Source organism: Streptomyces sp. NPDC091280 (assembly GCF_044768565.1).
In the GTDB taxonomy this organism is placed as follows: Bacteria; Actinomycetota; Actinomycetes; order Streptomycetales; family Streptomycetaceae; genus Streptomyces.
The window spans coordinates 399,923-457,457 of the sequence record NZ_JBIVUZ010000002.1; the positions used below are offsets into that span (position 1 = coordinate 399,923).

Genomic DNA, 57,535 nt, shown 5'->3' on the forward strand with positions numbered 1-57,535 from the left:
CTGCTCGACCCGGACCTGGCCGGGACGGTCGACGACGTGATCACCGAGCACACGGACGTCTACCAGGACAACGACCTGGACGACTTCGTCAACCGCATGTGCCTGACCGACGCCCGCATGTTCCTGCCGGGCCTGAACCTCGCCTACACGGACCGCTCCAGCATGGCCGCGTCCACCGAGGTCCGGGTGCCGTACGTCGACATCGAGGTGGTCAGGGCGGCGTTCGCCGTGCCCGGCAGCCGCAAGATCGTCGGACGCCAGGGCAAGGCCGTCCTCAAGGAGGCGGCCACCTCGATCCTGCCCCGGGAGATCGTGTACCGGCCCAAGGGCCTGTTCAGCGCCCCGCTGCGGGCCTGGATGAGCCGGGACCTGGCACCGCTGGTGCGCGAGGTGGTCAACGACGGCGAGCTGGTCCGCTCCGGGCTGCTGCGCCGGGACGCGCTGGCCCGGATGGTCGCCGAGGACGCCGCCGGACAGGCGGACTACTCCAAGCACCTGTGGCACGTACTGACCCTTGAGTACTGGTATCGCGACGCGACCTCTGGCTCCGCCCAGAGCGCTCGGACGACGGCTTAGAAAACAGGAGTTCTGGTGAAGCAGGTTGTACAGAACTACAAGAGCGGCGAGCTGGCGGTGCTCGACGTTCCGGTACCGGGGTGCAAGCCGGGCGGGGTGCTGGTGCGCAGCGCCTACTCGCTGATATCCACCGGCACCGAGCTGATGAAGGTGTCCGAGGCCGGCATGTCGATGCTGGGCAAGGCCCGCTCCCGCCCGGACCAGGTGGCCAAGGTCATGCAGAGCGTGGCCACCAACGGGCTGCCCGCCACCTACCGCAAGGTGATGGGCAAGCTGGACTCCTACACCCCGCTGGGCTATTCGCTGTGCGGGGTGGTCGAACAGGTCGGCGCCGGGATCGACGACGTGAAGGTCGGCGATCTGGTGGCCTGCGCGGGCAACGAACACGCCCTGCACGCCGAGCTGAACTGGGTCCCGAAGAACCTCTACGCCCCCGTCCCCGACGGGCTCGCGCCGCAGCACGCGGCCTTCGGCACGGTCGGTTCGATCGCCATGCAGGGCGTCCGCCAGGGCGAGCCCCAGCTCGGCGAGGTCGCCCTCGTCATCGGCCTCGGCCTGATCGGCCAGCTGGTCGTGCAGCTCCTCACCGCCGCCGGGGTCCGCGTGGTCGGCGCCGACCCGGACCCGGCGCGCTGCGAACTCGCCGAGCGGCTGGGCGCCGCGGCCTGCGGCGACCCCGCCTCGGCCGCCGTGGAGTCGGCCGTCGCCGAACTCACCGACGGCCACGGCGTGGACCAGGTCTTCCTGGCCGCCGGCGGCGGCAGCAACCAGCCCGTCGAGCTGGCCGCCCGGCTCGCCCGGGACCGCGGCCGGGTCGTCGACATCGGCAAGTGCCGCCTGGACCTGCCGTGGAACGCGTACTACGAGAAGGAACTCGACGTCCGCTTCTCGCGCTCCTACGGCCCCGGCCGCTACGACCCGTCCTACGAGCTGGAGGGCCGCGACTACCCGATCGGCTACGTCCGCTGGACCGAGCGCCGCAACCTGGCCTGCTTCCTCGACCTGGTCGCCCGGGGCCGCGTCGACGTGGACCCGCTGGTCTCCCACATCGCCGACTTCGACGACGCCGTGGAGACGTACCGGCGTCTGAAGGACGGCGAACTCAAGGCCGTGGCCGTGCTGTTCCGCTACCCCGGGCAGGCGGAAGAGGCGGCGGAGGAGACGCCGGCCCCGACGGTGGCCGTGCCCGCGGTCCGCCGCGCCGAGAGGACGGCCACCCCGGCCCGGTCCGCGAAGACTCCGGTGCGTCTGGCGTTCGTCGGCGCGGGCAACTACGCGACGTCGATGCTGCTGCCGCACCTGACCCGGCGCGAGGGCGTCGAACTGTCGACGGTCGTCACCACGACCGCGCTCTCCGGGGCCAACGCGCAGCGCAAGTTCGGCTTCGCGCAGGCGACCACCGACCTCGACGCCGTCCTCGGCGACAAGTCGATCGACGCGGTGTTCGTCGTCACCCGGCACAGCTCGCACGCCGAACTCACCCGCCAGGCACTGCTGGCCGGCAAGACCGTGTTCGTGGAGAAGCCCCTCGCGCTCACCGAGGACGAACTCGCCGGCGTGCTCGCGGCGGTGGAGGAGTCCGGCAACGACCGCCTCCAGGTCGGCTTCAACCGCCGCTTCGCCCCCCTGCTCCAGGAGGCCAAGGAGCGGTTCGGCGCCCGCACCGGCCCGGCGAACCTGCGCTACCTCGTCAACGCGGGCAAGCTCCAGCACGGCAGCTGGTACCTCCAGCAGGACGCCGAGGGCTCGCGGTTCGCCGGTGAGGGCGGCCACTTCATCGACACGGCGAGCTGGCTCCTGGACGCCGACCCGGTCTCCGTGTACGCGAGCGCCGCGCCCGGCAACGAGGACCTCCAGGTCGTCCTGCGCTACCCGGACGGCTCCACCGCCACCATCGCCTACGTCACCACCGGCGCCCCCGGCTTCCCCAAGGAGACCCTCGACCTGGTCGCCGACGGCAAGGTGCTGCGGCTCGACGACTTCGTCCGCGCCAGTGTGTACGGCCGTAAGAAGTGGGTCAGTTCACGGCTGCCCAAGGCCCGGGACAAGGGGCAGAACGCCGAACTCGCCGCGTTCATCAAGGCCGTTCGGACCGGCGGGCCGATGCCGGTGCCGCTGGAGTCGCTGGTCGCCACCACGGCCGCCACCCTCGCCGTGCACACCGGACTGGCCGGCGGCGCGCCGGTGACGCTGGCGAGGACACCATGACCATGAGCGCGGGCTGGTACCTGCGCCGCCTCTCCCGGATGGGCCCGCGCGAGATCGCGGGCCGGGCCGCCGACACCCTGCGCCGACGGCGCTGGCGGGCAGCGCCGCCCGACGGCCCGAGCGTGACCGGCGCCCGCTTCACCGCCGTCCTGCCCGCGGGCACGGTCGCCGAGGTGGCGCCGGACGCCGTGAAACGGCTCGTCGCCGAGGCGGACCGGCTCATGGCCGGGCACGCCGAGTTCTTCGGCGTGGACCGCGACGACATGACCGACCCGGACTGGTCCTACGACCCGAAGACCGGGCGCCGGGCCCCCTCCGGCCACGCCTTCGACGTGCCGTACCGCGACGAGGACGTGGCCGGGGACATCAAGCAGATCTGGGAGCCGTCCCGGCACCAGTACCTCACCGTGCTCGCCGCCGCCTACGCGGTCACCGGGGACGAGCGGTACGCCGAGCGCGTCGCCGCGCACCTGCGGTCCTGGTGGGCGGCGAACCCGCCGCTGCGCGGGGTGCACTGGATCAGCGGCATCGAGCTGGGCATCCGGCTGCTGTCCTGGGTGTGGATCCGCCGGCTGCTCGACGGCTGGCCGGGCGCGGCCGAGCTGTTCGAGGACAACCCGGTCGCCCTGAACCAGATCTGGCACCACCAGCGCTGGCTCGCCGCCTTCCCCAGCCGCGGTTCCTCCGCGAACAACCACGTCATCGCCGAGACCGCCGGGCAGTTCGCCGCGGCCTGCGCGTTCGACTGGTTCCCCGCGTCGGCGCGCTGGCGCTCCGACGCGCTGCGCTCGCTGGAGCGGCAGCTGCGCGCCAACACCTTCGGCTCCGGCCTCAACCGCGAGCTGGCCACCGAGTACCACGGACTCGTGCTGGAACTCGGCCTGGCCGCGCTGGCCGAGGCCGACGCCTCCGGCGTTTCGGTCCCCGCCGCGCTGCGGCTGGTGCTGCTGCGGATGACCGACGCGCTGGCCGCCGTCGTGGACGACCGGCTGCGACCGCCCCGCCAGGGGGACGCGGACGACGGGTTCGGTCTGATCGTGGACGGCGCGGGCACCGACCGCTGGGCCTCGCTGCTGGCCACCGGCGAAGCGGTGTTCGGCCGGCTCGACTGGTGGCCGCAGGTGCGGGCCACCGATGTGCGCACCCCGCTGCTGGCCGCGCTCATCAGGCCGTACCCGAAGGACGCGACCGCCCGCCCGGCGAGCAGGCCGGACCGCTTCGCCGACGCGGGACTCACCCTGCTGCGCGGTCCGGGCGGGATCTGGTGCCGCTGCGACGGAGGCCCGCACGGCTTCCTGTCCATCGCCGCGCACGCCCACGCCGACGCGCTGTCCGTGGAGGTCCGGCACGACGGCGTCGACGTGCTCGCGGACCCGGGGACGTACTGCTACCACGGGCAGCCCGAGTGGCGGCGGTACTTCCGCTCGACCCTCGGCCACAACACCCTTCAGCTGGACGGCGCCGACCAGTCGGTCTCCGGCGGCCCGTTCCTGTGGACCCGGCACGCCCGCACCCGCGTCCTGGACGTGGCCGACTCCGGTGCCGGGGTGGCCCGTTGGGCCGCCGAGCACGACGGCTACCAGGGCTCCGTGCACCGCCGCAGGGTGGAACTGACCTCGGAGAGCCAGGAGTTGAGGATCGTCGACGAGGTGCGCGGCGGCCCGCGCCGGGACGTACGGCTGGCGTTCCATCTCGGTCCCGAGATCGCCGCCGACCTGGTGGGACACCGCGCGGTGCTCACCTGGATCCGGGACGGCGAGGGGCGGTCCGCGGTGCTCGACCTGCCCGAGGAGCTGTCCTGGCGGGCGCACCGCGGCGAGAGCGAACCGCCGCTGGGCTGGTACTCCGCCGGATTCGGGCGCAAGGAACCCACCACCACGCTGATCGGCACCGGATCCGCCGACGGCACGGGCGGCTTCACCACCGTGCTCGGGTTCCGCGGCCAGGGGGACGCGTGCGGCACATGAGACACCATTGGGCGCGGGCGGTGGCACCGCTGGCACTGATCCTGCTGACGGCGACCGGCTGCGACAGCGCGTCGAGCGCCCCGGCCTCGACGAAGCCCTCCGCCGCGCCGTCCACGGCCACGTCCGCCGCCCGGACGGTGGCCCGGGTGTGCGCCAAGCCCGCCGCCGGACCGGCCAAGGCACCGGCGGGCGCGGTCACCGTCGACCCCTCGGTGGTCGGCGATCTGGCCGCGAAGACCAAGAACAGCCCCCCGAACACCACGTTCTGGCTCAAGCCGGGCACCCACCGGCTGGAGCGGGACCGCTACGCCCAGGTCATCCCGAAGAAGGGGGACCGCTACCTCGGCGCGCCCGGCGCGGTGCTCGACGGCCGGAAGGTCAACCAGTACGCCTTCACCGGCAGCGCCCCCGACGTCACCATCCGCTATCTGACCGTGCAGGGGTTCGTCGCACCGCAGGACGAGGGCGTCGTCAACCACGACTCGGCCGACGGATGGATCGTCGAACACTCCACGATCCAGAACAACACGGGCGCCGGACTGATGGCCGGTGCCCGCCAGCAGGTCCGCGCCGACTGCCTGCGCGACAACGGCCAGTACGGCATGAACGCCTACAAGGGCAACGGCCGGATCACCGGCCTGGTGGTCCAGGGCAACGAGATCGTCGGCAACAACACCGGCGACTGGGAGCGGAAGCAGAAGGGCTGCGGCTGCACCGGCGGCATCAAGTTCTGGGAGGTCGACGGCGCCGACATCAGCGGGAACTGGGTGCACGACAACCGGGGCACCGGGCTGTGGGCGGACACCAACGACAACGACTTCCGCATCGAGAACAACGTGATCGAGGCCAACGACGGCGCCGCGCTGATCTACGAGACCAGCTACAACGCGGTCATCCGGGACAACACGATCCGGCGCAACAACTGGGTCGAGGGCCGCAAGGCGGCCGACAGCGGCGACACCTTCCCGTACGCGACGATCTACGTGTCCGAGTCGGGCGGCGAACCCCGGGTCCCGGCCCGCACCCACAAGATCGACATCTACGGCAACGTGCTGGAGGACAACTGGTCCGGGATCACCCTGTGGGAGAACGCCGACCGGTTCTGCAACAGCCCCGCCAACACCTCCTCCGGCGACTGCACCCTGCTGGTGAAGAAGACGAGCAGCTGTGTGCGGCCGGGGATCACCAAGGCGCCGCTCTTCTCCGACTGCCGGTGGAAGACCCAGTGGGTCGACATCCACGACAACCGCTTCGTGCTCGACGAGTCCGTCGTCAAGTGCACGCAGATGTGCGACCGCATGGCGGTGCTGTCCAACTACGGCACCTACCCGGACTGGTCGCCGTACCACGGCGAAGGGGTGGCCGACGCCATCACCGAGAAGCAGCACAACAGCTGGCACGACAACGTCTACGTCGGGCCGTGGAAGTTCGTCGCCGAGGACCAGAGCCGGGTGCTCGACTTCGGGCAGTGGCAGACGGCGCCGTACCAGCAGGACAAGGGCAGCACCCTCGACCTCCGGGCCGGTGGCTGAGATGAGCGAGAACACGACGCGCGGACCGGACCCGGCACAGCCGCGTCCGGCCGGCCCGCCGAAGACCGTCGGCATCGTGTGGGGGCTGCTGGTCCTCAACACGCTCGGCTCCGCCGGGGCGAAGACCATCGTCCCGCTGCCCCGCTCCCTCATCCAGATGGTCACCATGGGCTCGCTGGTCGCCGCGTTCGGGCTGGCGCTCCTGGTCAACCAGCGGGTCCGGGTCCGCTCCAGCGCCTATGTGCTGCTGCTCAGCCTGCTGCTGGTGTCGAGCGTGATCTCCAGCGCGAGCCTGGAGTCCGGGATGGGCGCGCTGTTCCGCTGCTTCCGGCTGACGCTCTTCGTCGGCACCCTGTGGCTGCTCAGCCGCTGGTGGGACGGCACGCTGACGTTCGTCCGCTACCACATCCGGGCGTACTTCGCGGTCCTCGGCTCGGTGACGCTCGGCCTGCTCATCTCCCCGGGCGCGGCCCTGCCCGACCTCTACGGCGGCCGGCTGGTCGGCGCGCTGTGGCCGCTGACCCCGCCGCAGATCGGGCAGTACGCGGCCGTGATCATCGGGCTCACCGCGCTGCTGGTCATCGGCGGACGCACCGACCGCACCAGCGCCGTACTGGTCATCGTGCCGTCACTGGTGCTGCTCGCGCTCACCCACACCCGCACGGCCACGCTCGGGCTGCTGCTCGGACTGGTGCTGGCGATCGGCTCGCTCATCCTGACCAGCGCCGCGGCCCGCCGCTTCTTCACCTGGGCCGTGCTGACCTCCGTGGTGGCCGCCGTCGGCTTCGCCTCCGCTCTGCAGACCTGGTTCCTGCGCGGCCAGAGCCAGGAGAACTTCTCCAGCCTCACCGGCCGCGCCAAGGTCTGGAACGCCCTACTGGCCGAGCCCCGGTCGACCGCCCAGAAGCTGTTCGGCGTGGGCCTGGGCGACAAGTCGTTCGGCGGGCTGCCGATCGACAACAGCTGGCTGGCCGTCTACAACGAGCAGGGCCTGATCGGTGTCGCCCTCGTCGCGGTGATCATCGTGGTGCTGGGCGGTGTCGCGCTGCTGCGCCCGCCGTCCCTCCAGCGGGCCTGCGCGATCTTCCTCATCAGCTACTGCGCCATCGCCTCGTACACCGAGGCGGGGCTCGGCGACGCCTCGCCCTATCTGCTCCATCTGGCCCTGGCCGCCTCGCTGTTGGCGGCACCGGCCAGAACCGCTGGGCTCCCGGCGGAGCTCGGCGGGCCGCCGGCGAGGCCGCTCGCGAAACCCGTCCCGAAGCCCGCCGCCGCGCGACGGCACGTCCCGCGCTGGGCCCGTGGGCCGGAGGTGAACTAGCCATGCACGTTCTCGTGGTGCACAACCGCTACAACTCGGCGCAGCCGAGCGGGGAGAACAACGTCGTCGACCAGGAGGTGGAGCTGCTGCGCGCGGCCGGCCACCGGGTCGAGCTGTTCGAGCGGCGCAGCGACGACATCGCCGCCCGCTCCCTCCTCGGCAAGGCCGCGCTGCCGTTCCTGGTGCCGTGGAACCCGGGGGTCCGCTCGGAACTCGCCGCCAGGCTGCGCGCCGAGCGGCCGGACGTGGTGCACGTCCACAACGTGTTCCCGCTGCTGTCGCCCGCCGTCCTGGCCGCCTGCGCCGACGCGGACGTGCCCGCCGTCGCCACGCTGCACAACTACACCCAAGTCTGCCCGCCCGGCACCCTCCAGCGGGACGGCCGGCCGTGCACCGAGTGCGTCGGCTCGACCCCGCTGCCCGCCGTCCGGCACGGCTGCTACCGCGGCTCCAGCCTCGCGACGGTGCCGCTCGCGCTCAGCCTCTCGGTCAACCGGCGGCGCTGGTGGACCGGCGTGGAGCGCTTCCTGTGCATCTCCGCCGCGCAGCGCGACGTCCTGGTGGACTCCGGCATGCCGCCCGAACGCCTCGCGGTGAAGCACAACTTCGTCCCCGAACCCGACGTCCGCCGGGAGGGCGCGGGAGAGCAGCTGCTCTATCTCGGCCGCCTCGCCGAGGCCAAGGGCGTACGGCTGCTGATGGCCGCGTGGGACGAGATCGCGGCGGGCGGGGGAGTCGGCGTCCCGCTCGCGATCGCGGGGACCGGGCCGCTGGAGCAGGAGGTCACCGCCTGGGCGGCCGGCCGGGACGACGTGCGCTACGTCGGCCTGTTGGACCCGGCGGAGTGCCGCAAGGCCATCGCGCGGTCCGTCGCCGTGATCGCGCCCTCGACCTGGCTGGAGGCGTTCGGCCTGGTGGTCGTGGAGGCGATGGCGGCCGGCGTGCCGACCGTGGCCGCCGGTCACGGCGCCTTCGTCGAACTGGTCGAGGACGGCGTCACGGGGCTGCTGCACCGACCGGGCGACACCGGCTCGCTCGCGGCCGGCATCCGCCGGATCGCGGCCGACCCGGCCCGCAACCGGGAGCTGGGACAGGCGGCCCGGCGCCGCTACGAGCAGGGATTCAGCCCGGCCGTCGGCCTGGAGCGCCTGCTGGAGGAGTACCGCACCGCGATCGCGGGGCGGTCGGCACTGGCTCGCGGCGGGGACACCCGCGCGGGCAGGGGGGATGGGGACAGCACATGACACGATGCCGACTCTGCGGCTCGGAGGCGACGGCGAGCGTCGTCGACCTCGGGGCGACACCGCCGTGCGAGAGCTTTCTCGCTGCGGATCAACTCGACCTGCCGGAACCGGCGTACCCGCTGCATCTGCGGGTCTGCACCGACTGCTGGCTGGCGCAGATACCGCCGCTGATCACGCCGGAGGAGACGTTCAAGGAGTACGCGTACTTCTCCTCGTTCTCGACCTCCTGGGTGGAGCACGCGCGCACCTTCGTCGACGGCGCGGTGGACCGCCTGGGCCTCGGCCCCGACTCCTTCGTGGTCGAGGTCGCCAGCAACGACGGCTACCTGCTGCGGCACGTGGTGGACCGGGGCATCCGCTGCCTGGGCATCGAGCCCTCGGTCAACGTCGGTGCCGCCGCCCGGGATGCGGGCGTGCCCACGTTCACGGACTTCCTGAGCCCCGACACCGGCTCCGCGGTCCGCGCCGAGCACGGCCCGGCCGACCTGGTCGTCGCCAACAACGTGTACGCGCACATCCCCGACGTGGTCGGCTTCACCCAGGGCCTGCGCGCCCTGGTCGCCGACGACGGCTGGGTCTCCATCGAGGTGCAGCACCTGCTGACCCTGATCGAGGACAACCAGTACGACACGATCTACCACGAGCACTTCCAGTACTACACGGTCGCCTCCGCGATCCGCGCCCTCGCCAGCGGCGGACTCGCCCTCGTGGACGTCGAGTTGCTGCCCACGCACGGCGGCTCCATCCGGCTGTGGGCCCGTCCGGCCGAGGCCGCGGGGGAGCCCTCGCAGCGGGTGGCCGACGTGCTGGCGCGCGAAAAGGCCGCCGGGCTCCAGGAGTTGGCGGGCTACACCGAGTTCTCCGCCCGGGTGGCCAAGGTGCGCCGGGACCTGCTCCGGTTCCTCATCGACGCGGCCGACCGCGGCGAGACCGTCGTCGGCTACGGCGCCCCCGGCAAGGGCAACACCCTGCTCAACCACTGCGGCATCCGCCCCGACCTGCTCGCCTACACGGTCGACCGCAACCCGTACAAGCACGGCCGGTTCACCCCCGGCACCCGCATCCCGATCCTGCCGCCCGAGCAGATCGCCGCGGACAAGCCGGACTACGTCCTCGTCCTCCCCTGGAACCTGCGGGCCGAACTGGTCGAGCAGCTGTCCTACGTCCACGAATGGGGCGGCCGGCTGGTCTTCCCGATACCCGAACTGAGCATCGTCGAGGCCGCACAGCCGAAAGAGGTCACAGCATGAAGGTCGTCCTGTTCTGCGGCGGTTACGGGATGCGCATGCGCAACGGAACCTCCGACGACGTCCCCAAGCCCATGGCGATGGTCGGTCCCAGACCCCTGATCTGGCACGTCATGCGCTACTACGCGCACTTCGGGCACAAGGAGTTCATCCTGTGCCTGGGCTACGGCGCCCACCACATCAAGGACTTCTTCCTCAACTACGAGGAGACGGTGTCCAACGACTTCGTGCTGCGCGGCGGGCACACCGAACTGCTCTCCACCGACATCGCCGACTGGACGATCACCTTCGCCCAGACCGGCATCGAGTCGCCCATCGGTGAGCGGCTGCGCCGGGTGCGCCACCACCTCGACGGCGACGAGATGTTCCTCGCCAACTACGCCGACGTGCTGACCGACGCCCCGCTGCCCGAGATGATCGACCGCTTCGCCCAGCGCGACGCGGGCGCCTCGATGATGGTCGTACCGCCCCAATCCTCCTTCCACTGCGTGGAGTTGGGCGAGGACGGTCTGGTGGGCGGCATCACCGCGGTCAGCGACATGCCGCTGTGGGAGAACGGCGGCTACTTCGTGCTCCGCCAGGAGGTCTTCGACCACATACCGGAGAACGGCGACCTGGTCGCCGACGGCTGCTCCCAACTCGCCAAGCAGGGACGCCTGGTGGCCCACCAGCACCGCGGCTTCTGGAAGCCCACCGACACCGTCAAGGAGCGGGCCGCGCTCGACGAGGCCTACGCCAAGGGCGACCGCCCGTGGGCCGTGTGGGAGCACGAGGGCGCGGGGGTGCGTACGTGATCAGGCTCGGAGCCGGTCCGCTCGACCGGATCGTCGTCGTCGGCGCCCACTGCGACGACATCGCCATCGGCGCCGGCGGCACCCTGCTCACCCTGTGCCGGGCCCGGCCCGGCATCCGCGTCGACGCGCTGGTGCTCTCCGGCGGCGGCAGCGAGCGGGAGCAGGAGGAACAGGCCGCGCTGACCGCCTTCTGTCCGGGCGCCGACCTGCGGCTGACCGTGCACAAACTCCCGGACGGCCGCTTCCCGGCCCACTGGGAGGAGGCCAAGGCCGCCGTCGAGGAACTCCGCTCGCAGACCGAACCGCAGCTGGTCCTCGCGCCGCGCACCGACGACGCCCACCAGGACCACCGCGGCCTGGCGCAACTGATGACCACGGCGTTCCGTGACCACCTCGTGCTCGGCTACGAGATCGTCAAGTGGGACGGCGACCTCGGCCGCCCGGCTGCCTACCAGCCGCTGGAGACCGAGACCGCCGAATCGAAGGTACGGCTGCTGCAAGAGCACTATCCCTCGCAGCGGCACCGCCCGTGGTACGACCGGGAGGCCTTCCTCGGCCTCGCCCGGATCCGCGGAATCGAATGCCACGCGCGCTACGCCGAGGCCTTCGCCGTCACCAAACTCACGCTCAACCTGGGGGGTTGAACCACCTTGCGCGTACTACTGACCGGACACCAGGGATATCTGGGCACCGTGATGGCACCCGTCCTCACCGCCGCGGGACACGAGGTCGTCGGCCTCGACTCCGGCCTCTTCGCCGACTCCGTCCTCGGCCCGACGCCCGCCGACCCGCCGGGCGTGCGGGTGGACCTGCGCGACCTCACCGCCGAGCACGTGGCCGGGTTCGACGCGGTCATCCACCTGGCCGCCCTCTCCAACGACCCGCTCGGCTCGCTGGCCCCGGAACTCACCTACGACATCAACCACCACGCGTCCGTACGGCTGGCGAAGCTGGCCCGCGACGCGGGGGTCGGACGCTTCCTCTACGCGTCGACCTGCTCCGTCTACGGCGCCTCGGGCGGCGACGACCTGGTGACCGAGGACGCCCCGCTGCGTCCCGTGACGCCGTACGCGGAGTCGAAGGTGCGGGTCGAGGACGACGTGCACGCGCTGGCCGACGACGACTTCACCCCGGTGTTCATGCGCAACGCCACCGCCTTCGGGTTCTCGCCCCGGCTGCGTGCCGACATCGTGCTGAACAACCTGGTGGGCCACGCGCTGCTCTCCGGCGAGGTGCTGGTCCTCTCCGACGGCACCCCCTGGCGTCCGCTCGTCCACGCGGCCGACATCGCGCGCGCCTTCACCGCCGCGCTGACCGCGCCGCGCGAGGCGGTCCACGACCGGGCGTTCAACATCGGCAGCGAGATCAACAACGTCACCGTCGCCGAGATCGCCGAGCAGGTCGCCGAGGCGGTGTCCGGCGCGAAGGTCGTGATCACCGGCGAGAACGGCGCCGACCCGCGCTCCTACCGGGTGGACTTCTCCCGCTTCCGTACCGCGATCCCCGACTTCGACTGCGAGTGGACCGTCAAGCAGGGCGCGCTCGAACTCGCCGACGCCTACCGGAAGTTCGACCTGACCCGGGAGGACTTCGAGCAGCGCTTCACCCGCCTCGCGGTGCTCCGGGCGGCCTCCGAGGCCGGCACCGTCGACGACACCCTGCGGTGGCGCCGATGACCGGAGTCGGCGAGGAGATGCACGCCCTGGTGGAGCGGCTGTACCCGCTCTGCCGGAGCATCACCGGCGACGGCGTGCGGGCCACCCTGGACATCGTCGGCGAGTACCTCCCGCTGACCGTGCACGAGGTGCCGACCGGGACTCAGGTGCTCGACTGGACGGTTCCGCAGGAGTGGAACATCCGGGACGCCTATATCGCCGACGGCACGGGCCGGCGGGTCGTCGACTTCGCCGCGTCCAGCCTGCACGTCCTCGGCTACAGCGTCCCGGTGTCGCGGACCATGCCGCTCACCGAGCTGCGCGCACACCTGCACACGCTGCCCGAGCACCCGAACTGGGTGCCGTACCGCACGAGTTACTACAAACCGGAGTGGGGGTTCTGCCTGGCCCAGGAGACCTTGGACGCGCTGCCGGACGGCGACTACGAGGTGCGGATCGACTCGACCCTCGCGGACGGCCACCTCACCTACGCCGAGCACGTGGTCCCCGGACAGGTGGCCGACGAGGTCATCGTCTCCTGCCACACCTGCCATCCGTCGCTGGCCAACGACAACCTGGCGGGCATCGCGGTCGCGACCTTCCTGGCCCGCGCGCTGGCGGAGCGGACGCCGTACTACACCTACCGGTTCATCTACGCCCCCGGCACCATCGGGGCGATCACCTGGCTGGCCCGCAACGCGGAGCGCATCGAGCGGGTCAAGCACGGGCTCGTGCTGGCCTGCGCCGGGGACCCGGGACAGCTGACGTACAAGCGGAGCAGACGCGGCGACGCGGAGATCGACCGCGTGCTGCGGCACGTGCTCGCCGTGTCCGAACGCCCGCACCGCATCGACGAGTTCACGCCGTACGGCTACGACGAGCGGCAGTACTGCTCACCCGGGTTCAACCTCGGCGTGGGCTCGCTCAGCCGGACCCCGTACGCCGGGTACCCCGAGTACCACACCTCGGCGGACGACCCGGACTTCGTCTCCCCGGAGGCGATGGCCGACACCCTCGCCGTCTGCCGCGAGGCGTTCGCCGTTCTCGACCGCAACCGCCGGTATCTCAACCTCAGCCCGTACGGCGAACCGCAGTTGGGCCGCCGCGGGCTGTACGACGCGCTCGGCGGGCGCAGCGACACCAAGCAGGCCCAGATGGCCATGCTCTGGGTGCTCAACCTCTCCGACGGCGAGCACAGTCTGCTGGACGTCGCCGAACGCTCCGGGCTGCCGTTCGACAGCGTCGCCGGCGCGGCCGACGCCCTGCACGAGGCCGGGCTGATCAAAACATGACATCGACGACCACCGACGGGGAGCAGGCCACCAGACCCGCCCGGTCCGCCAGACGGGCCCTCGTCGGCCGGCTCTCCTGGGGGCTGGCCGACCAGGCGGCCTCCAGCATCAGCAACTTCGCGGTGGGCCTCTACGTGGCCCGCTCCCTCGGAGTGACCGCGTTCGGCGTGTTCAGCCTCGCCTGGGTGACCTACGGCGTGGTGCTCAACGTCTCCCGGGGCCTGGCCACCGACCCGCTCGTGGTGCGCTTCAGCGGGGTGCCGGAGCAGTCCTGGCGCGGGGCCGTGGCCCGCTCGACGGGTACCGCCCTCTGCGTCGGTTCGGCCCTCGGCGTGCTGTGCCTGGCGGCCGGGCTCGGCCTCGGCGGCCGGGTCGGGCCCGCGTTCGCCGCCCTCGGCCTGATGATGCCGGGGCTGCTGCTCCAGGACGCCTGGCGGTTCTCCTTCTTCGCCGCGGGCGACGGCCGCAAGGCCTTCGTCAACGACATCGTGTGGGGCGTCGCGCTGATCCCCGCCATGGTGGTGGCGGCCCACGTCGACACCGTGGCCGCCTTCGTCCTGGCCTGGGGCGCGTCCGCCACGGTCGCGGCGGCCTACGGCTGGGTCCAGTCCGGCATCCGGCCCCGCCCGGCCCGGGCCCGCGGCTGGCTGCGCGAACAGCGCGACCTCGGCTACCGGTACCTGGTCGAGAACGTCAGCCTCAGCGGCGCCAGCCAGCTGCGCGCCTACGGCCTCGGCGCGATCGTCGGAGTGAGCGCGGTGGGCGCGGTGCGCGGCGCCGAACTCCTGATGGGCCCCTTCCTCGCCGTACTCATGGGGCTCTCGCTGGTCACCGTCCCCGAAGCGGCACGCGTGCTGCGCCGGGCCCCGCACCAACTGGGCAGGTTCTGCCTCTTCCTGGGCGGCGGACAGGCCACCGGGGCGCTGCTGTGGGGCGCGGCGCTGCTGCTGATGCCGGGCCGGCTCGGCGAGTTGGCGCTCGGCGACGTCTGGCGCTCCTCCTCGCACCTCCTGGTGCAGATCACCCTCAGCGTCGCCGGAGCGGGCCTCGGCACCGGCGCCGCGGCCGGACTGCGCGCGCTCGGCGCCGCCCGGCGCAGCCTGCGCTGCCAGCTGTTCGCCTCCGCCTGCTACGTCGGCGGCGGCCTCGGCGGCGCGGCCCTCGCCGGCACGACGGGCTCGGCCTGGGGCGTCGCCGCCGCGACCGTCAGCGGCTCGGCCGTGTGGTGGCTGCAACTGCGCTCCGCGCTGCGCGAGCACCACCGCGAACCCATCCCCGAAGTGAGGACCTCATGACCGACCGACCGAGGCTGAGCATCGGCCTGCCCGTGTACAACGGCGAGGAGTATCTGGCCGAGTCGTTCGACGCGCTGCTCGGCCAGACCTACGAAGACTTCGAACTGGTCGTCTCCGACAACGCCTCGACCGACGGGACCGAGACGCTCTGCCGCAAGTACGCGGCGCAGGACTCCCGCATCCGCTACCTCCGGCTGCCCCGCAACATCGGCGCCACCCCGAACCACAACCACGTCTTCGCCGAGTCCCGCGGCGAGTTGTTCAAGTGGGCCTCGCACGACGACCTCTACGGCCGCGACCTGCTGACGCGCTGCGTCGAGGCACTGGACGAGCGGCCGGACGTCATCCTCGCCCACACCGACCAGGCGGTCATCGACGGCGACGGGCAGGTGACGGTGCCCTACGAGTACACGCTCGCCACCGGCTCCCCGCACGCGCCGGAACGCTTCCGCAGCCTGCTGTTCGAGCCGGGCGGCGACGACTTCTACGGCGTGATCCGCGCCGACGTGCTGCGCCGGGTGAAGCCGATGGACAGCTACCACCACGCGGACCGCACCTTCGTCGCCGAGATCACCCTGCACGGACGCTTCCACCAGGTCCCGGAACTGCTGTACTTCCGCCGCGACCACCCCACCCGCGCCGAACGCGCCAACCCCTCCAAGCGCGCCCGCTGCGTCAACCTGGACCCGCGCCGCGCGGGCCTCCTGCACCCGACACCCCGCCTGCTCGCCGAGTACGTGTGGGGCTTCGCGTCCGCGATCCGGCGCGCGCCCCTGTCCCCGGCCGACCGGCGCGCCTGCTACCGCCACCTCGCCTCCTGGATGACCAGCCGGGCCCGGCCGGGCGCCGGCGAACGCGTCGAGGACCGTGCCCCCGTCGACCCGGCCCAGCTCACCGTCTCCGTGGACGCCCTGGTCGCCGGCCGCGAGGGGAGGCACAAATGACGTCGGCCCGCCGACGGCCGGTACGCGTCGGGGTGTTCGGCCTGCTCGGCTCCGGCAACCTCGGCAACGACGGCTCGCTGGAAGCCGTCCTCGCCTTCCTGCGCGCCGACCACCCGGACGCGGTCGTGGACGCGCTGTGCGGCGGGCCCGAGGCCGTGACGGCCCGGTTCGGGATCCCCGCCACCCGGATGCACTGGAACCGCGCCGAGTACCGCACCGCGTCCCGCCTCGGCTCGATCGCGGCCAAGGGACTCGGCAAGTTCGTCGACATCTTCCGCACCGCCGCCTGGGTGCGCCGCCACGACGTGGTGATCGTGCCGGGCATGGGCGTCCTCGAAGCCACCCTGCCGCTGCGGCCCTGGGGCTTCCCGTACTCCCTGTTCCTGCTCTGCGCCGCCGGCCGGCTGAGCCGCGCCCGGGTCGCGCTGGTCTGCGTCGGCGCCGCCGAGATCCGTGACCGGCCCACCCGTGCCCTGGTCCGCTGGTCGGGCCGGCTGGCCGCCTACCGCTCCTACCGGGACGCCCAGTCCCGGGACGCGATGCGCGCGATGGGCGTGGACACGGCACGCGACGAGGTCTACCCGGACCTCGCGTTCTCCCTGCCGGCACCGCCCGCGAGCGCGTCCTCGCACGCGCCGGGCACGGTCTGCGTCGGCGTCATGGACTTCCACGGCGGCAACGACGACCGCGCCCGCGCCGACGAGATCCACGCGCGCTATCTCGACGGGACGATCCGGTTCGTGCGCACCCTGGTCGAGGAGGGCAGGCCGATCCGGCTGCTCACCGGCGACCGGTGCGATGTCACGGTGGTCGACGCGATCCTCGAAGCGGTGGACTCCCCGCTGGTCACCGCGGCCGAACCGGCCTCCCTGGACGACCTGATGAGGGAGATGACGGCCGCCGACACCGTGGTGGCGGTCCGCTACCACAACCTGATCTGCGCGCTGAAGACCGGCACCCCGGTGCTCGCGCTCAGCTACGCGGCGAAGAGCGACGCGCTCATGGAGCGGATGGGCCTGGGCGCGTACTGCCACCCGGCGCGCGAGGTCGACGCCGACCGGTTGCTGGAGCAATTCCGGGCGCTGGAGAAGCGGGCGCCCGAACTGCGCCGGACCCTCGCCGAACGGAATCTGGCCGCCGCGCGCCAACTGGAGGACCAGTTCGGCTCGTTGACCACGGCGGTGTTCCCCGCCACCCACCACACCCACGCCCGGCAGGAGTCTCCATGAAAGCCACCGCAGTCCCGGAGATCACCGGCGCGTACCTCTTCGAGCCGACGCCGTACACCGACGAACGCGGCTTCTTCTGCCGCACCTTCGACGCCGACGTGGTCCGCTCGGTCGGCATCGACCCCGACGCCTTCGTCCAGGACAGCCTCTCCCGCTCGGTCCGGGGTGTGCTGCGCGGCCTGCACCTGCGCTCGGGCGCCGGCGAGGCCAAGCTGGTGCGGTGCTCGTACGGGCGGATCTTCGACGTCGTCGTCGACCTGCGGCCGGATTCCCCGACCTACCGCAATTGGGTTTCCTTTGAACTCACAGGAGAATCACAACCAACTCTTTACATTCCCGCGGGATGCGCGCACGGTTTTCAGGCACTCACCGAAACAGCTGACACCTCTTACCGCATCGACCGGCCGCACGATCCGGCCGAGGACGTGACCATCGCGTTCGACGACCCGGAACTGGCCATCCCCTGGCCGCTTCCGGCCGCACTGATGTCCCAACGGGACCGTGAGGCGCCGAGTCTCGCCGAGGTCCTGAAGCACAGAGAAAGCTGAGGTCCCCGTGGACACCGAAGAGCTCCACCTCCCCCTGTCGCGGACAGCCAACGAGCGGCTGCACGCCATGATCCCCGGGGGTGCGCACACCTACGCCAAGGGCGACGACCAGTACCCCGAGAACCTGGCCCCGGTCATCAGCCACGGCAGCGGTGCCCACGTGTGGGACGTCGACGGCAACCGCTACATCGAGTACGGCTCCGGTCTGCGCTCGGTCAGCCTCGGTCACGCCCACCCGCGCGTGATCGAGGCCGTACAGCGCGAACTCGGCCGCGGCAGCAACTTCGTACGGCCCTCCATCGTCGAGGTCGAGGCCGCCGAACGCTTCCTGGCCACCGTGCCGACCGCCGAGATGGTGAAGTTCGCCAAGAACGGCTCCGACGCCACCTCCGCCGCGGTCCGGCTCGCCCGTGCCGCCACCGGCCGCTCCCGGGTGGCCCTCTGCTCCGACCACCCCTTCTTCTCCGTCGACGACTGGTTCATCGGCACCACACCGATGTCCGCGGGCATCCCGTCGACGACCACCGACCTCATCACGACCTTCCCCTACGGCGACCTGGCCGCCACGGAGGAGCTGCTCGCCCGCCACCCCGGCGAGATCGCCTGCCTCATCCTCGAACCCGCCACCCACACCGAGCCCCCGCCCGGCTACCTCGCGGGCCTGCGCCGACTCGCCGACCGGCACGGCTGCGTACTCGTCTTCGACGAGATGATCACCGGCTTCCGCTGGTCGGAGGCGGGCGCCCAGGGCCTCTACGGCGTCGTCCCCGACCTCTCCACCTTCGGCAAGGCGCTGGGCAACGGCTTCGCCGTCTCCGCCCTGGCCGGCCGCCGCGACCTGATGGAACGCGGCGGACTGCGCGACCCCGGCGACCGCGACCGGGTCTTCCTGCTGTCCACCACCCACGGCGCCGAGACCCACTCCCTCGCCGCCGCGATGGCCGTGCAGACCACCTATGCCGAGGAGGGCGTCACCGCGCGCCTCCACGCCCTCGGCGAACGCCTGGCCGCCGGGGTCCGCGACGTGGCCGCGGCCATGGGCGTGGCCGACCACGTCGTGGTCCGGGGCCGGGCCAGCAACCTGGTCTTCGCCACCCTGGACGAGAACCTGCAACCCTCCCAGCAGTACCGCACCCTGTTCCTGCGCCGCCTCCTCGCGGGTGGTGTCCTCGCCCCGTCCTTCGTGGTCAGCAGCGCCCTCGACGACGAGGACATCGACCGCACGGTCGACGTGGTGGCCCAGGCGTGCGCGGTGTACCGGAAGGCGCTGGACGCCGCCGATCCCACCCCGTGGCTCGCGGGGCGCGCGGTGAAGCCGGTGTTCCGCCGGACGGCGTGAGCCGACGTCAGCCGCGTTCGCGGCGACCGGTGCCGGCCGTCCGGCCCGGCGGGCGCCCGCCCGTCCGGACGGCCGTCCCGGAGCCCAGTCGGTCGGCGGCCCGGTCCACCAGCCAGGCGGTGGCCGGAACCACCGCCAGCGCGGTGCACCAGCCGCCGAGGGCGTCCGTCGGGTAGTGCGCGCCGAGTCCGACCTCCGCCCAGCCCATGACCGCCCCGGCCACCAGCCCGGCCGCGAGCACGAGTGACGTGCCGGCCGTCCGGCCGAGACCGAGCCGGTCGGTCGCCACCAGCGCCGCCATGAGCGCGAGCGCGGTGGCGAAGGCGGTGTGCCCGCTCGGGTACGACAGGTTCCCGGGCCCGTGGATGGTCCGCCCCACCACCTGCTTGAGCAGCGTGGTCGTCCCCACGGTCACGCCGGCCCCCGCGAGGACGAGCACGGCCGCACGGGGACGCCGTAGCACCAGGCATCCCGCCACCCCCGCCGCGATCACCAGCACCGACCCCACGGGTTCCCCCAGGAAGTCCAGCACCAGGGCGACTTGGCGCCACGGCGCCCGCACGCTGTCCGACGTCGGCGGGAAGATCCAGCTGTCCACCGCGCCGGGCGCGGTGTGCCCGGCGTACCGCAGCCCGAGCGCGCCGACCACCAGGGCGGAGAGGACCGCGACGAGGGCGAGCGGGGGGCGCAGCGGCACGGGCAGCACGGCGCGGGCCGGGGGCCGGTCCGGACCGGCTGCCAGGTCTTGCCCTGCCGGACGTTCCAACACGAGCCCCCCTTGTGTCCCCTTAGTGGGTCATCAGCACCCTAACCGCAATGCGAACGCGGTGCCTCAACCGGATCCGGGCGGACTCGGCCATCTCACCGACGCCCTTTAGTTGCTTATCGTGAAGTCTGTTGCGTGAAGGGCAACGCCAAAAGGGGGGTTCGACTGTCCTCTGGACGCCTTGACAAGGGTTTGGGAGCGCCCTCAAACTGACGTTGCGCTTACCGCAATCCGTTTCGCTATACGCACCGAGGTGTCATGATGATTCCCGCGTGCCTTCTCGTGGATCTGCCGCGAGGCGAGGCCTACCGGCTCGACATCGATCCGCCGGTTTCGGTGTTCCACACCGACGACGGCGAGGTCTTCGCCATCGACGACACGTGCACCCACCAGGACGCCTCGCTCGCCGACGGCTGGCTGGAGGGCTGCGAGGTGGAATGCCCGCTGCACGCCTCGAAGTTCGACCTGCGGACCGGCGCCGTGGACGCCCCGCCGGCCAAGCGCCCGGTGCGTACCCACGAAGTCCTCGTCCAGGACGGCATGATCTACGTCGTCCCGTCCACGGACGCCCCGAACCTGCCGCCCTGCGTCGCGTCCCGGCTCGCCGGCGGACCCGCGTGAGGACCGTGGCCGTGGTCGGCGCCTCGCTGGCCGGGCTGTCGGCGGCACGCTCGCTGCGCCGACAGGGCTACGACGGACGGCTCGTCGTCATCGGCGACGAACCCCACCGCCCCTACGACAGACCGCCGTTGTCCAAGGAGTTCCTGGCCGGGACGCTGGGCGAGGCCGAACTCGCCCTGGAGTCCGGCGACGAGGACCTGCGCGCCGAGTGGCTGCTCGGTGCCCGTGCCGTCGCCCTCCACGCCGAGGGCGCGGAGCGGGTGCTGACCCTCGACGACGGTCGCCGGGTGCGGGCCGACGGAGTCGTCGTGGCGACCGGAGCGGTCGCGCGCGACCTGCCGGGCACAGCAGGGCTGGCCGGTGTGCACACCCTGCGCACCCTGGACGACGCCCGTGCCCTGCGCGACGAACTCGCCCTGGGCGGAAGGCTGGTGGTGATCGGCGGCGGCTTCATCGGCGCCGAGGTCGCCTCCACCGCGTACGCCCTCGGACTCGACGTGACGGTGATCGAAGCGGCACCGACCCCGCTGGCCGGCCCCCTCGGCGAGACCATGGGCGGCATCGTCTCCGCCCTCCATGAGGCCCACGGCGTACGGCTGTTGTGCGGTACCGGGGTGAAAGGGCTGAGCGGGGAGGCCCGCGTCGAGGCGGTACTGCTGGAGGACGGGCGCACCGTCCCCGCGGACATCGTGGTTGTGGGTGTCGGCGCCCGCCCGTGCGTCGAGTGGCTCGAAGGCTCCGGCGTCGAACTCGACAACGGCGTCAAGTGCGGCGCGGACGGCCGTAGCAGCCTCGCCGGCGTGGTCGCCGTAGGGGACTGCGCTTCCTGGTACGACCCGCGGGCGGGGTTCCACCGGCGGGTCGAGCACTGGACCGGGGCGCGGGAGCGGCCGGACGCGGCGGTGGCCGCGCTGCTGTCGTGGGGGGCGGCGGAGCCGGGAGTGCCCCGGCCGCCGTACTTCTGGTCGGACCAGTACGGCGTGAAGATCCAGTTCGCCGGTCACGCGGCCGGTGCCGACAGCGTGACCGTCGAGGAGGGGACCCCGGGCGACCGGAGCTTCCTCGCCGTCTACCGGCGCGACGGACAGCCGGTCGCCGTGCTCGCCATGGACCAGCCGCGGCTGTTCATGAGGTGGCGCAAGCAGCTCGCCGCCACGGTGAGTTGACCCCTACCCGCGCCGTCCGGGGCCGCTCTTCCCGGCGCGTGACCGACCGATCCACGACGTTCTCCGAGGAGTGCACTGTGACCTCGACCAGCCTGCCCGACAGCCTGATCGCCACCCTGCCCGGCTCCTCCTACACGGACCCGGCCGTCTTCGCCCAGGAACAGGAACGCATCTTCGAGACGATGTGGTTCTGCGCCGTGCGCTCCTCCGAACTCGCCGCGCCGGGCGCCTTCCGCACCGTGGACGTCGGCCGCGAGAGCATCCTGATCACCCGCGCCCGCGACCACTCGATACGCGCCTACTTCAACGTGTGCCGCCACCGCGGCGCCAAGCTCCGCACCGAGGAGAGCGGCGAGGTCAAACGCGCCTTCCAGTGCCCGTACCACGCCTGGACCTACGACCTGAACGGCAAGCTCGTCGCGGCGCCCAACCTGACGAAGATGCCGGACGTCGGCCGCACCGAGTTCGGGCTCGTGAGCGTCGCCGTGCGGGAATGGCTCGGCTATGTGTGGGTCAACCTGGCGGAGAACCCGCCGTCGTTCGACGAGGACGTCATCAGCGAGGTCGTCACCCGGCTCGGCGACGTGGAGTCGCTGGAGCACTACGACATCGACCACCTCTCGGTGGGCCGGCGCATCGTCTACGACGTCGAGGCCAACTGGAAGCTCATCATCGAGAACTTCATGGAGTGCTACCACTGCGCCACCATCCACCCCGAACTCACCGAAGTACTCCCGGAGTTCGCCGACGGCTACGCGGCCCAGTACTACGTCGGGCACGGCGCGGAGTTCGGCGAGGAGGTGCGGGGCTTCACCGTGGACGGATCGGAAGGGCTCGACCGCATCCCGGGGGTGAGCGAGGACCAGGACCGCCGCTACTACGCGATCACCATCAAGCCGCAGGTGTTCATCAACCTCGTCCCCGACCATGTGATCTTCCACCGGATGTACCCGGTGGCCGTCGACCGCACGATCGTCGAGTGCGACTGGCTCTACCTCCCGCACGTCGTCGAGAGCGGCAAGGACGTCAGCCGGTCCGTGGAGCTCTTCGACCGCGTCAACCGCCAGGACTTCGAGGCCTGCGAGCGCACACAGCCCGGAATGAGCTCACGGATGTACGCCAAGGGCGGGGTGCTGGTGCCCAGCGAGCATCACATCGGCGCGTTCCACGACTGGGTGAACGAGCGCCTGGGGAACGGCACCCACCAGGGATGACTCAGCCCAGGTAGCCCATGCGGTGGCTTATCTCCTCGGCACCCTTGACCAGCAGCGGGGCGAGCTCGTGCAGCCGCTCCTCGGTGAACCGGTAGGCCGGTCCCGAGGCGCTGACCGCGGCGATGACCTCACCGTCGCGGTTGCGCACCGGGGCGGCCACGGCGTGCAGCCCGACCTCCAACTCCTCCAGCGTCCAGGCGTATCCGCGCTCCCGGGCCTCGGCGAGATTCTTCTCCAGCCGCGTCTTCGAGGTGATGGTGCGCGGGGTCACCTTCTTCAGGCCCGCCTCCGCCAGCAGCGCGGCGCGCTCCTTCGCGGGCATGTGGGCCAGCAGGACCTTGCCGCTGGAAGTGGCGTGCAACGGGGTCAGTTCGCCCACCCAGTTGTGCGCGGTGACGGCACCCGGGCCGCGCACCTCGTACAGGTTGATCGCGAACTGCTCCTGCATGACAGCGATGTTGACCGTCTCGCCGATCTCCTCGGCGAGCCGCTCGCACACCGGGCGGCCCTGCTGGGTGATGTCGATCCGCCCGGTGACCGCACCGGCCAGCCGCACGATCCCGAAGCCGAGCCGGTACTTGCCGCGCTCACCGGCCTGCTCCACCAACCCCCGCGCCTCCAGCGCCCCGAGCAGCCGGAACGCGGTCGACTTGTGCACGTCGATCTCGCCGGCCACCTCGCTGACCCCGGCCTCGCCGCGCTGCGCGAGAATCTCCAGCACACTGATGGCGCGATCCACGGACTGCACCCCGCCGGACTGCGAACCTGTCGTTTCGGTATCTGGACTGTAGTTGCTCACAGCGAAACTATACGCGTAGTACGCTACAAGGTGTTTACTGTGGGGACTCTGACCAGGTCTTTTGGGCTGGTACCGGCTGATTCGGCCGAGGAGTGCCACTGACGCTCCCCGGGAGTGCGCCCCCGCTCGCACGGCGACACGAGGCGAGGGGGAGCGGCGCCCGCCTCCGGCCCATCCCGCCGTCGCATCGGTAGTGTCCGCCCCGACGCACCGGGCCCGCGCCACCGCGGTCCGCGACGAGGAGGAGCACCCATGGCCGATGGTGGGCAGACGGCCGAGGCGGACGACGCGTCCGCGGACCGGCCGCCCGGGGCGAGCCGGGCGAGCGCCCGCGAGACGGTACGGCTCGCGGTGGTGATCGGCGCCCTCGGTGTCGTCTTCGGCGACATCGGGACCAGCCCGATCTACACCCTCCAGACCGTCTTCAGCCCGGGCGACCCGCACCCGGTCCCGGTCACCGTCCAGAACGTCTACGGGGTGGTGTCGCTGATCTTCTGGTCGGTCACGGTCGTCGTCACGGTCACCTACGTGCTGCTCGCGATGCGTGCCGACAACGAGGGCGAGGGCGGCATCATGGCGCTGATCACCCTGCTGAGACGGTGGAGTTCGCACCACGGCGGGCGAACCGCCGTGATCCTGGCCGGACTCGGCATCTTCGGCGCCTCCCTGTTCTTCGGCGACAGCATGATCACCCCCGCGATCTCGGTGCTGTCGGCGGTCGAAGGCCTCAAGGTCGTGGAACCGTCGCTGGACGACGCGGTCGTGCCGATCACCGCCGTGATCATCGTCGTGCTGTTCCTGGTGCAGCGGCGGGGAACGGCGGCCGTGGGCCGGGTGTTCGGGCCGGTCATGATCCTCTGGTTCACGGCCATCGGCGCGTGCGGGGTCGCGGGCATCGCCGACCACCCGGCCATCCTCCGCGCCCTGTCGCCGAGTTACGCCCTCGGCTTCCTCTTCGGCCACTTCGGCACCGCCTTCTTCGCCCTCGCCGCGGTCGTGCTCGCGGTCACCGGCGCGGAGGCCCTCTACGCCGACATGGGGCACTTCGGCCGCCGGGCCATCACCCGCGGCTGGCTGTTCCTCGTCTTCCCCGCCTGCGTCCTGAGCTACTTCGGCCAGGGCGCCCTGATCCTCGACGACTCGGCCAACATCAGCAGCCCCTTCTTCCTCCTCGTGCCCCACTGGGGACGATGGCCGATGGTCCTGCTCGCCACCGCGGCCACCGTGATCGCCTCCCAGGCGGTCATCACCGGCGCGTACTCGGTCGCCTCCCAGGCCGCCCAGCTCGGCTACCTGCCGAGGCTGCGGATCGCGCACACCTCCGAGTCCACCATCGGCCAGATCTACGTCCCCTGGATCAACTGGCTGCTCATGGTCTCGGTCCTCACCCTGGTCTTCGCCTTCCGCAGCTCGGCGGCGCTCGCCTTCGCCTTCGGCATGGCGGTCACCGGCACCATCACCATCACCACCCTGCTGTTCTTCTACGTCGCCCGCGCGAAATGGCGCACCCCCGGATGGCTCGTCGTCACCGGAGCGACCCTGCTGCTCTGCGTCGACCTGCTGTTCGTGGCGGCCAACCTCACCAAGCTCGTCCACGGCGCGTGGCTGCCGCTGCTGATCGGCGTCACCGCGTTCACCGTCATGACGACCTGGCAGCGCGGCCGTGCGGTCGTCACCGCCGAACGCGCCGACCACGAGGGGTCGTTGCGCGAGTTCGTCGACCAACTCCGCAGCGGGGAAAGGCCGGTGCTCCAGGTCCCCGGCACGGCGGTGTTCCTCAACCGGGGCAAGCGGACGGCACCGCTCGCCATGCGGGCCAACGTCGAACACAACCATGTGCGGCACGAACAGGTCGTGATCCTGTCCATCGAGACCGAACCCGTGCCCCGCGTCCCGGTCGACCGCCGGCTCGTCGTCGACGGCCTCGGCTACGCCGACGACGGCATCGTCCATGTCACCGCCCGCTTCGGCTACATGGAGACCCCGGACGTGCCCGGCACCCTGGCGCTCCTCGAACCGGCCGACACCGAGGGCCCGTTGGCGCTCGACCAGGCCTCGTACTTCCTCTCGACGATCGAGCTCCGGCGCGGCCAGGCCCCGACGATGGCGCCCTGGCGCAAACGGCTGTTCATCGCCACCTCCCACATCACCGCCGACGCCGCCGAACACTTCGGCCTGCCCCGCGACCGTACGGTCATCATGGGCTGGCACATCGAGGTGTAGCGGTGGGGCCGGGCCGCCCGGCGCGCCGGGTCCGCTCAGTGGTCGTGGGGGCCGGGGCGGTGGACGGGGCCGTGCGCGTCGTCGCAGTGCGCGTCCCGGTCGTCGTCGCCGGCGCCGGTGATCTGGAGCAGGTCCGGGGTGTCCTCGCCCAAGTGGTCGACCTGGAGCGTGGCGTGGCTGATGCGGTACTCCTCCAGCAGCATCCTCTGCAGTCCCCGGCGCACGGCGTGGCAGTCGCCGCCCGGCTCCACCAGGACGTGGGCGGACAGGGCGCTCTGCCCGGAGGTGATCGTCCAGACGTGCAGGTCGTGCACCTCGACGACGGTGTCCTGCGCGGCCAGGCGATCTCCCAGGGCGTCGGGGTCGATCCCGGCGGGCGAGGCTTCGAGGAAGATCCGTCCGGAGTCGCGGACCAGGCCGTAGCCGGCCCGCAGCATCAGGACCACCACGAACAGGGAGGCGATCGCGTCCGCGCGCGCGAAACCGGTGGTGAGTACGACGGCTCCGGCGACGGCGGTGGCGATGAACCCGAACAGGTCGGTGAGGATGTGCTGGTAGGTGCCCTCGACGTTCAGCGAGGTGCGGTTGGCCCTGGAGATGCACCAGGTGGCCACCAGGTTGACCACGACTCCGACCAGCGCGGTGACCAGGACCAGACCGCCGGTGACCTCGGGCGGGGCCACGAGGCGCCGTACCGCCTCGTAGGCGAGCCACAGGGAAAGGAGCAGCAGGGTCAGGCCGTTGGCCTGTGCGGAGAGGATCTCGACGCGCTTGAAGCCGTAGGTGAAATGCCCCTTCGCCGGGCGGGCCGCGAGTCGCATCGCGACCAGCGCGAGCACGATGGAGGCGACGTCGGTGAGCATGTGCGCGGCGTCCGAGATCAGCGCCAGCGAGTTGGCCGCGACCCCGACCGCGACCTCGGCGAGCATGAACACACTGATCAGTACCAGGGCGATCGTCAGCCAGCGCCGGTCGGCGTCCGCGGACACTCCGTGCGAGTGGCCGGAGTGACCGCCGCCGCTCCCGTGGTCGTGGCCGCCGTGCTCGTGGGCGTGATGGTCGGACACGGGGGCTCCCAGGGTCGCTGTCGTGCGTCGGCGAAGGGCAGTCAACCGCGCCCCGGAGGGTTTTACCAAAGCCTGCAATGAGCACCGTTACCACTGTCACCTGCGGCGATGCCGGGACCCGTTCGGTGCGGGCGCGCGGCGCCGCAATCGGAGTCCCCGAAGAACCCGCGCCCCGGACGGCCGCCCGCGTGTCGCCCTTTGCCTAGGCGGTCGTGAGCACGACACAATCGCCCTCGGGTGCGAGGAAGGCGATCGCCGGAGTCCGCCATGTCCGTCGCGGACCACCACAGCCGCCCACGGACGATCCACGACGAACCCGGACGAACCTGGACGGCTACGACGTCTTCGACCCTTCGGCGTCGTACCGGCTGACCGCTCGGCAAACCACCACCCCCGTACCGGAAGGACGACATGACGGCCTCCTCCGAGGATCCGACGGCGGAGGACGCCACGGCCCGGCCCGATCAGCCCGACGCCGCGTCCCGGCCCCTGCCGCGCCGGTCGAAGGGCCCCTCGGCCATCGCCGCCGCGGCAGCCGCGCTGGGACCCGCCGCCGACTCCGAGTCCGGCGACGTGGCCGACGACGTGACCGATCCCGGGTCCGTGTCCCCGCCGCGCATGTCCGCGGCGGCGGCCGAGTTCGCGGCATTCACCGAACGAACGCCGGGCGGTGGGCAGTTGGGCGGGCGTACCGCCGTCCCCGCCGGGCACGTGACCGGCCGTGGCGTCGTCGGCGCGGAGGCCGTGGACCGTTCCGCATTCCCGTCCCACCCCCACCCTCACCCCGGGCCCCGGCCTCGATCCGCGCGGCGTCGCGGGCTGGTGCTCGCCGTCGCGGCCACCGCCGTCGTCCTGCTGACCGGCTCCCTGCTCCTCATGGGCGGCGGCGACGGCAAGGGAGGCTCGGCGGCCGACACCGGATCGGACGCGGCCCGGGCCGGGGGAGAGCACGACGACGTGACCGACTCGTCCGATGCGGCCTCGCCGTCGGGTGAATCCTCGGCCCTCGAAGCCGACCCCAGCAAGCGGCCGACCCCGAAGGCCGGTTCGTCGGCATCCGGCAAGGACACCGCTCACGCCAGGGCGACCGCGACGGTTGACGCCAAGAACGGCGGTGCGCCGTCCGGGAGTTCGACGCCCGCCGCCCAATCCACCGCCGCCGCCAAGGGTGTGCTGATCCGGGGGCACGGTTCCGGCCGCTGCATCGACGTGTCCGGCGGCAACCCGGTGGACAACACCCGCCTCCAGATCTGGGACTGCACGGGCGCCGCCCGGCAGCAGTGGCGATTCGGGTCGGACGGAACGGTCCGCGCCCTGGGCAAGTGCATGGACGTCGACGGCGGTTCGCGCACGGACGGCGCCTGGATCAAACTCGTCACCTGCAACGGCACCGGAGCCCAGCGCTTCCGGCTCAACGCGGCCCACGACCTGGTCAACCTCCAGGCCGACAAATGCGTCGACGTCACCGACGCGGGCACCGGCAACGGCGCGGAACTCCAGCTGTGGAGCTGCACCGGCGGCGACAACCAGAAGTGGAGCGCCGGCTGACGAGTCGAAGGCGCCGGGCCGCGGACGAAGCACTGCTGCTTCCGCGGCGGCCGGCTACTCGGGGAGCAGGTGGGTCCGGCGTTCGTGCGGGGTGAGGGTGCGGAAGATGCGGTCCCTGGCGGTCGCCAGGAGGGCCGCTAGGTCTCCCTCGGCGGCCCAGACGCGGACGGTCCCGTCCTCGGAGGCGGTGGCCACCCGGCGGCCGTCCGGGAACCAGGCCAGCCGCTGGACCCGGTCCCGGTGGATGCCGATCACCCGGTGCTCCTGACCGGTGCGCGCGTCCCACAGCCGTACCGTGCGGTCGTCGGAGGCGGTGGCCAGCAGCCGTCCGTCGGGGGCGTAGGCGACGGCGCGGATGCGTGCCTCGTGGCCGCGCAACACGGCGACCTGGTCTCCGGTGGCCACGTCCCACAGCCGTACCGTCAGATCGGCCGAGCTGGTCGCCAGCCGTGCTCCGTCCGGGGCGAACGCGACCGCGTCGACCCAGCTCTGATGCCCGACCAGCCGGTGCAGCAGCCGTGCCGAGGCGACGTCCCACAGCTGCGCCGTGTGGTCGTCGGAGCCGCTCGCCAGCAGATCGGCGCGGGGTGACCAGGCCACGGCGCAGACCCACTGGGAGTGGTCCCCGTACCGGCCGAGGACCTCCCACGTCCCGGCGTCGAGCACGGTGACCCGCTGGTCCCGGCCGGCCAGGGCCAGTCGTGCGCCGTCCGGTGACCAGGCCAGTGCCTCGACGGTCTCCTCGGTGGCGAAGACGCTTTCCGTCCCCGCCCCCACCCCCGCCCAGGTGCCGGTGGCGGCGGGTCTCCAGATCCGTACCGTGCCGTCGTCCGCGCAGCTCACCAGCGCATCACCGTGCGGGTGCCAGCGCAGGTCGGTGACCACGGTGCCGTGTCCGGGAAGGGCGGCCACCGGCCTGCCGTCGTGCGCGCTCCAGAGCCGCACCACACCGTCGGCGGCCCCGGAGGCGATCAACTCCCCGTCCGGACTCAGGTCCAGGCCGCTGACCAGGCCCGGATGCCGGTCCGTGGCGTACAGCTCCGCGCCGGGGACGTCGACCGACCAGATCCGGGTGGCGCCGTCCTCCGCCCCGGCCGCCAGCTGCTCTCCGCTCGGCGACCAGGCCACTGCCTCGACCCGGGTGGCGTGACCGCGGAGCCGCGCCCGCACATCGCCGTGGTCGAGCATCCGGATCCTGACCTCGGGCCCGCGTGAGGACAGCGCGAAGCTGTCGCCGGTCGGCGCGCAGCGCAGGCTGACGATCAGTTCGCTGCGCTCGGGGAAGACGCGCCGCACCTGGCCGGTGGCCGCGTCGATCACCTTGATCCGCTGCTCGCCGGAGACCAGGAAGGCCCCGTCCGTGGTCCAGCCGAACTGCGTGGCATGGCCCGAGGGCCGGTCGCCGACCCGCTGTGGCCGCCAGTTCTCCCGCAGCCACAGGATGTAACTGCGGTCGTAGGCGGCGGAGAGCAGCCGGGTGCCGTCCGGGGACCAGGCCAGCTGGTAGATCTCGTCGCCGTGCCCGGCCGGTTCGGCGACCTGCGCCCACCCGGCGGTGGCGAAGACCCGGATGCGCCGGTCCCGGGAACAGGTCGCCAGCAGCTCGCCGTCGGGGGAGAAGGCGACGTCGCGCACTGTGTCGGTGGCCGTGTCGAGCACGGCGACGGTCCGGCCGGTGGCAGGGTCCCAGACCCTGGCCGTACGGTCCCGTGAACCGGTGGCCAGCAGCCGCGCGTCCGGCGACCAGTGCACCGCGACGATGCCGTCGCCGTGCCCTTCCAGGACCCTGCCCGCCGCTCCGGTGGCCGTGTCCCACAGCCGTACGGTGCCGTCGAGCGAACCGGTCGCCAGCCAGGCACCGTCCGGCGACCAGGACATCGCGCGCACCCCGGCCCGGTGACCGGCCAGCACAGCCCGGGTGTGGTTGTGGGCCAGCGCGGTCATCAGCGCGCGCACCGCCGTCGAGGTGGGCGGGCACTCGGTGAGGACGGTCGCGGCCAGCAGGGTGCCGAGCTCGGGTTCGCGTTCGGCGTTGGCCAGGACGTACTGGCCGATCGACTCCGAGACCCGCAGCAGGAAGTCCCGGTCCTTGCTGCGCGAGGCCACGACCAGTTCCCGCACGGCCACCGTGGCGCCGTCCGCGGTCTCCAGACCGGCCAGCCAGCGCCCGGCCACCGCCAGCCGCTCCCCGGTGAGCAGATAGTCGGGGCTGCGTCCGGACGCCTGCCAGTCCGCGGCCCAGCGTTCCAACTCGCTGCGGCTCTTGAGCAGTTCGGCCCGGACCGTCACCTGCTGCTGCAACGGCGGCCACTGCCGGAACAGCGCCTCGTGCGCGACCTGCACCGCGGGCACGTCGTCGACCCTGGTCACCACCAGCAGCCGGGCCGCGTCGAAGGGCCGTAGGATCTCCCGCTCGGTGGGCGAGAGTTCGGCTGTCGGGACCCGGCGTTTGACCGGTTCGCCCGCCTCCATGCCCACCAGCAGGAGCAGCGCGGTCAGGACCGTGTCCGCGCCGTGCTCGTCGACGACCGTGGCGAAGACCTCGTCGGCCTGACGGGCGAGGGCGCCGGTGACGCCGCCGAGCGCCAGGTAGCTCTCCTTGGTGGCGATCTTGGAGTCGCCGACCGAGAGATAGAGCTCCCGCAGCAGATAGGCGAGGAGCGGCAGCGCGTCGGCGGTGCCGGTGTCCTCCACGATCCGCGCGACCAGCCCCGGTTCGAACGCGCCGCCGGACAGCCGGGCGGGCTGCTCCACGGCGGCCACCAACTCGGCGGTGCTCATCGTGCCGAGCGCGGTGGGCGCGGTGAACAGTTCCTGCTGCGCCGAGGCGAGGAACTCCGGCAGGAACTCCACCCGCAGCGTCGCCATCACCCACAGTCTGCGGTCCTCGCGCAGCGCCTCGGCCAGCCCGGCGAGGAAGCGCTCGCGCCGCTCCGGCGGCGAGGCGGTCACCAGTTCCTCCAACTGGTCTACGACCAGCAGGGTGCGCCCGGCTCTGACCGCGGACGCGCCGCGGGGCCTGGCCGCGAGCGCCTCCTCCAGATGCCGCAGGGGGTCCGTGCCGGGCACGATCACCGGCAGGGGGCGCCACCGGGACTCCAGCAGCCGGGGCAGCACACCCGCGTGCACCAGCGAACTCTTGCCGCTGCCCGAGGTGCCGGTCAGACAGACGAACCGTTCCGCCGGCCGCTGCGCGGACAGGTGCAGCCGCCGGATGATCCCGGCGATCTCGTCCTCCCGGCCGAAGAACACCGCCGCGTCGGCACGGTCGAAGGCGGCCAGTCCCGGGTAGGGGGTGCGGTCGCTGTCCCAGGCGGGTCGCGGAGCGGCGGGGTTGGAGCGCTTCTGGACGAGCACCTGCCCGCCGATCACCACGCAGATCAGGACCACGACCGCCGCCGGCGCGACCCGGCCGATCAGCCTGGCCACCGGCGACTGCACCGCGTTCGCGGCGAAGTTGGCCAGAACCTCCAGCAGCGTCGCCGAGACCAGCACGACAACTTGCACAGGAAGCAACGAACGCTGCCGCATGAATCCCCCAAATACCCTTTGTCAACAGCATCCTGACACTTCACCAGGTGTCATGTCAGGAGCACGTCGGTCCGGGGATTCTCGGGGGCGTGGACTCCTTTTGTTGAGTCGGCGATGGCCTGTTGATCCGGCCTGTGGCGTCTCGGCCCTGTCCGTTCCGGAGGTGTTCCGGAACGGACAGGCAAACGTGTTGCTCTAGAAGAAGCCCAGCTTCTTCGGCGAGTACGAGACCAGGAGGTTCTTCGTCTGCTGGTAGTGCTCCAGCATCATCTTGTGGTTCTCACGGCCGATGCCCGACTGCTTGTAGCCGCCGAACGCCGCGTGCGCGGGGTACGCGTGGTAGCAGTTGGTCCACACCCGGCCCGCCTGGATCGCCCGGCCCGCGCGGTACGCCGTGTTGATGTCCCGGGTCCACACGCCGGCGCCGAGACCGTACAGCGTGTCGTTCGCGACCTTGATCGCGTCGTCGAAGTCGTCGAACGACGTCACCGAGACCACCGGGCCGAAGATCTCCTCCTGGAAGATCCGCATCCGGTTGTCACCCTCGAAGATGGTCGGCTGGACGTAGTAGCCGCCCTTCAACTCGCCGTCGTAGTCGAGGCGTTCGCCGCCCGTGAGGATCTTCGCGCCCTCCTGCCGACCGATGTCGAGGTAGGAGAGGATCTTCTCCAACTGGTCGTTGGACGCCTGGGCGCCGATCATCGTGTCGGTGTCGAGCGGGTGCCCCGGCTTGATCAACTCCGTGCGGGCGACGGCCGCTTGGAGGAAGTCGGAGTAGTGACCGCGCTGGACGAGCGCCCGCGACGGACAGGTGCACACCTCGCCCTGGTTGAGCGCGAACATCGTGAAGCCTTCGAGCGCCTTGTCGAGGAAGTCGTCGCGCGCCGACGACACGTCGTCGAAGAAGATGTTCGGCGACTTGCCGCCCAGCTCCAGCGTGACCGGCTTGATGTTCTCGGAGGCGTACTGCATGATCAGCCGCCCTGTCGTGGTCTCGCCGGTGAACGCGACCTTCGCCACGCGCGGGCTGGACGCGAGCGGCTTGCCCGCCTCGACCCCGAAGCCGTTGACGATGTTCACCACGCCCGGCGGCAGCAGGTCCGCGATCAGGCTCATCCAGTAGTGGATGGACGCCGGCGTCTGCTCGGCCGGCTTGATGACGACCGCGTTGCCCGCCGCCAGCGCCGGGGCCAGCTTCCAAGTCGCCATCAGGATGGGGAAGTTCCACGGGATGATCTGCGCCACGACCCCGAGCGGCTCGTGGAAGTGGTACGCCACCGTGTCGTCGTCGACCTCGCCCAGCGAACCCTCCTGCGCCCGGATCGCCCCCGCGAAGTAGCGGAAGTGGTCGATGGCGAGCGGGATGTCGGCGGCGAGGGTCTCACGGATCGGCTTGCCGTTCTCCCAGCTCTCCGCGACCGCGAGGGGCTCCAGGTTGGCCTCCATCCGGTCGGCGATCTTGAGCAGGATGTCGGACCGCTCGGTCACCGACGTACGGCCCCAGGCCGGCGCGGCGGCGTGCGCCGCGTCCAGCGCCCGTTCCACGTCCTCGGCGGTGCCGCGCGCGATCTCCGTGAACGGCTGCCCGTTCACCGGGGACGGGTTCTCGAAGTACTGCCCGCGAGCCGGCGGCACGTACTCGCCGCCGATGAAGTGGTCGTAGCGCGCCTGGTAGGAGACGATCGCGCCCTCGGTGCCGGGTGCCGTGTAACGGGTCATGCTGGTGTGCCTCCCGGAGCAGCGCTGCCCGCCGTTGGGCAGCTCTCGGCGCGAGGCTAGGGAGCGGGACGTTGCATGTACGTTGCGGCGTCTCGCTCGCGGTACATCAGCGGAGCTACGTCAAGCAGGGCTACGTCAAGCAGAGCTACGTCGGCCGAGGCGCGTCGGCCGAGGCGCGTCGGTCGGGGTGCGTCAGCCGCGTTACGTCAGCGGCCTGTCCCTCGGGACCAGGGCCCCGGTGCCGCCAGCTCCGACTCCAGGGCGGTGAGCCGGGAGCGTACCGGCGCCGTCGGACGTATCGCCGCGAGCGCCCGCCACACGTCGAGGTCGTCCTCGCCCCATGGCGCGTGCGCCCAGTCCGCCAGCAGGTCGGGGTCGCGGCGGGCGATCAACGCCGTACGCAGGCCGTCCGCCAGGCGTGCCCTGAGCCGAACCACCGCCGGAGCCTGCGAACCCGGCAGCAACGGGCCCGTGTACGCCGTCGCCGCCCCCGTGACCGCGCCTCCTTCCAGCCGCCGTTCGACGATCGCCACGTCGGACTCGACCGGCAGTATGAGCCGGTACGGACGCGAGGCGAGCAGGCCGGGGCCCAACAGCCGCCGCAACCGGGCGAGTTCGGCCCGGAGCGTGACCGGTGGCACCGACTCGTCCTCGTACAGCGCGCACAACAACTCGTCGCCGGTCAGCCCCTCGGGATGCCGGGCCAGCAGCACCATGATCTCGCTGTGCCGACGGCTCAGCCTCATCTTGCGTCCGTCGACGCACAGTTGAGCCTCGTCCCGGCCGAGCGCGGACAACTCGGGTCCGTCGACGCTCTTCTGCTCCGGGGCGAGCAGCGCCAACTGGGACTCGGCGGCGCGCGCCACGGCCTGGACGAAGCCCAGGCTGTGCGGGTGCGCCAGCCCGTTCCCGCCGGTGATGTCGACGGCGCCGAGCACCCGCCCGGTGCGCGGATCGTGCACCGGGGCCGCCGCGCATGTCCACGGCTGCACCCGCCGGATGAAGTGCTCGGCCGCGAACACCTGCACCGGTCGGTCCACGGCGACGGCCGTACCCGGCGCGTTCGTCCCGACCGCGCTCTCCGCCCAGCGCGCGCCCGGCACGAAGTTCATCCGGCCGGCCTTCCGCCGGGTCGCCGGATGCCCCTCGACCCACAACAGCCTGCCCTGCGCGTCGCACACCGCGAGCAGATGCTCGCCGTCCGCCGCGAACGTGCCCATCAGCTCCCGGATCAGCGGCATCACCCGGGCCAACGGATGCTGCGCGCGATAGACGCCCAGGTCGCCGTCCGTGAGTTCGACGTTCGCCGTGCCCTCGGGACCGACGCCGGCACGGGCCGATCGCCGCCAGGAATCCGCCACCACCGAGCGCACCGGCGACGGCACCGTGCCCGCCACGGCGAACGTCTCGTGCGCCCGCCGCAGCACCCGTACCCGTTCGGCAGGGTCGGCCCCCGGCTCCAGGGCCACCCATGGATCGGTCAACTCGGCCTCCCAGGAAGGCGATACAACGTCCCGAGTACCGCGATACCGCAGTGACACGCCCGCGATACGGCGGGGAAACGCCTGCGGACATCGTCACTCCGGGGAAGGGTCCGGACAACCGTTTCGACCGGGACGGTCCGAACGCGGTCCGTCCCGGTCGGATCAGGCCGAGGCGACCAGTCTTATATAGCGAGTCCAGTCCCAGTTCGGCCCCGGATCCGTGTGGTCGGTGCCCGGCACCTCGTAGTGCCCGATGATGTGGGACCGGTCCCTGGGGAGCCCGTACTTCGCGCAGATGGCCGCCGTGAGCTTGGCCGACTGCTCGTAGAGGGCGTCGGTGAAGTACGCGGGCTGGTCCACCCAGCCCTCGTGCTCGATGCCGACGCTGCGGGTGTTGTAGTCCCAGTTCCCCGCGTGCCAGGCGATGTCGGCCTCGCGGACGCACTGCGCCACGTGCCCGTCGGCCGACCGCACCAGGTAGTGCGCGGACACCTTCTTCTTCGGGTTCTGGAAGATGGAGAGTGTCGAGGAGTACGTCTCCTGGGTCACGTGGATGACCACGTAGTCGACGGGATAGGTGCCGGGGCGGTTGGACGCCGTGTAGTTGGAGGAGGTCGCCGGCTGCCATTCGGCCGGCGGGTAGTCGACGGCCTGCTGCTGCGCGTCGGCCTGCGGGGCGGGCAGTAACGCGTAGGGGACGGCGGCGAGGGCGGCGCCCTTCAGGAGCCATCGCCTGCTCGGGAGCGGTGTCGCCCGTTCCATGGTCGGGTCGCCTTTCGGTTCAGTTCCGGAGGGCCGCCGCGGTCGCACGCAACCGCGCGTGCAGCCCTCGGTGAGTCTCGCGCGCGGGCAGCCACTCTTTGCGGATCTTCGCCACGCAGGTGTAGTTGGTGTCGCACACGTTGGCCAACGGCGATTCGACCGCCTGGGTGGCGAATTGATAGGCGTCCAGTTCACTGAACCCGTAGTCCCGCACCAGCCAGCGCACCAGGTCGAGCTGCGAGATACGGAACGCGTCCTCCAACGGGCGTGCCGAACCCGTCGAGATGATGTGCGTGTCCGACTCGATGCGCGGCCAGGGAGTCGCGACGCCCTTCAACAGCTCCACGATGACCACGGTGTTCATCGCGCACTCGACCGCGACACCACAGGTCTCGCCCTCACCCTGCCGGGCATGCCCGTCACCGAGGCTGAGGAGCGCACCCTCGACATTGACCCCGAGATAGCAGGTGACTCCGGCCCGCATCTCGGGTGTGTCCATGTTCCCGCCGTGTGCGTCGGGCACCAGCGCCGACCGCACTTCCAGGTTGGCGGGGGCCACGCCCACCGTGCCGTGCATCGGGTCCATGGGCAGCTCGATTTCGATGTCGCTCTCCCGCGCGTGGAACAACGCCGTACGGCGGCTGCGGTCCAACTGCCAGATCCAGACGGTCTCCGGAAGCGGCGGCTGGAGTGTCGCCGTGGTGTGCGTCGACGTGAGCGCGCCGAAGAGCGGGACCGTGGTCGAGGCCGCCCAGTCGCGGGCCGGTTCGATCGACACGAAGTGCACGGCGACCGTGTCGCCCGGCTCCGCGCCCTCCACATGGAAGGGACCGGTCTGCGGGTTGAGGAACGGGAACTCGCACACCTCGGACACCAGGTCCTTCGCGGACCGTACCCGCCCGGCGAAGCAGTCCTCCGTGTAGAGGTCGAGGACCGTACCGGGCGCGATGCGCGCCACGGGCGCGGCACCGCCGAACGTCCAGGCGTACTCGCCCGGTTCGGGCCGCACCGTGAGGATCCGGGGGTCGTTCATGGCTGCACTGCTCCGTTCTGGGAGGGACCGCTGGAGAGGGGTTCGTCGAGATGGACACGGGCGGTCTCGGCTATTCGCCCGGGGTGACGCCGTAGCAGGACCAGGAGCACCACGACCCCTGCCGCCATCCAGACGCCGACGACCGGTCCGGCGTACGAGACGGGCGCGGTCAGCTCGGTGACGAAGTCGAAGACCGGGAGGCCTGCCGCGGTGAGCAGGGCCGGGACGAACGCCACGATCCCGAGGAGGGGAACCAGCAGGTGCCGTACTGGTTTGAGCAACTCGCGTCTGCGGCGCAGGAAGTAGCCCGCGCAGGCCAGGTTCACGACGATGTAGACACCGATGACGACCGTGACGATGACCGTGGCCAGCAGGAGGAACGCGGTCACCGGGTCGTAGCCGAGGCCGAGGCCCAGTACGGCGCTCACCGCGACGGCGGTCTGCACGGCGATGCCGGCGACGGGGGAGCGGTGGCGTGGGTGCAGTACGGCCAGCAGGCGGGGGAGTACCCGGATGCGGGCCAGGGCGAAGGCGGTGCGGGTCGAGACGGTGGCGCACGCGTTGGCGTTGGCGATGGTCGAGTTGACCACGGCCAGGAACACCAGCACCCAGAACAGCCCGAACGACGCGCGTGCCACCCCTTCCCAGGACGCCGCGCCGGAGGCGCCGAATCCGGCGAAGCGGTCCGGGCCGAAGTACACGGTCATGGCGTAGGTCGTCAGTACGTAGAACAGGCCGATACCCAGGGCCGCGCCGAGCACCGCGCGGTGCATCGTCCGGCGCGGGTCCCTGGTCTCCTCGGCGAGCGGTGCCGCGGCCTCGAATCCGGCGAACGCGAGCACCGTGTAGACCGAGCCGGCGAAGACCCCGCCGAGCCCCGAGTAACCCTGGGCCGTATGCGAAGTACCGAACACCGAAAGGGTGTTGGCGCTACCGGCCTCGCCGATCAGCCAGACGGCGAAGACCACGAAGACGAGGATCTCGAAGACCCCGAGAACCGTGCCGAAGCGGGCCGAGGCACGAGCACCGAACCAGCCCGCCACGGCGATGATCGCGGCGCCCGCGAGCGCCCACGGCCACCACAGGCTCTCCGGGTACGAGGACCACTCCTGGTGCAGGGTGCCCGCCGTGGTGAAGCCGAGTTGGAGAAGCAGCAGCGGCGGGACCAGCGCCTCCACGAACACGTAGCCCCAGCCGACCAGGAAGCCGACGGCCGGATGCAGTCCCTGCGCCGCGTACGTGGCGACCGAGCCGGCGGCGGGCAGTTCGCGGGCCAGCTCCGCCACGCAGGACGCGGTGAACAGGCAGGCCACCAAAGCGATCAGTACCGACAGCGGCAGACTGCCGCCCGCGAAGGCCGCGCCCGAGGGAATCGACGCGGCGACCGCGGCGGCCGGCGCCATCGCCGTGACGCTCTGGAAAAGGACCTCGCGCAGCCCGACGGCATCCCGTCGCAGTCCCTGAACCGTCTCCCCCGACACGTGAATCCCCCCTGTCCGCCCTCACCTGTCCGCCGTTCTCACATCACGACGGCTGCGCCTCGCGTGAATCACGGTACGGCGCTTGCGGGTTGGGCAGTAGGGCGTCGCGTGCTTCCGTGGACGGCGGCGGAGTTGTGGAAAACTCGGCCACCCGGACGAGTGAAGTCGGTGGTGTTTCAAGCCTGTTCGGCCACGATGTCCACAGCTCGCCGAGCCGGCTCAGCTCTTTCGGCTACCGCCGCCGGGTCGTCGAGCACGGCCCGCACCACCGAGTGCGCGGCCCCCAGCAGCGGCCCCTCGGGCCCCAGCCGCGACACCGACACCGGACAGGCCGGCCCCGCCGTACGGCGCGCCAACTCCGCCTCCAGCGACGGCAGCAGCCAGGGCGCGAGCCCGGACAGGGCACCGCCCAGCACCACCAGTTGCGGATCGAGCAGATTGACCGCGCCGGTCAGCGCGATGCCCAGCGCCGTACCGGCGTCGTGCAGGGCGCGCCGTACCGCCTCGTCGCCGTCCGCGGCGCGGGTGGCCAGCAGACCGACCCGGTCCGCACCGGGTTCAAGGCCGGCGGCGCGCAGCACGGCCTCCTCGCCCGCGTACTGTTCGAGACACCCGCGCCCGCCGCACGCGCACGGCGGTCCGTCCGGTCGCACCGGAACATGCCCCAACTCGCCCGCGAATCCGCGGGTTCCGCGCAGCAGCCCGCCGTCCACGACGACCGCCGCGCCGATACCGATCTCGGCCGACACATGCAGGAAGTCGCGGGGCGTGGTCTCGCCCAGCCAGAGTTCGGCGAGTCCGCCGAAGTTGGCCTCGTTGTCCACGGTGGGCGGGAGTTCGGAGGGCAGCAGGTCGCCGAGATCCGTGTCGTGCCAGTCGAGGTTCGGGGCGCGGACGACCGTACGGCCGTCGCGGGCCACCAGGCCGGGCACGGCGACCGCGAGCCCGGCCGGCCACAGGCCCTCCGCGTCCGCTTCGGCCACGACCTGCCGTACCAGCGCGGTGAGTTCGGCGAGGACCGGCTCGGGGGAACGGCCGCGGTTCACTCCGTGCCGTACCGCCCGGGCCCGTATCTCGCCGCGCAGGTCGACCGCGCAGACGGCGAGATGGTCGACCCCGACCTCCGCGCCGATCCCGGCCGGACCGCGTCCGCTGACCGCGAGCGCCGATCCGGGGCGGCCCACCCGGCCGGGCCGCTCGGGGCCCAGTTCTTCGAGGAGGCCCGACCGGATCAACTCGTCGACCAGCGTCGACACCGCCGCGCGGGTCAGCCCGATGCGCGAGGCGACGGCCGCACGGGAGAGGGGACCCTCGGCGCTCACCGTGTGCATCACCCGGGCGAGGTTGCGGCGGCGCATGCCCTGCTGGGTGTCGGGCAGGGCACGCCCGGGCCCGGCGGGGTGCGCTTCGTGCGGCGGTGCGGTCATGCCTCCCTCAGCCCTCGGTCGGTGTGGGTCCGTCTCCCCGGGGATGTGTCAACGGCCGTCCGTGCCCCTTTCGAACAGCGGAGCCGCGTCGGAGAGTACCCCGGAGATCCTGGCGAACGTCGCCTCGTCCCGTTCCACGGCGTCCAGCACCGGCCCGGCGGCCGTGTTCCAGCGGCGGGCCACCGCGGCCGGGTCCTCACCGGTCAGCAGGCCCGCGGCCTGCGCGGCGGCGCCGAGCGCGACCAGCTCCTTCGCCTCGGGCACCTGGACGGGACGCCCCGACAGCCGCCGTACCGTCTCCTGCCAGGCCGTGCCCCGCGCGCCGCCGCCGATCAGCAGCAGCGGTGTGCTGCGGTCCGCGTCCTCGTCGAGGACCAGGTCGAGCGCGCCCAGCAGCGCGTGCACGGCACCGTCGTAGGCGGCTTGGAGGAGCTGGCCACCGGTGGTGTCGTGGCGCAGGCCGTGCAGGAGGCCCGAGGCGTTGGGGAGGTTCGGGGTGCGCTCGCCGTCCAGGTACGGGAGCAGCGTGACCGAGGTGCCGGGCTCCACCGCTTCCCGGTCCAGGCCCAGCAGGGCCGCGATCCGGTCCACGGCGAGGGTGCAGTTCAGGGTGCAGGCCAGGGGCAGCCAGTCGCCGTGCGCGTCGGCGAAGCCCGCGACCGTGCCGGACGGGTCGGCGGGGCGGTGCTTCGACACCGCGTACACCGTGCCCGACGTCCCGAGGCTGAGCACGGGCGCGCCGGGGCGCAGCCCCAGGCCGAGCGCGGCGGCGGCGTTGTCGCCGGTTCCGGGGGCGACGAGTGTGCCCTTGGAGAACGGCAGGTCGTGACCGTCGCGCACCGTGCCCGCCACCTCGCCCGGCCGCACCACCCGGGGGAGCAGTGCCGGGTCGAGCCCGACGTGCTGGAGGATCTCCTCGTCGTACGCCTCGGTGGCCGAGGCCCACCAGCCCGTGCCGGAGGCGTCGCCCCGGTCGGTGGTGCCCTGGCCCGTGAGCCGTTCCGTGAGGTAGTCGTGGGGGAGCCGGACGGCCGCCGTGGCGCGCACCGACTCCGGCTCGTGCTCGGCGAGCCAGGCCCACTTGGTGACCGTGAAGGACGCCCCGGGCACGCTGCCGGTGCGCTCCGCCCAGGCCTTCGGACCGCCCAGTTCCTCGATGAGGCGGGTGGCCTGCGGCGCCGACCGCACGTCGTTCCAGAGCATGGCCGGGCGCACCGGCTCACCCTGGGCGTCGAGGGTGACCAGGCCGTGCTGCTGGCCGCCGATCGACACGGCCGCCGCTTCACGGGCCGCGTCCCCGCACTGGCGCAGCGCCTCGCACAGGGCGTCCCACCACTGCCGGGGGTCGCTCTCCCGGCCCGGCCCCGAGGAGACGGTGTGCGGCGCCTGGCCACTCGCGACGATCTGGCCGGTGGACACGTCGACGACCAGTGCCTTGGTGGACTGGGTGGACGAATCCACGCCGACGACGAGCGGACCCTCGGCTGCTGACATCGGGTTTCTCCCTTGTGTGCGGCATGTGTCTCCGCCCGGAGACACATTGTCCCTTCCCAGAGACGCTCCGGCATACTAATTTGTAAACCGCCATGACGAAATAGTCGGAGCGAAGCAACAAGGAGCCGCGTCATGAACTACCAGCCCACCCCCGAGGACAGGTTCACCTTCGGCCTGTGGACCGTCGGCTGGCAGGGAAGGGACCCGTTCGGCGACGCCACCCGCCGCGCCCTCGACCCGGTCGAGACCGTGCAGCGTCTGTCCGAGCTCGGCGCCCACGGTGTGACCTTCCACGACGACGACCTGATCCCCTTCGGGTCCTCGGACACCGAGCGCGAGTCGCACATCAAGCGCTTCCGCGAGGCCCTCGACGCGACCGGCATGAAGGTGCCGATGGCGACCACCAACCTCTTCACGCACCCCGTCTTCAAGGACGGCGCGTTCACCGCGAACGACCGCGACGTACGCCGCTACGCCCTCCGCAAGACGATCCGCAACATCGACCTCGCCGCCGAGCTCGGCGCCGAGACCTACGTCGCCTGGGGCGGCCGTGAGGGCGCCGAGTCCGGCGCCGCCAAGGACGTACGCGTCGCGCTCGACCGCATGAAGGAGGCCTTCGACCTCCTCGGCGAGTACGTCACCGAACAGGGCTACAACCTGAAGTTCGCCATCGAGCCCAAGCCGAACGAGCCCCGCGGCGACATCCTGCTTCCCACCGTCGGCCACGCCCTGGCGTTCATCGAGCGCCTGGAGCGCCCGGAGCTCTACGGCGTCAACCCCGAGGTCGGCCACGAGCAGATGGCCGGGCTCAACTTCCCGCACGGCATCGCCCAGGCCCTGTGGGCGGGCAAGCTCTTCCACATCGACCTCAACGGCCAGTCCGGCATCAAGTACGACCAGGACCTGCGCTTCGGAGGCGGCGACCTGCGTGCCGCGTTCTGGCTGGTCGACCTCCTGGAGAGCGCCGGTTACGCCGGCCCCAAGCACTTCGACTTCAAGCCGCCGCGCACCGAGGACCTCGACGGCGTCTGGGCGTCGGCGGCCGGCTGCATGCGCAACTACCTGATCCTGAAGGAGCGTTCGGCCGCCTTCCGCGCCGACCCGGTGGTCCAGGAGGCGCTGCGCGCCTCGCGTCTGGACGAGCTGGCGCAGCAGACCGCGGCGGACGGCCTCAAGGCGCTGCTCGCGGACCGCTCGGCGTTCGAGGACTTCGACGTGGAGGCCGCCGCCCAGCGCGGGATGGCCTTCGAGCAGCTCGACCAGCTCGCCATGGACCACCTCCTGGGAGCCCGCGGCTGACGGCACGCACGCGTGCGTGCCTCACGAGCCCGCCGGTTCTCGTGAGTTCGCCCTCGGTCGCCATGAAGGCCGCTCGGTGACCCCGTTCAATGACCGACCCCCGCGCGGAATGCTCCGGAATCATGCGATCCATGGCATGGGTCCGTATCAAGCACCGCGCGGGGGTCGCGTCATGGCCGGTACGAGACGACTCTGGACGGTATGGCCATGCCGCCCGTACCGCCTCGACCGCCCGGGCCACCGGACGCCACCCCGCCTCAAGGAGGCGGCTTCGGACCACCGCCCGGAGACTTCGGGCACGGATCCGGAGGGGGCTACGGGGACTACGGGCCGCCGCCCCGCAGACGCCCCCGACCACTGTTCGTCCTGCTCACCGTCATCGTGGCGGCCGGAGCCGTCGTCGCCGTCGCGCTGATGGTCCTCGGGGGACACGACTCACCGGACAAGAAGCAGCCGACGGAGAGCAGTTCGAGCAAGAGCACGTCCCCGGGCCTCCCGACGACACTCCCCACCAGCCTGCCGACCAGGCTCCCGACCGCGCTGCCCTCGAAGCTCCCCTCGGAACTGCCGAGTGGGATCCCGAGCGAGATCCCGAGCGGCCTCCAGTCGCTGCTCCCGTCCCTGCTCGGCTAGTTGCCGCGGGGCCGACGCGTCCTGGACGCGGTGAGTGAGCTTCAGGCACACCGGGGTCGTCGCCGGACTGGCTCGCCAAGGGTGTCGTCAACCCCCCTATGAGGACCCGGGTGACCCCCGTACGGACACGGGGGGTCCCGTCATGGTCGCGACCGGTCACCGGTTCGTACGTTTTCTCAGGTCACCCGTTGCCTGAGAGAGCCGGAGACCGGACATGTCCCAGACCACCGCAGTCGTCGGCGCGCACGATCCTGGGAGCGCCGCGACAGCGTCCCCGGGAAGCGAGTTCGCGCCCCTCCTGCGCACGGTCAGGAGCCGAGGCTTACTGGAGCGGCGGCGCGCCTGGTACGCGCTGTGCGTGTCCGCCAACGCCCTCGCGCTGGCCGGCATCGTGACCGGCATCGTCCTGATCGGCGACTCCTGGACGGCCCTGCTCCTGGCCCCGCTGCTCGCCGTGTTCGGTGCCCGTACGGCCTTCATAGGCCACGACGCGGGCCACTCCCAGATCGCCGGAGGCAAGGCCGCCAACCGCCTCATCGGACTGATCCACGGCAACCTGTTGCTGGGAATGAGCTACTCCTGGTGGAACGACAAGCACAACCGCCACCACGCCAACCCCAACCACATCGACAAGGATCCGGACGTCGTCGCCGACATCCTCGTGTTCACCGGCGAGCAGGCCAAGGACCGTTCCGGCTTCCGGCGCTGGCTCACCCGCAACCAGGCATGGCTGTTCTTCCCGCTCACCCTGCTCGAAGGCATCGCCCTCAAGGTGCACGGCTTCCAGGACCTGCGGCGGCAGCCCCGGCGCGAACGGATCGTTGAAGGCGCGCTCTTGGTGGGCCATGTCGCGGCCTACGCCGTGCTGCTGCTCACCGCGATGTCCCCGGGGAAGGCGCTCGCGTTCGCCGCACTGCACCAGGCACTGTTCGGACTGCACCTCGGGCTGGCCTTCGCCCCCAACCACAAGGGCATGGAGATGCCTGACCCGAACGGCGAACGATGGGGCCATCTCCGCCGCCAGGTGCTCACCTCACGGAACATCCGAGGCGGACCCCTGACGGACTGGTTCCTCGGCGGGCTCAATTACCAGGTCGAACACCACCTCTTCCCGAGCATGCCGCGGCCCAATCTGCGGCTCGCCCAGCCGCTCGTGCGCGCCCACTGCGAGGATGTGGGTATCCCCTATGTGGAGACCGGGCTCGTCGACTCCTACCGACAGGCCCTGCGCCACCTCCACGAAGTGGGGGAGCCGCTGAGGCCGGAGTGGACGGAGTGACGGCCCGGCGGTTGACGGCCCGGGGGACGGACAGTCCCGGCGGACCAGTAGGGGAAGCGTCTCAGGGATGTCTCAGGGTCGCGGTCCGGAACTGTGGGAAGCGCGGACCCGTTTTCAGATCAGAGAGCGGCCGTGGCCGCGGAGGAGGCGACACATGTCGAGGAACACGAAGGTCGTTGTAGGTGGTGTGGCGGTCGGACTGATCCTGTTGATCTGGCTGCCCTGGTGGGTCTCATTCCTGATCATCGTGGGAGTGCCGGCGGCCGCGTATCTCACGCTGGATCCCGCGCAGCGGCGTCGGCTGCGCCGTGTCGCGGGCAAGGAGATCGGCCGCTGACACCGACACCCCGATTCCCCACCGCGCTCCCGTCCGGCGCGCGGCAGCAGAGCGGCAGAGCACCGTTCGCGGGGCTGCGGACAGCAGCTTCGCGGACGGCGCCCGACCACGTCAGAGGCCGGACGACAGGAACCTGCGGCGGCTCAACTCGGCCGTACGGCAAGCTTGTCGAGCGCCTCCAGGAGGCCCGGCAACTCGGGGCCCCGGCCCACCGGCAGCACCTCGCCCGGCTCTTCGTCGAGCAGGACGAACGCGATGTCGTCCGTCCGAGCCACCATCGACCAGCCGGGACCGTCGGCACGCAGCGTGCGCGCCTCGCCCGGCGCGAAGGACGATCTGACGCGGCCGAGGGGCGGCGGGGCGTCCACGTACGCCCGGGCCTCCGTCAGTACCCTGCGAACCCCGCTGTGGCCCGCCTGCGAGGCCTCTCCGCCGCTGTCCGAAGCGGCCTCCTCCTCCGACTCTGAGGCGTCCTCTGACGCGTCCTCCGAGGTGTCGTCAGCCGGCGACGACACCGGTGCCTCGCCCGCCTCACCCTGGGCCGCGAAGGCCGAGTCGTCGATCTGCTCCCGCCACAGGGCCCACTGCAACGCGATCTCGTCGGCGCCCAGCCTTCGCTGCGCAGGGCCCCAGGAGGCGGTGTCCGGTGGGGCCAGCGGCGGCCGGTCGACGAGGTCGGGGTCCGGATCGTGGGGCGCGGGCACATTGGGTGCCGAGACCGCGACCGCGAGCGGCCAGCCCGGCAGGGCCGCGACCACCGTGCGCGCGCTGGGCGAGAGGTCGTACTCCATGCCGCAGTCCCAGGACGCGATGGCGACCGCGACCAGCGACACGTCGTCGATGACGACCGTCCACCGCGCACCCTCGCCGTCCTGGCCGAGCACCAGGCCGTACCCGTCGGCGAGCGGCGCCATACCGAGCGCGGCGCAGGCCTCCGGGTAGTCGTCACCCAGCACACTCGGGAACTTCGCCGGTGTCAGCAGCACCGCCGTGAGCACATAGAGCGCGTCGTCCTCGGCGGCGACGGCCGCTTCGTCCGTGTCGGCCATCCCAGCCTCCCCATCGTTCGTCCAACGGCGCGCACCCTAGTGTGCGTGGAAGCCGCTTGTCACGGGTCCCAAGTGCACGCGGAGCTGCAGCTTTCCGTCTGGATGGGGCGAAATGACCACGGGCGATCCCGAAGTGTCAGGCCGCGGGGAGTCCCAGAAGGGCTCGGGCCACCGTCCGCGGCGACTCGTCGCGTTCTCTGGCGAGGGCGACCACGGCCCGGCACGCCAGCTCGCTCACCCCGAAGGACAGCGCCTCCGGGGACACCCAGCCCGCGGCCTCGTCGATCCGGTCCTGGTCGTCCTCCGCGCGTGCCGAGACATAGACAGCCGCGGCCTCGAACAGGTTGTGCGCCCGCCGTTCGGGGCTGTCGCCGGTCTCCGCGCGCGTGGAGGCGAGAATTCTGGCGAAGGTCTTGCGGGGCCTGTCGAACATGCTGACCACCTTCCCCTGCGTGGAGTTCTGTCGCCGACCGTCCATCTACTGCTACCCAAACTAGAGTTGGAGTCGCAGCGACAGAAGGGGAACTCCGCGGTGAAGCACCGGGAGTCGCTCGCAGTGGCGCGGCTCAGCTCTCACATACGGCCAGCGCCAGGAAGCGGGCGGCCTCGTCGGCGTACGACGTCATGCGCCACCCCGAACCGGCCAGCAGCGCCCGGAGATTGGGCTCCGCGCGCAGGTCGTCCGCGGTGATCTGCCGCCCCTGGCGTGCCGCGAGTGCCGCGCGGCCGATCGGATGGAACAGGGCCAGCGTGCCGCCGGGCCGCACCACACGCGCCAACTCCCGCAGATTCGCCTCCGGTTGGGGCAGATGCGCGATCAGGCCGGCCGCGAACACCGCGTCGAGCGAATCGGGGCGCAGCGGCAGCGCGGCAACATCGGCGAGCAGCAGGCACCCGTCACGGCCACGTCCGGCCCGTACGGCGGCCTCCAGCATGGCCGGGGTCAGATCGGCACCCAGCACCACTCCCGAGGGCCCCACGGCGGCACGCAGCGGCGGCAGCGCGCGCCCTGTCCCGCAGCCCGCGTCGAGCACACGGTCCCCCGCGCGCAGCGCCAGTTCGGTGACGGCCGCCGCGTAGGCGGGGCCGTCGTCCGGGAAGCGGCTGTCCCAGTCCGCGGCGCGCGCACCGAAGAACTCCCTGACGTGTGTGTGGTCGTCGTTCATGTCGCGCATGATCCCTCACCGACACGGATGGCGCTTCTGCGCACCCGTTCGCGCGTGACGCGGTCGTTCAAGCACCTCTCTGCGTCATATTGCGGCACCTTTCGAAATGCGCCCCCTTTGTGCACCCATGCCCCTACTAGCGTCCCCTGGTCATGGGACATCTGGACCACGCGACCTTCGGCTGGCTCACCCCCGTGCTGTCCTACGTGATGGCCTGCATGGGGTCCGCACTCGGGCTGCGCTGCACCGTCCGCGCGCTCGGCGCGACCGGCCGGTCGCGCCGCAACTGGCTCATCACCGCCGCCTCCGCGATCGGCACCGGCATCTGGACCATGCACTTCGTGGCCATGCTCGGCTTCGGCGTCAGCGGCACCGACATCCGCTACGACGTGCCGCTGACCGTACTCAGCCTCGTCGTCGCCATCGTCGTGGTCGCCGCGGGCGTCTTCGCGGTCGGCTACGGCCGAGACCGGGGGCGCGCGCTGTTCCTCGGCGGCCTCACCACAGGACTGGGCGTCGCGAGCATGCACTACCTGGGCATGGCGGCGGTACGCCTGCACGGTGACGTGAGCTACGACCCGACGCTCGTCGGACTCTCCGTCCTCATCGCCGTCGTCGCCGCGACCGCGGCCCTGTGGGCGGCCCTCAACATCAAGTCGCCCATCGCGGTCACCGTCGCCTCCCTCGTCATGGGGGCGGCCGTCGCCAGCATGCACTACACCGGGATGTTCGCGGTGCGCGTGCACGTCACCCCCTCCGGCGCGGTCCTGCCCGGAGCCACGGCGATGCAGTTCATCTTCCCGCTCGCCGTCGGCCTCGGCTCCTACCTGTTCCTGACCTCGGCGTTCGTCGCACTGTCGCCGACGACAGGAGAACGCGAGGCGACCGCCTCGGCCGAGCGGCCGACCGCGAGCGTCGCCCACTGACAAGCGGCCCGACCGACCGGGGGCCCGCCACGGCCCGCCCCGAAACCACTCCCGAGCGAGGAGGCCATGCGCAACCCCCGTAGGACCCCCAGAGCCGGCGCCGAGACGCCGCCGCCCGTGCGCGGTCGCCGCGCACACGCCGGACAACCCGCCGACGAACTCTTCGACGAGCCCCTGGACCCACCCCAGGAAGAGATACCCCCGCGCGCGGGACGATGGCGCATGCGCCCGCGCACCGTACGGGCCAAGATCGTCTGCCTGCTGATGGTGCCGGTCGTCTCCCTGCTCGCCCTGTGGGCGTACGCCACCGTCAGCACCGCCCAGGACGTCGCCCGGCTACGGCAGTTGCAGCGGGTCGACTCGGCGGTGCGCGGCCCCGTCACGGTCACCGTCGCCGCGCTACAGGCCGAGCGGTCGGCCGCGGTCCGCCACGCCATCGACCCCGCCGCCGAGCCGGGCGACGACCTGAGGAAGCTGGCCGCGAACACGGACCGGGCCGTCGCCCGGCTGCGGCTCGGCGACACCAGCACCGTCGCCGACGGCGAGGAACTGCCGGCCGGAGTCGCCCGGCGCCTGGAGACCTTCGTCACCGGAGTCGAGCGACTGCGCCCGCTGCGAGCCGACGTGCTCGCCCACCGCGCGGGCTGGGACGAGACCTACGGGCAGTACACGAAGACCATCTCGTCGGCCTTCGCCGTGGGCGGGGCGCTCTCCGGAATCCAGGACGCCGACTCCGGCTCCGACGCGCGCGTGCTGCTGGAGTTCTCCCGGGCCGCGGAATCGCTGTCCCAGGAGGACGTGGTCCTCGCCGTTGCCCGTCTCGACGGCCGCCTGGACGGTGAGCGGCTGCGGCTGTTCACCGGCGCCGTCGACACGCGCCGCACCCTCACCGACTCCGCCACCGCGGATCTGCGGGGCTCGGAGCGCACCGCCTGGCGCAACCTCGCCGACACCAGCGCCTACACCGTGGTCGGCACGGTCGAGGACAAGGTCCTCGCCGCCAACTCGGCCACCCGCGCCATCGATTCGGCCCCCGAGACCACCTGGGACACCGCGCACGCACGCGTACAGGACGGCATGCGCGCCATCGAGACGGACGCGGGCGGCGGAGTCGCCGACCGCGCCGATCCGTTCGCACGAGGACTGCTCACCCCGGCCGGCGCCGCCGTCCTGTTCGGGCTCGCCGCCGTCGTCGCGTCACTCGTCATCTCGGTACGCATCGGCCGCGGTCTCGTCGTCGAGCTGGTGAGTCTGCGCAACGACGCCCTGGCCATCGCCCGCCACAAACTCCCCGAAGCCATGCGGAGACTGCGCGCCGGGGAGGAGATCGACGTCCGCGCGGAGGCCCCGCCCGGACCGGCGGCGGAGGACGAGACCGGGCAGGTCGCCGAGGCCCTCGGCACCGTGCACCGGGCCGCGCTCAGAGCCGCCGTGGAACGCGCCGAACTCGCGAGCGGCATCTCCGGAGTCTTCGTCAACCTCGCCCGCCGCAGCCAGGTCCTGGTGCACCGTCAACTCAGCCTTCTGGACAGCATGGAGCGCCGCTCCGAGGACCCGAACGAACTCAGCGACCTGTTCCGCCTCGACCACCTCACCACCCGTATGCGACGGCACGCCGAGAGCCTGATCATCCTCTCCGGAGCGGCACCCGGCCGAGCCTGGCGCATGCCGGTCTCCCTGACCAATGTCGTCCGCGCCGCCGTGTCCGAAGTCGAGGACTACGCGCGCGTGGAGGTACGCCAACTCCCCGAGGCCTCCGTTCTCGGAACGGCCGTCGCCGACCTCACGCACCTGCTCGCCGAGATCGTGGAGAACGCCGCCCAGTTCTCACCGCCGCACACCCGCGTGCGCGTGACCGGCGAACCCGTCGGCAACGGCTACGCCATCGAGGTCGAGGACCGGGGCCTCGGCATGGGCCCGGAGACACTGGCCGAGGCCAACCGCCGCATCGAGCAGTCCGAGGCCCTCGACCTCTTCGACAGCGACCGGCTCGGCCTCTTCGTGGTCAGCAGGCTCGCCGCCCGCCACGGCATCAAGGTGCATCTGCGGACCTCGCCCTACGGCGGAACGACAGCGGTCGTACTGCTGCCGACGGCCCTGTTGCACGGCGGCGCGGCCGAACCTACCCCCCGCGCGGCGGCGGACGACGGACAACGGGCCGTGGAACGCGAGTACGCGCGCGTGCCCACCGCACCCCAGCACCACCAGGAGTCCGTCCCGGCAGCGGCCGACCGGCCCGCCCTGGCGTCCCCGCCCCGGGCCCCGGCGGAGCCGACCCGCGGTACCCCGCCCCCTGGAGTCACCACCTTGCGACTGCACCGTCCGCCCGAGGACACCGAAGGCCCCGAGGAGGGCGAGGACCTCCCCCGCCGGGTACGGCAGGCGAGCCTCGCCCCCCAGCTCCGCGAACAGCCCGCCGCGGACCGGGAACGGGCACCGGCCGCACCGCGCGACGAGCACCGCAGTCCGGAGGTCGTACGGGACCGGATGGCGGCCTACCGCGAAGGCTGGACGCGCGGCGGCGGCAGGCAACCGGGCCGCGGCTCCGCCCCAGGACCCGCGACGGGCAGTGACAGCAGCGAAGGAGACCCCGCATGATCCAGGACCCGAGCATGAGCGCCGCCCAGCGGTCCGGTGAACTCGACTGGCTGCTGGACGACTTGGTGATGCGCGTCAGCGAGGTACGGCACGCGGTGGTGCTGTCCAACGACGGCCTCGCCATCGGCGCCTCCACCGACCTCGACCGCGAGGACGCGGAACACCTCGCCGCGGTCGCCTCCGGATTCAACAGCCTCGCCAAGGGCGCGGGGCGCCACTTCGGCGCCGGGGGAGTGCGGCAGACCATGGTGGAGATGGACGACGGATTCCTGTTCGTGGCGGCGGCCGGAGACGGCTCCTGCCTGGCTGTCCTGACCGCTGTGACCGCCGACATAGGCCTGGTGGCGTACGAGATGGCACGGCTGGTCAAGCGCGTCGGCGAGCACCTGTACACGGCGCCGCGCGTCGGTGCGCGGCCACCCGCCGCCGGATGAGGCGAGAAGGCGGTCCGCTCCGATGACCGAAGACATGGCCGGTGTCCCGCACGAACCGGGCAGCCAGTGGTACGACCAGGAGGCCGGGCCTCTCGTCCGCCCCTACGCCATGACGGGCGGACGTACCAGACCAGGCCCCACAGGAGTGCGCTTCGACCTGATCGCGCTGGTCACGCTGGACGCGGGCGCGCCCGGCTTCGACGACGACACCGGGCTCGGGCCGGAACACCGGGCCCTCATCGACCTGTGCCGCACGGAAACCCAGTCCGTCGCCGAGCTGGCCGCCGGAGCGGACCTCCCCCTGGGGGTGGTCAGGGTGCTCCTGGGCGACCTCCTGGAACTCGGCTGCGTCACCGTCAGCCGTCCGGTGCCACCCGCGCAGCTTCCCGACGAACGAATTCTGCGCGAGGTGATCGAAGGACTCCGGGCACTGTGACGAAACTTCACCACCACTTGAACGCGTACGACGACGACTTGTGCAGCCGTCCGCACACCGAACAGGTGCGAGACGGTCACATCGGGCAAATAGCGGTCGAACTGCCCGATGTGAGGTTGTGCTTGCCAGGATGCACACCTACGGACGTCGACCGTTGCCGGTACTCCCGAGAGAAGTGATCGATGGTCTCCGAGCACTCCGATGCCGAAGGCGGCGAGACGACCGCCCTGGCGTTGAAGATCCTGGTCGCCGGCGGATTCGGCGTGGGCAAGACCACCATGGTGGGCGCGGTCAGCGAGATCAGGCCGCTGCGCACCGAGGAACTGCTCAGCGAGGCCGGCCAGTTGGTTGACGACACCGACGGCGTGGACCAGAAGGTCACGACGACCGTCGCCATGGACTTCGGCCGCATCACCATCAGGTCCGGCCTCTCCCTCTACCTGTTCGGCACACCGGGCCAGGACCGCTTCTGGTTCCTGTGGGACGAACTGTCGCAGGGAGCCCTGGGCGCCGTGGTCCTCGCCGACACCCGGCGCCTGGAGGACTGCTTCCCCGCGGTCGACTACTTCGAGCACCGGCGCATCCCGTTCGTGGTGGCCGTCAACTGCTTCACGGGCGCCCGCAGTTACGGCGCCCGTGACGTCTCCCGCGCCCTGGACCTCGATCAGGGGACGCCGGTGGTCCTCTGCGACGCCCGGGACCGCGACTCGGGGAAGGAGGTGCTGATCCGGCTCGTCGAGTACGCCGGACGGATGCACACCGCCCGGATGCTCGACTCGGTGGGCTGAGCCGCGGCTCTCACTCCGAAATGCCCTTCAGCGCCACGACCTTCTCGATCCTTACGCGGACGAGGAGTTCGCCCGGCACCCCATTGCGGGCGCCGAACTCCTCGGCACGCTCCTCGCCCATGTACCGGGCGCCGATCCGGGCGGCCCAGTGACGGAGTTCGCCCGGTTCCTCCGACAACACGGCGCGCCCCTGCAACACCACGAAGTCGAACGGCGGCCGATCGTCGTCCACGCAGAGGGCGACTCGCCCATCACGGGCCAGATTGCGCCCTTTTACCGTTCCTTTCGCGGTGTTGAACACCACGTCGTCCCCGTCGAGCAGGAACCAGATCGGCGCCACATGTGGGCTCCCATCGGCGCGAACGGTCGACAGCTTGCCCGTGCGCGTGCCGTGCGAGACGAACGCCCGCCATTCCTCGTCGGTCATGTTCTGTGCCATGCCCCTATCCTCCTTGCTCGGGCGGCGGGCGTGGTGAAGGCTGACGGGAGATCCTCCGGCCAGGGGGAGACGCGACGCGGGGAGGCCGGAACATGGCGCAGAACCAGAAGCTGAGCTGGCTGCTGGACGATCTGACCGAGCGCGTCGAGCATGTACGCCACGCTCTGGTCCTGTCCAACGACGGACTGGTGACCGGCGCGAGCACGGGACTTCGCCGCGAGGACGCGGAACACCTCGCCGCCGTCTCCTCCGGACTGCACAGCCTGGCCAAGGGTTCGGGACGCCACTTCGGAGCCGGCGGTGTGCGGCAGACGATGATCGAGTTCGACGACGCCGTCCTGTTCGTCACCGCCGCGGGCAGCGGCAGTTGTCTGTGCGTGCTGAGCGGTGTGAACGCGGACATCGGCCAGATCGCCTACGAGATGACCCTGCTCGTCAACCGCGTCGGCGAGCACCTCGGCGTGGACGCCCGGCAGCCCGAGCGAACCCCGGTCACAGAACTCTGACCTGCGTTTTCTTCCGCTTTCGCGGAGTTATCCACAGGCCCGCCACGAGATTCTCCGAACCGGCTACGGTTTGTTCATCGCGAACGCACACAGCGTGAGCAACGGACTCCACGGGGGAGCTCGACCATGGCAGGCAACACCAGCACCACACTCTTGGAACTCTCGTGCACGCCGACTCGCGCGGCACGGGAACTGGGCCTCAAACGAGGCGAGTTCGACCTCGCCGTCCATCTCGGACGCATCCGCACCGTGCCCGACCAAGGGGGCGGCGGCCGACGCGTCGCCCATAGCGAGATCGACCGGCTGCGCTCGGCGGAGGGCTTCCCGGAATCGCTCGCGGAGAGCGTAAGGACCGTGGGGACCACGGACGGCGCGGCCCTCATGGAGGTCACCACCGCCAGGTTCACCCGCCTCGCCCGGCTGGGACTGGTGGTCCCGGTGCGGTTCTACCTGAACCGCTACCGAGCCGTGGTCTGGCTCTATCTCGCCGAAGAACTACGGCAGTTCGCCACCGACAAGAACCACACCTCACTGCTGAACGGCCGCACGCCCGAAGGACTGCGCGACCAACTCCAGGAGGGGCTGGATCTGCGGCCCCGCAACTGGCGCGGACGCCATCTCGGCTTCCTGCTGCACGAGGCGGACGGCCCGTGGGAACGCGCGGGCGCCCTGTCCGCCCTGCTCGATCCCGTCCAGGTCGCCGAGATCGTCCAGGACCCCTACGAGCGTGCCCACCTGAACCGGTTCCGGCCGGACCCGCCAGCCCACGGAGCACCGGGCTCGCCCTCCGCCCGTCTCGCCGAGCGGATCATGACGGCGGACGACCCGGACGAGATCGGCTGGCTGCGGGCGGACCTGGCCCAAGTGCTGGCCGAAGCACGCCACCAACGCCCCGCACCACGACCCGCCTCCCAACCGGCCGGACCACCGTCCTCCCCGAGCGAAGACCAGCCCGAGCCGGCACCGGAACTCCGGCGACCACGCGGCATGCTGAGCTGGCTGCGCCGCAGAAGCGCGTGAGCCGCAGCGCATAGCCGTCAGCTACAGCGCCCTGAACAGCCCTTCCTGGACGACCGAAACGAGCAGGCGTCCCTCCAGGTCGTAGATGCGCCCGCGGGCCAGACCGCGTCCGCCCGTCGCGATCGGGGACTCCTGGTCGTACAGGAACCACTCGTCCGCGCGGAACGGGCGGTGGAACCACATCGCGTGGTCCAGCGACGCCATGTCGAAGTTCCGCGGCCCCCACAGGGGTTCGACGGGGATCCGGACGGCGTCCAGGAGCGTCATGTCGCTGGCGTACGTCAACGCGCAGGTGTGCACCAGCGGATCGTCGCCGAGCGGCCCCACCGCACGCATCCACACGGCGCTGCGCGGCTCGGCGTCCTTGATCTCCTCGGCGCTCCAGCGCAGCCCGTCCGCGTAGCGGATGTCGAAGGGCTGACGGCGCGCCATCCGCTCCAACTGCTCGGGCAGCACGCCCAGATGGGCCCGCACCTCCTCCGACACCGTCGGCAGGGACTCCGGGTCCGGGACCTCGCGGGCCGGCAGCTGGTGCTCGAACGGACCTTGCTCAGGCTTGTGGAAGGAGGCGGTGAGATTGAAGATCGTGCGTCCCTGCTGCACGGCGGTGACCCGACGGGTGGTGAACGACCGCCCGTCCCGCACCCGTTCGACCTGGTACACGATCGGCACGCCCGGCCGGCCCGGGCGCAGGAAATACGCGTGCAGCGAGTGCACGGGCCGGTCGCCCTCCGTCGTGCGCCCCGCGGCGACCAGCGCCTGGCCGGCCACCTGGCCGCCGAAGACCCGCTGGAGGGACTCGTGCGGACTGCGGCCACGGAAGATGTTGACCTCGATCTGCTCCAGGTCGAGCAGGTCGACGAGCCGCTCTGCCGGGTTCGTCATGGGTGGGATTCTCCTGTGCTCACAGCTGTCCGACGTCGGTGACACGGACGACCGCACGGCCCTCCGCGTCGGAGGCCGCGAGATCGATCTCCGCGCTGATGCCCCAGTCATGATCGCCGTTCGGGTCGGCGAAAATCTGTCGAACGCGCCACAGGCCGTGCTGCGGCTCCTCCTCGATGAGCAGGAGCTTGGGCCCGCGGGCGTCGGGACCGGTACCGAGGTCCTCGTACTCGTCCCAGTACTTGTCCATCGCCTCGCCCCAGGCGTCCGCGTCCCAGCCGGACTCGGCGTCCAGCTCGCCCAGCTCCTCGACGTGGTCGAGGGCCGCGAGCTCCACGCGGCGGAACATCGCGTTGCGCACCAGGACCCGGAAGGCGCGCGCGTTCGCGGTGACCGGCTTGACCTGGTCGGCCTTCTCCTGGGCCTCCTCGGCGGTCATCTCCGCCGGGTTGGCCAGCTGCTCCCACTCGTCCAGCAGGCTGGAGTCGACCTGGCGCACCATCTCGCCGAGCCAGGCGATCAGATCCTCCAGGTCCTCGGACTTGAGGTCGTCCGGGACGGTGTGGTCGAGGGCCTTGAAGGCACTGGCGAGGTAGCGCAGCACGATGCCCTCGGTGCGGGCCAGCTCGTAGTACGAGGTCAACTCCGTGAAGGACATGGCCCGTTCGTACATGTCCCGGATCACGGACTTCGGCGACAGTGGGTGGTCGCCGACCCACGGGTGGCTCTTGCGGTACGTGTTGTACGCGTGGAAGAGCAGTTCCTCCAGCGGCTTGGGGTAGCTGACGTCCTGGAGGCGCTCCATGCGGTCCTCGTACTCGACGCCGTCCGCCTTCATCGCGGCCACCGCCTCGCCGCGCGCCTTGTTCTGCTGGGCGGCCAGGATCTGGCGCGGGTCGTCCAGCGTGGACTCGACGACGGACACCATGTCCAGGGCGTACGAAGGCGATTCGGGATCCAGCAGCTCGAACGCGGCGAGCGCGAAGGTCGACAGCGGCTGGTTGAGGGCGAAGTCCTGTTGCAGGTCGACCGTGAGGCGCACGATACGGCCCTCGGCGTCCGGGGTGTCGAGCTTCTCGACGATGCCACCGTCCAGGAGCGAGCGGTAGATGGCGATCGCGCGCCGGATGTGCCGCAACTGCTGCTTGCGCGGCTCGTGGTTGTCCTCCAGAAGATGCCGCATCGCCTCGAAGGCGTTGCCCGGGCGGGCGATGACCGACAGCAGCATCGTGTGCGTGACCCGGAACCGGGACGTGAGCGGCTCCGGCTCGGAGGCGATGAGCTTCTCGAAGGTGCCGTCCGTCCACCCGACGAAACCCTCGGGCGCCTTCTTGCGGACCACCTTCCGGCGCTTCTTCGGATCGTCGCCCGCCTTGGCGAGCGCCTTCTCGTTCTCGACGACGTGCTCGGGCGCCTGGGCGACGACCAGACCGGCCGTGTCGAAGCCGGCGCGGCCCGCGCGGCCCGCGATCTGGTGGAACTCACGGGCCCGCAACGTGCGCACCCGAACGCCGTCGTACTTGGCCAGCGCCGTGAACAGCACTGTGCGGATGGGCACATTGACGCCCACCCCGAGCGTGTCCGTACCGCAGATGACCTTCAACAGGCCCGCCTGTGCGAGCTTCTCCACCAGGCGCCGGTACTTGGGCAGCATGCCGGCGTGATGCACACCGATGCCGTGCCGCACGTACCGCGAGAGATTGCGGCCGAACTTGGTGGTGAAGCGGAAGTTGCCGATCAGCTCGGCGATCTGGTCCTTCTCCTCGCGCGAGGACATGTTGATGCTCATCAGCGCCTGCGCCCGCTCCACGGCCTGCGCCTGGGTGAAGTGGACGATGTAGACCGGCGCCTGCCGGGTCTCCAGCAGCTCGGTCAGCGTCTCGGTGAGCGGGGTCAGCTTGTACTCGTAGGACAGCGGCACCGGACGGGTCGCCGAGCGGACCACCGACGTGGGTCGCCCGGTGCGCCGGGTGAGGTCCTTCTCGAACATCGCGACATCGCCGAGCGTGGCCGACATCAGGATGAACTGGGCCTGCGGCAGCTCCAGGATCGGAATCTGCCAGGCCCAGCCGCGGTCCGCCTCCGCGTAGAAGTGGAACTCGTCCATGACGACCTGGCCGACGTCCGCGTCCTTGCCGTCGCGCAGCGCGATCGACGCGAGGACCTCCGCGGTGCAGCAGATGATGGGGGCGTCCGAGTTGACGGACGCGTCGC

49 protein-coding genes (2 of these 49 cut by a window edge) are annotated in these 57,535 nt (G+C 71.5%); 32 read left to right on the plus strand and 17 right to left on the minus strand.

The features are described from left to right. The 16 genes in view from asnB to ACIQPR_RS08430 are tightly spaced (at most 15 nt apart) and all read left to right on the plus strand, a layout consistent with a single transcriptional unit that may run on beyond the window. Positions 1-576, plus strand: partial view of an asparagine synthase (glutamine-hydrolyzing) gene (gene asnB, locus ACIQPR_RS08355; protein WP_403643858.1) — the end only. 1,359 nt of this gene lie to the left of the window's left edge; 576 of the gene's 1,935 nt are visible here — the last part of the coding sequence; its start codon lies beyond the left edge, outside the window; it ends in the stop codon at positions 574-576. Positions 577-591: 15 nt separating this feature from the next. Continuing rightward, the gene (locus tag ACIQPR_RS08360) at positions 592-2,784 is read left to right on the plus strand and encodes a bi-domain-containing oxidoreductase (RefSeq protein WP_403643861.1); all 2,193 of its coding nucleotides are present in this window, start codon (positions 592-594) and stop codon (positions 2,782-2,784) included. Next, positions 2,781-4,751 carry an alginate lyase family protein gene (locus ACIQPR_RS08365; protein WP_403643864.1) on the plus strand — a complete coding sequence of 657 codons (1,971 nt, stop codon included), beginning with the start codon at positions 2,781-2,783 and terminating at the stop codon, positions 4,749-4,751. Before ACIQPR_RS08360 ends, ACIQPR_RS08365 begins: the two co-directional genes overlap by 4 nt. Then, the gene (locus ACIQPR_RS08370) at positions 4,748-6,283 is read left to right on the plus strand and encodes a right-handed parallel beta-helix repeat-containing protein (RefSeq protein WP_403643865.1); all 1,536 of its coding nucleotides are present in this window, start codon (positions 4,748-4,750) and stop codon (positions 6,281-6,283) included. The genes ACIQPR_RS08365 and ACIQPR_RS08370 overlap by 4 nt, the downstream gene beginning before the upstream one ends. A 1-nt stretch (position 6,284) precedes the next feature. Further along, on the plus strand, positions 6,285-7,604 hold the full coding sequence (locus ACIQPR_RS08375) for an O-antigen ligase domain-containing protein (RefSeq protein ID WP_403643867.1): 1,320 nt from the start codon (positions 6,285-6,287) through the stop codon (positions 7,602-7,604). Between the two features lie 2 nt (positions 7,605-7,606). Then, complete coding sequence (locus tag ACIQPR_RS08380; RefSeq protein WP_403643870.1) at positions 7,607-8,848, plus strand: glycosyltransferase; 1,242 nt, start codon at positions 7,607-7,609, stop codon at positions 8,846-8,848. Further along, entirely contained in the window at positions 8,845-10,098 is a 1,254-nt protein-coding gene (locus ACIQPR_RS08385) for a class I SAM-dependent methyltransferase (RefSeq protein WP_403643872.1), read from the plus strand. Before ACIQPR_RS08380 ends, ACIQPR_RS08385 begins: the two co-directional genes overlap by 4 nt. Next, positions 10,095-10,889: a sugar phosphate nucleotidyltransferase gene (locus ACIQPR_RS08390; protein WP_403643875.1), complete on the plus strand. Its 795-nt coding sequence runs from the start codon at positions 10,095-10,097 to the stop codon at positions 10,887-10,889. Before ACIQPR_RS08385 ends, ACIQPR_RS08390 begins: the two co-directional genes overlap by 4 nt. Further along, on the plus strand, positions 10,886-11,533 hold the full coding sequence (locus ACIQPR_RS08395) for a PIG-L deacetylase family protein (protein ID WP_403643878.1): 648 nt from the start codon (positions 10,886-10,888) through the stop codon (positions 11,531-11,533). Before ACIQPR_RS08390 ends, ACIQPR_RS08395 begins: the two co-directional genes overlap by 4 nt. 6 nt (positions 11,534-11,539) lie before the next feature. Continuing rightward, positions 11,540-12,565, plus strand: coding sequence for an NAD-dependent epimerase/dehydratase family protein (locus ACIQPR_RS08400; protein ID WP_403643881.1), 1,026 nt, complete (start codon positions 11,540-11,542; stop codon positions 12,563-12,565). Continuing rightward, positions 12,553-13,836 (plus strand): DUF4910 domain-containing protein, encoded by a 1,284-nt coding sequence (locus tag ACIQPR_RS08405; protein ID WP_403643884.1) that lies wholly within the window; start codon positions 12,553-12,555, stop codon positions 13,834-13,836. The genes ACIQPR_RS08400 and ACIQPR_RS08405 overlap by 13 nt, the downstream gene beginning before the upstream one ends. Then, complete coding sequence (locus ACIQPR_RS08410) at positions 13,833-15,131, plus strand: hypothetical protein (protein WP_403643887.1); 1,299 nt, start codon at positions 13,833-13,835, stop codon at positions 15,129-15,131. Before ACIQPR_RS08405 ends, ACIQPR_RS08410 begins: the two co-directional genes overlap by 4 nt. Beyond that, positions 15,128-16,075: a glycosyltransferase family 2 protein gene (locus tag ACIQPR_RS08415; protein WP_403643889.1), complete on the plus strand. Its 948-nt coding sequence runs from the start codon at positions 15,128-15,130 to the stop codon at positions 16,073-16,075. The genes ACIQPR_RS08410 and ACIQPR_RS08415 overlap by 4 nt, the downstream gene beginning before the upstream one ends. Next, positions 16,072-17,304: a polysaccharide pyruvyl transferase family protein gene (locus ACIQPR_RS08420; RefSeq protein ID WP_403643892.1), complete on the plus strand. Its 1,233-nt coding sequence runs from the start codon at positions 16,072-16,074 to the stop codon at positions 17,302-17,304. The genes ACIQPR_RS08415 and ACIQPR_RS08420 overlap by 4 nt, the downstream gene beginning before the upstream one ends. Further along, positions 17,301-17,852 carry a dTDP-4-dehydrorhamnose 3,5-epimerase gene (rfbC, locus tag ACIQPR_RS08425; protein ID WP_403643895.1) on the plus strand — a complete coding sequence of 184 codons (552 nt, stop codon included), beginning with the start codon at positions 17,301-17,303 and terminating at the stop codon, positions 17,850-17,852. Before ACIQPR_RS08420 ends, rfbC begins: the two co-directional genes overlap by 4 nt. Before the next feature lie 7 nt (positions 17,853-17,859). Then, entirely contained in the window at positions 17,860-19,191 is a 1,332-nt protein-coding gene (locus tag ACIQPR_RS08430) for a glutamate-1-semialdehyde 2,1-aminomutase (RefSeq protein WP_403643898.1), read from the plus strand. 7 nt (positions 19,192-19,198) lie between these two features. On the opposite strand, the gene ACIQPR_RS08435 is transcribed toward ACIQPR_RS08430, so the two are convergent. Next, positions 19,199-19,957, minus strand: coding sequence for a phosphatase PAP2 family protein (locus ACIQPR_RS08435; RefSeq protein ID WP_403644764.1), 759 nt, complete (start codon positions 19,955-19,957; stop codon positions 19,199-19,201). 258 nt (positions 19,958-20,215) lie between these two features. Between ACIQPR_RS08435 and ACIQPR_RS08440 the strand changes: the two genes are divergently transcribed. The 3 genes from ACIQPR_RS08440 (at position 20,216) to ACIQPR_RS08450 (ending at position 22,958) form a co-directional block, all read left to right on the plus strand. Beyond that, complete coding sequence (locus tag ACIQPR_RS08440; protein WP_019069625.1) at positions 20,216-20,578, plus strand: bifunctional 3-phenylpropionate/cinnamic acid dioxygenase ferredoxin subunit; 363 nt, start codon at positions 20,216-20,218, stop codon at positions 20,576-20,578. Continuing rightward, a complete protein-coding gene (locus ACIQPR_RS08445) occupies positions 20,575-21,744 on the plus strand; it encodes an NAD(P)/FAD-dependent oxidoreductase (protein WP_403643901.1) in 1,170 nt (389 codons plus the stop codon). The genes ACIQPR_RS08440 and ACIQPR_RS08445 overlap by 4 nt, the downstream gene beginning before the upstream one ends. A gap of 77 nt (positions 21,745-21,821) precedes the next feature. Next, complete coding sequence (locus ACIQPR_RS08450; RefSeq protein ID WP_403643903.1) at positions 21,822-22,958, plus strand: aromatic ring-hydroxylating dioxygenase subunit alpha; 1,137 nt, start codon at positions 21,822-21,824, stop codon at positions 22,956-22,958. Position 22,959: 1 nt separating this feature from the next. Here ACIQPR_RS08450 and ACIQPR_RS08455 read toward each other — a convergent pair whose 3' ends face one another. After that, the gene (locus tag ACIQPR_RS08455; RefSeq protein ID WP_403644767.1) at positions 22,960-23,706 is read right to left on the minus strand and encodes an IclR family transcriptional regulator; all 747 of its coding nucleotides are present in this window, start codon (positions 23,704-23,706) and stop codon (positions 22,960-22,962) included. 303 nt (positions 23,707-24,009) lie between these two features. Between ACIQPR_RS08455 and ACIQPR_RS08460 the strand changes: the two genes are divergently transcribed. Then, on the plus strand, positions 24,010-25,980 hold the full coding sequence (locus ACIQPR_RS08460; protein ID WP_403643906.1) for a potassium transporter Kup: 1,971 nt from the start codon (positions 24,010-24,012) through the stop codon (positions 25,978-25,980). Positions 25,981-26,015: 35 nt separating this feature from the next. On the opposite strand, the gene ACIQPR_RS08465 is transcribed toward ACIQPR_RS08460, so the two are convergent. Further along, positions 26,016-27,047, minus strand: a complete 1,032-nt coding sequence (locus tag ACIQPR_RS08465; protein ID WP_403643909.1) for a cation diffusion facilitator family transporter — start codon at positions 27,045-27,047, stop codon at positions 26,016-26,018. Between the two features lie 411 nt (positions 27,048-27,458). Between ACIQPR_RS08465 and ACIQPR_RS08470 the strand changes: the two genes are divergently transcribed. Then, the gene (locus ACIQPR_RS08470) at positions 27,459-28,595 is read left to right on the plus strand and encodes a ricin-type beta-trefoil lectin domain protein (RefSeq protein ID WP_403643912.1); all 1,137 of its coding nucleotides are present in this window, start codon (positions 27,459-27,461) and stop codon (positions 28,593-28,595) included. 54 nt (positions 28,596-28,649) lie between these two features. Here ACIQPR_RS08470 and ACIQPR_RS08475 read toward each other — a convergent pair whose 3' ends face one another. The 8 genes from ACIQPR_RS08475 to xylB form a co-directional block, all read right to left on the minus strand. Continuing rightward, positions 28,650-32,102 carry an NACHT and WD repeat domain-containing protein gene (locus ACIQPR_RS08475; RefSeq protein ID WP_403643914.1) on the minus strand — a complete coding sequence of 1,151 codons (3,453 nt, stop codon included), beginning with the start codon at positions 32,100-32,102 and terminating at the stop codon, positions 28,650-28,652. A gap of 219 nt (positions 32,103-32,321) precedes the next feature. Next, positions 32,322-33,845, minus strand: a complete 1,524-nt coding sequence (locus ACIQPR_RS08480; RefSeq protein WP_403643916.1) for an aldehyde dehydrogenase family protein — start codon at positions 33,843-33,845, stop codon at positions 32,322-32,324. Between the two features lie 206 nt (positions 33,846-34,051). Next, positions 34,052-35,329, minus strand: coding sequence for a GAF domain-containing protein (locus ACIQPR_RS08485; RefSeq protein ID WP_403643918.1), 1,278 nt, complete (start codon positions 35,327-35,329; stop codon positions 34,052-34,054). Positions 35,330-35,491: 162 nt separating this feature from the next. Continuing rightward, positions 35,492-36,091 carry an N-acetylmuramoyl-L-alanine amidase gene (locus ACIQPR_RS08490; RefSeq protein WP_403643921.1) on the minus strand — a complete coding sequence of 200 codons (600 nt, stop codon included), beginning with the start codon at positions 36,089-36,091 and terminating at the stop codon, positions 35,492-35,494. 19 nt (positions 36,092-36,110) lie between these two features. After that, positions 36,111-37,124 (minus strand): acetamidase/formamidase family protein, encoded by a 1,014-nt coding sequence (locus tag ACIQPR_RS08495; protein WP_403643924.1) that lies wholly within the window; start codon positions 37,122-37,124, stop codon positions 36,111-36,113. After that, the gene (locus ACIQPR_RS08500) at positions 37,121-38,605 is read right to left on the minus strand and encodes an APC family permease (protein ID WP_403643927.1); all 1,485 of its coding nucleotides are present in this window, start codon (positions 38,603-38,605) and stop codon (positions 37,121-37,123) included. Before ACIQPR_RS08500 ends, ACIQPR_RS08495 begins: the two co-directional genes overlap by 4 nt. Positions 38,606-38,781: 176 nt before the next feature. Next, positions 38,782-40,032: an ROK family protein gene (locus ACIQPR_RS08505; RefSeq protein ID WP_403643930.1), complete on the minus strand. Its 1,251-nt coding sequence runs from the start codon at positions 40,030-40,032 to the stop codon at positions 38,782-38,784. Between the two features lie 48 nt (positions 40,033-40,080). Next, entirely contained in the window at positions 40,081-41,526 is a 1,446-nt protein-coding gene (xylB, locus tag ACIQPR_RS08510) for a xylulokinase (RefSeq protein ID WP_403643933.1), read from the minus strand. Positions 41,527-41,658: 132 nt separating this feature from the next. Here xylB and xylA point away from each other — a divergent pair, with 132 nt between their 5' ends. From xylA to ACIQPR_RS08530, 4 genes are all read left to right on the plus strand, one after another. Continuing rightward, a complete protein-coding gene (gene xylA, locus ACIQPR_RS08515) occupies positions 41,659-42,825 on the plus strand; it encodes a xylose isomerase (protein WP_403643936.1) in 1,167 nt (388 codons plus the stop codon). Between the two features lie 201 nt (positions 42,826-43,026). Next, complete coding sequence (locus ACIQPR_RS08520) at positions 43,027-43,458, plus strand: hypothetical protein (RefSeq protein WP_403643938.1); 432 nt, start codon at positions 43,027-43,029, stop codon at positions 43,456-43,458. A gap of 214 nt (positions 43,459-43,672) precedes the next feature. Next, a complete protein-coding gene (locus ACIQPR_RS08525) occupies positions 43,673-44,737 on the plus strand; it encodes a fatty acid desaturase family protein (RefSeq protein ID WP_403643940.1) in 1,065 nt (354 codons plus the stop codon). A gap of 154 nt (positions 44,738-44,891) precedes the next feature. Beyond that, positions 44,892-45,074, plus strand: coding sequence for a hypothetical protein (locus ACIQPR_RS08530; RefSeq protein ID WP_403643943.1), 183 nt, complete (start codon positions 44,892-44,894; stop codon positions 45,072-45,074). Positions 45,075-45,217: 143 nt separating this feature from the next. Here the strand turns inward: ACIQPR_RS08530 and ACIQPR_RS08535 are convergent, their stop codons facing one another. The 3 genes from ACIQPR_RS08535 to ACIQPR_RS08545 all read right to left on the minus strand — a co-directional run bounded on the left by ACIQPR_RS08535 (position 45,218) and on the right by ACIQPR_RS08545 (position 47,289). Then, positions 45,218-46,123 (minus strand): hypothetical protein, encoded by a 906-nt coding sequence (locus ACIQPR_RS08535; RefSeq protein ID WP_403643946.1) that lies wholly within the window; start codon positions 46,121-46,123, stop codon positions 45,218-45,220. A gap of 136 nt (positions 46,124-46,259) precedes the next feature. Continuing rightward, positions 46,260-46,556, minus strand: a complete 297-nt coding sequence (locus ACIQPR_RS08540; protein WP_403643948.1) for a hypothetical protein — start codon at positions 46,554-46,556, stop codon at positions 46,260-46,262. A gap of 133 nt (positions 46,557-46,689) precedes the next feature. Next, the gene (locus ACIQPR_RS08545; protein ID WP_403643950.1) at positions 46,690-47,289 is read right to left on the minus strand and encodes a class I SAM-dependent methyltransferase; all 600 of its coding nucleotides are present in this window, start codon (positions 47,287-47,289) and stop codon (positions 46,690-46,692) included. A gap of 152 nt (positions 47,290-47,441) precedes the next feature. On the opposite strand from ACIQPR_RS08545, the gene ACIQPR_RS08550 reads away from it, so the two are divergent. The 5 genes from ACIQPR_RS08550 to ACIQPR_RS08570 all read left to right on the plus strand — a co-directional run bounded on the left by ACIQPR_RS08550 (position 47,442) and on the right by ACIQPR_RS08570 (position 52,471). Next, the gene (locus tag ACIQPR_RS08550) at positions 47,442-48,215 is read left to right on the plus strand and encodes an MHYT domain-containing protein (RefSeq protein ID WP_403643953.1); all 774 of its coding nucleotides are present in this window, start codon (positions 47,442-47,444) and stop codon (positions 48,213-48,215) included. A gap of 66 nt (positions 48,216-48,281) precedes the next feature. Beyond that, on the plus strand, positions 48,282-50,813 hold the full coding sequence (locus tag ACIQPR_RS08555; RefSeq protein ID WP_403643956.1) for a nitrate- and nitrite sensing domain-containing protein: 2,532 nt from the start codon (positions 48,282-48,284) through the stop codon (positions 50,811-50,813). Next, a complete protein-coding gene (locus ACIQPR_RS08560) occupies positions 50,810-51,247 on the plus strand; it encodes a roadblock/LC7 domain-containing protein (protein ID WP_403643959.1) in 438 nt (145 codons plus the stop codon). Before ACIQPR_RS08555 ends, ACIQPR_RS08560 begins: the two co-directional genes overlap by 4 nt. A 22-nt stretch (positions 51,248-51,269) precedes the next feature. Continuing rightward, positions 51,270-51,683, plus strand: coding sequence for a DUF742 domain-containing protein (locus ACIQPR_RS08565; protein ID WP_403643961.1), 414 nt, complete (start codon positions 51,270-51,272; stop codon positions 51,681-51,683). Positions 51,684-51,865: 182 nt separating this feature from the next. Then, positions 51,866-52,471, plus strand: coding sequence for a GTP-binding protein (locus tag ACIQPR_RS08570; RefSeq protein WP_403643964.1), 606 nt, complete (start codon positions 51,866-51,868; stop codon positions 52,469-52,471). Positions 52,472-52,481: 10 nt separating this feature from the next. Here ACIQPR_RS08570 and ACIQPR_RS08575 read toward each other — a convergent pair whose 3' ends face one another. Next, a complete protein-coding gene (locus ACIQPR_RS08575) occupies positions 52,482-52,910 on the minus strand; it encodes a PPOX class F420-dependent oxidoreductase (protein WP_403643967.1) in 429 nt (142 codons plus the stop codon). A 92-nt stretch (positions 52,911-53,002) separates the two neighbouring features. On the opposite strand from ACIQPR_RS08575, the gene ACIQPR_RS08580 reads away from it, so the two are divergent. Further along, a complete protein-coding gene (locus tag ACIQPR_RS08580) occupies positions 53,003-53,416 on the plus strand; it encodes a roadblock/LC7 domain-containing protein (protein ID WP_403643969.1) in 414 nt (137 codons plus the stop codon). Positions 53,417-53,542: 126 nt separating this feature from the next. Beyond that, the gene (locus tag ACIQPR_RS08585; protein WP_403643972.1) at positions 53,543-54,436 is read left to right on the plus strand and encodes a DUF6397 family protein; all 894 of its coding nucleotides are present in this window, start codon (positions 53,543-53,545) and stop codon (positions 54,434-54,436) included. A gap of 21 nt (positions 54,437-54,457) precedes the next feature. On the opposite strand, the gene ACIQPR_RS08590 is transcribed toward ACIQPR_RS08585, so the two are convergent. Next, positions 54,458-55,321, minus strand: coding sequence for an acyl-CoA thioesterase (locus tag ACIQPR_RS08590; RefSeq protein ID WP_399120799.1), 864 nt, complete (start codon positions 55,319-55,321; stop codon positions 54,458-54,460). 19 nt (positions 55,322-55,340) lie between these two features. After that, positions 55,341-57,535, minus strand: the 3' portion of a protein-coding gene (locus ACIQPR_RS08595; RefSeq protein ID WP_403643975.1) for a DUF3516 domain-containing protein. 319 nt of this gene lie beyond the right edge of the window; only the last 2,195 of its 2,514 coding nucleotides appear in the window; its start codon lies beyond the right edge, outside the window; it ends in the stop codon at positions 55,341-55,343.

Excerpts from the sequence above, each read along its gene's own strand:
- ACIQPR_RS08365 (WP_403643864.1), top strand. The coding sequence starts at position 2,781 with ATGACCATGAGCGCGGGCTGGTACCTGCGCCGCCTCTCCCGGATGGGC.
- ACIQPR_RS08370 (WP_403643865.1), top strand. The coding sequence starts at position 4,748 with ATGAGACACCATTGGGCGCGGGCGGTGGCACCGCTGGCACTGATCCTG.
- ACIQPR_RS08375 (WP_403643867.1), top strand. The coding sequence starts at position 6,285 with ATGAGCGAGAACACGACGCGCGGACCGGACCCGGCACAGCCGCGTCCG.
- ACIQPR_RS08380 (WP_403643870.1), top strand. The coding sequence starts at position 7,607 with ATGCACGTTCTCGTGGTGCACAACCGCTACAACTCGGCGCAGCCGAGC.
- ACIQPR_RS08385 (WP_403643872.1), top strand. The coding sequence starts at position 8,845 with ATGACACGATGCCGACTCTGCGGCTCGGAGGCGACGGCGAGCGTCGTC.
- ACIQPR_RS08390 (WP_403643875.1), top strand. The coding sequence starts at position 10,095 with ATGAAGGTCGTCCTGTTCTGCGGCGGTTACGGGATGCGCATGCGCAAC.
- ACIQPR_RS08410 (WP_403643887.1), top strand. The coding sequence starts at position 13,833 with ATGACATCGACGACCACCGACGGGGAGCAGGCCACCAGACCCGCCCGG.
- ACIQPR_RS08415 (WP_403643889.1), top strand. The coding sequence starts at position 15,128 with ATGACCGACCGACCGAGGCTGAGCATCGGCCTGCCCGTGTACAACGGC.
- ACIQPR_RS08420 (WP_403643892.1), top strand. The coding sequence starts at position 16,072 with ATGACGTCGGCCCGCCGACGGCCGGTACGCGTCGGGGTGTTCGGCCTG.
- rfbC (WP_403643895.1), top strand. The coding sequence starts at position 17,301 with ATGAAAGCCACCGCAGTCCCGGAGATCACCGGCGCGTACCTCTTCGAG.
- ACIQPR_RS08440 (WP_019069625.1), top strand. The coding sequence starts at position 20,216 with ATGATGATTCCCGCGTGCCTTCTCGTGGATCTGCCGCGAGGCGAGGCC.
- ACIQPR_RS08460 (WP_403643906.1), top strand. The coding sequence starts at position 24,010 with ATGGCCGATGGTGGGCAGACGGCCGAGGCGGACGACGCGTCCGCGGAC.
- ACIQPR_RS08470 (WP_403643912.1), top strand. The coding sequence starts at position 27,459 with ATGACGGCCTCCTCCGAGGATCCGACGGCGGAGGACGCCACGGCCCGG.
- ACIQPR_RS08480 (WP_403643916.1), bottom strand. The coding sequence starts at position 33,845 with ATGACCCGTTACACGGCACCCGGCACCGAGGGCGCGATCGTCTCCTAC.
- ACIQPR_RS08490 (WP_403643921.1), bottom strand. The coding sequence starts at position 36,091 with ATGGAACGGGCGACACCGCTCCCGAGCAGGCGATGGCTCCTGAAGGGC.
- ACIQPR_RS08495 (WP_403643924.1), bottom strand. The coding sequence starts at position 37,124 with ATGAACGACCCCCGGATCCTCACGGTGCGGCCCGAACCGGGCGAGTAC.
- ACIQPR_RS08505 (WP_403643930.1), bottom strand. The coding sequence starts at position 40,032 with ATGACCGCACCGCCGCACGAAGCGCACCCCGCCGGGCCCGGGCGTGCC.
- xylB (WP_403643933.1), bottom strand. The coding sequence starts at position 41,526 with ATGTCAGCAGCCGAGGGTCCGCTCGTCGTCGGCGTGGATTCGTCCACC.
- xylA (WP_403643936.1), top strand. The coding sequence starts at position 41,659 with ATGAACTACCAGCCCACCCCCGAGGACAGGTTCACCTTCGGCCTGTGG.
- ACIQPR_RS08520 (WP_403643938.1), top strand. The coding sequence starts at position 43,027 with ATGGCCATGCCGCCCGTACCGCCTCGACCGCCCGGGCCACCGGACGCC.
- ACIQPR_RS08525 (WP_403643940.1), top strand. The coding sequence starts at position 43,673 with ATGTCCCAGACCACCGCAGTCGTCGGCGCGCACGATCCTGGGAGCGCC.
- ACIQPR_RS08530 (WP_403643943.1), top strand. The coding sequence starts at position 44,892 with ATGTCGAGGAACACGAAGGTCGTTGTAGGTGGTGTGGCGGTCGGACTG.
- ACIQPR_RS08535 (WP_403643946.1), bottom strand. The coding sequence starts at position 46,123 with ATGGCCGACACGGACGAAGCGGCCGTCGCCGCCGAGGACGACGCGCTC.
- ACIQPR_RS08540 (WP_403643948.1), bottom strand. The coding sequence starts at position 46,556 with ATGTTCGACAGGCCCCGCAAGACCTTCGCCAGAATTCTCGCCTCCACG.
- ACIQPR_RS08545 (WP_403643950.1), bottom strand. The coding sequence starts at position 47,289 with ATGAACGACGACCACACACACGTCAGGGAGTTCTTCGGTGCGCGCGCC.
- ACIQPR_RS08550 (WP_403643953.1), top strand. The coding sequence starts at position 47,442 with ATGGGACATCTGGACCACGCGACCTTCGGCTGGCTCACCCCCGTGCTG.
- ACIQPR_RS08555 (WP_403643956.1), top strand. The coding sequence starts at position 48,282 with ATGCGCAACCCCCGTAGGACCCCCAGAGCCGGCGCCGAGACGCCGCCG.
- ACIQPR_RS08560 (WP_403643959.1), top strand. The coding sequence starts at position 50,810 with ATGATCCAGGACCCGAGCATGAGCGCCGCCCAGCGGTCCGGTGAACTC.
- ACIQPR_RS08565 (WP_403643961.1), top strand. The coding sequence starts at position 51,270 with ATGACCGAAGACATGGCCGGTGTCCCGCACGAACCGGGCAGCCAGTGG.
- ACIQPR_RS08570 (WP_403643964.1), top strand. The coding sequence starts at position 51,866 with ATGGTCTCCGAGCACTCCGATGCCGAAGGCGGCGAGACGACCGCCCTG.
- ACIQPR_RS08575 (WP_403643967.1), bottom strand. The coding sequence starts at position 52,910 with ATGGCACAGAACATGACCGACGAGGAATGGCGGGCGTTCGTCTCGCAC.
- ACIQPR_RS08580 (WP_403643969.1), top strand. The coding sequence starts at position 53,003 with ATGGCGCAGAACCAGAAGCTGAGCTGGCTGCTGGACGATCTGACCGAG.
- ACIQPR_RS08585 (WP_403643972.1), top strand. The coding sequence starts at position 53,543 with ATGGCAGGCAACACCAGCACCACACTCTTGGAACTCTCGTGCACGCCG.
- ACIQPR_RS08590 (WP_399120799.1), bottom strand. The coding sequence starts at position 55,321 with ATGACGAACCCGGCAGAGCGGCTCGTCGACCTGCTCGACCTGGAGCAG.